This is a genomic window from Paenibacillus sp. NRS-1781 (genome assembly GCF_050467745.1).
GTDB lineage: Bacteria > Bacillota > Bacilli > Paenibacillales > Paenibacillaceae > Paenibacillus > Paenibacillus terrae_A.
The window spans coordinates 1-40,818 of record NZ_JBITPI010000008.1 but is presented as its reverse complement, the minus strand read 5'-3'; the positions used below and the strand labels follow the sequence as shown (position 1 = coordinate 40,818).

At 49.3% G+C, this 40,818-nt stretch carries 36 protein-coding genes and 1 pseudogene; 11 read left to right on the top strand and 26 right to left on the bottom strand.

From position 1 onward, the window contains the following. Positions 1–38: 38 nt before the first annotated feature. From ACIFO6_RS02600 to citZ, 7 genes are all read right to left on the bottom strand, one after another. On the bottom strand, positions 39–770 hold the full coding sequence (locus ACIFO6_RS02600) for a response regulator transcription factor (protein ID WP_430037816.1): 732 nt from the start codon (positions 768–770) through the stop codon (positions 39–41). Between the two features lie 128 nt (positions 771–898). Further along, positions 899–2,701 (bottom strand): two-component system histidine kinase PnpS, encoded by a 1,803-nt coding sequence (pnpS, locus tag ACIFO6_RS02595; protein ID WP_430037813.1) that lies wholly within the window; start codon positions 2,699–2,701, stop codon positions 899–901. 140 nt (positions 2,702–2,841) lie between these two features. Next, positions 2,842–3,711, bottom strand: a complete 870-nt coding sequence (locus tag ACIFO6_RS02590) for an SDR family oxidoreductase (protein ID WP_430037810.1) — start codon at positions 3,709–3,711, stop codon at positions 2,842–2,844. A 216-nt stretch (positions 3,712–3,927) separates the two neighbouring features. Further along, positions 3,928–4,344, bottom strand: coding sequence for a hypothetical protein (locus tag ACIFO6_RS02585; RefSeq protein WP_430037807.1), 417 nt, complete (start codon positions 4,342–4,344; stop codon positions 3,928–3,930). Positions 4,345–4,553: 209 nt separating this feature from the next. Next, complete coding sequence (mdh, locus tag ACIFO6_RS02580) at positions 4,554–5,495, bottom strand: malate dehydrogenase (protein WP_430037804.1); 942 nt, start codon at positions 5,493–5,495, stop codon at positions 4,554–4,556. 15 nt (positions 5,496–5,510) lie between these two features. After that, the gene (gene icd / locus ACIFO6_RS02575) at positions 5,511–6,806 is read right to left on the bottom strand and encodes an NADP-dependent isocitrate dehydrogenase (RefSeq protein ID WP_430037801.1); all 1,296 of its coding nucleotides are present in this window, start codon (positions 6,804–6,806) and stop codon (positions 5,511–5,513) included. 151 nt (positions 6,807–6,957) lie between these two features. Beyond that, positions 6,958–8,070 (bottom strand): citrate synthase, encoded by a 1,113-nt coding sequence (gene citZ, locus ACIFO6_RS02570; protein WP_430037798.1) that lies wholly within the window; start codon positions 8,068–8,070, stop codon positions 6,958–6,960. Between the two features lie 344 nt (positions 8,071–8,414). Between citZ and ytvI the strand changes: the two genes are divergently transcribed. Further along, positions 8,415–9,533, top strand: coding sequence for a sporulation integral membrane protein YtvI (ytvI, locus tag ACIFO6_RS02565; RefSeq protein WP_430037795.1), 1,119 nt, complete (start codon positions 8,415–8,417; stop codon positions 9,531–9,533). 32 nt (positions 9,534–9,565) lie between these two features. Here ytvI and ACIFO6_RS02560 read toward each other — a convergent pair whose 3' ends face one another. The 7 genes from ACIFO6_RS02560 to ACIFO6_RS02530 form a co-directional block, all read right to left on the bottom strand. Continuing rightward, on the bottom strand, positions 9,566–9,964 hold the full coding sequence (locus ACIFO6_RS02560; protein ID WP_013309596.1) for an FxsA family protein: 399 nt from the start codon (positions 9,962–9,964) through the stop codon (positions 9,566–9,568). Next, positions 9,961–10,479: an acyl-CoA thioesterase gene (locus ACIFO6_RS02555; protein ID WP_430037792.1), complete on the bottom strand. Its 519-nt coding sequence runs from the start codon at positions 10,477–10,479 to the stop codon at positions 9,961–9,963. The genes ACIFO6_RS02560 and ACIFO6_RS02555 overlap by 4 nt, the downstream gene beginning before the upstream one ends. Before the next feature lie 137 nt (positions 10,480–10,616). Continuing rightward, positions 10,617–11,906, bottom strand: coding sequence for a pectate lyase (gene pelA, locus ACIFO6_RS02550; RefSeq protein WP_430037789.1), 1,290 nt, complete (start codon positions 11,904–11,906; stop codon positions 10,617–10,619). Between the two features lie 264 nt (positions 11,907–12,170). Further along, a complete protein-coding gene (gene pstB, locus ACIFO6_RS02545; protein ID WP_430037786.1) occupies positions 12,171–13,004 on the bottom strand; it encodes a phosphate ABC transporter ATP-binding protein PstB in 834 nt (277 codons plus the stop codon). Between the two features lie 16 nt (positions 13,005–13,020). Continuing rightward, the gene (gene pstA / locus ACIFO6_RS02540; RefSeq protein ID WP_014280701.1) at positions 13,021–13,917 is read right to left on the bottom strand and encodes a phosphate ABC transporter permease PstA; all 897 of its coding nucleotides are present in this window, start codon (positions 13,915–13,917) and stop codon (positions 13,021–13,023) included. After that, positions 13,917–14,849 (bottom strand): phosphate ABC transporter permease subunit PstC, encoded by a 933-nt coding sequence (pstC, locus tag ACIFO6_RS02535; protein WP_430037783.1) that lies wholly within the window; start codon positions 14,847–14,849, stop codon positions 13,917–13,919. The genes pstA and pstC overlap by 1 nt, the downstream gene beginning before the upstream one ends. Positions 14,850–14,960: 111 nt before the next feature. Next, on the bottom strand, positions 14,961–15,884 hold the full coding sequence (locus ACIFO6_RS02530; RefSeq protein ID WP_430037780.1) for a phosphate ABC transporter substrate-binding protein PstS family protein: 924 nt from the start codon (positions 15,882–15,884) through the stop codon (positions 14,961–14,963). A gap of 207 nt (positions 15,885–16,091) precedes the next feature. Between ACIFO6_RS02530 and ACIFO6_RS02525 the strand changes: the two genes are divergently transcribed. Next, positions 16,092–16,982, top strand: a complete 891-nt coding sequence (locus tag ACIFO6_RS02525; protein WP_430037777.1) for a LysR family transcriptional regulator — start codon at positions 16,092–16,094, stop codon at positions 16,980–16,982. Between the two features lie 106 nt (positions 16,983–17,088). Here ACIFO6_RS02525 and pyk read toward each other — a convergent pair whose 3' ends face one another. From pyk to ACIFO6_RS02495, 6 genes are all read right to left on the bottom strand, one after another. Beyond that, positions 17,089–18,519: a pyruvate kinase gene (gene pyk, locus ACIFO6_RS02520; RefSeq protein WP_044648779.1), complete on the bottom strand. Its 1,431-nt coding sequence runs from the start codon at positions 18,517–18,519 to the stop codon at positions 17,089–17,091. Positions 18,520–18,642: 123 nt separating this feature from the next. After that, entirely contained in the window at positions 18,643–19,626 is a 984-nt protein-coding gene (locus tag ACIFO6_RS02515) for an acetyl-CoA carboxylase carboxyltransferase subunit alpha (RefSeq protein ID WP_430037774.1), read from the bottom strand. Then, positions 19,627–20,520 (bottom strand): acetyl-CoA carboxylase, carboxyltransferase subunit beta, encoded by an 894-nt coding sequence (gene accD, locus ACIFO6_RS02510; RefSeq protein WP_430037771.1) that lies wholly within the window; start codon positions 20,518–20,520, stop codon positions 19,627–19,629. Between the two features lie 181 nt (positions 20,521–20,701). Continuing rightward, positions 20,702–20,890, bottom strand: coding sequence for a hypothetical protein (locus tag ACIFO6_RS02505; protein ID WP_013309585.1), 189 nt, complete (start codon positions 20,888–20,890; stop codon positions 20,702–20,704). Between the two features lie 153 nt (positions 20,891–21,043). Then, complete coding sequence (locus ACIFO6_RS02500; protein WP_430037768.1) at positions 21,044–21,541, bottom strand: phosphatidylglycerophosphatase A family protein; 498 nt, start codon at positions 21,539–21,541, stop codon at positions 21,044–21,046. Positions 21,542–21,669: 128 nt separating this feature from the next. Then, on the bottom strand, positions 21,670–25,368 hold the full coding sequence (locus tag ACIFO6_RS02495) for a DNA polymerase III subunit alpha (RefSeq protein WP_430037765.1): 3,699 nt from the start codon (positions 25,366–25,368) through the stop codon (positions 21,670–21,672). A gap of 139 nt (positions 25,369–25,507) precedes the next feature. Here ACIFO6_RS02495 and ACIFO6_RS02490 point away from each other — a divergent pair, with 139 nt between their 5' ends. Both ACIFO6_RS02490 and ACIFO6_RS02485 read left to right on the top strand, forming a co-directional pair. After that, complete coding sequence (locus tag ACIFO6_RS02490) at positions 25,508–25,837, top strand: YtrH family sporulation protein (RefSeq protein WP_013309582.1); 330 nt, start codon at positions 25,508–25,510, stop codon at positions 25,835–25,837. Between the two features lie 12 nt (positions 25,838–25,849). Next, positions 25,850–26,347, top strand: a complete 498-nt coding sequence (locus ACIFO6_RS02485; protein ID WP_283655353.1) for a hypothetical protein — start codon at positions 25,850–25,852, stop codon at positions 26,345–26,347. Between the two features lie 41 nt (positions 26,348–26,388). Here ACIFO6_RS02485 and ACIFO6_RS02480 read toward each other — a convergent pair whose 3' ends face one another. The 3 genes from ACIFO6_RS02480 to ACIFO6_RS02470 all read right to left on the bottom strand — a co-directional run bounded on the left by ACIFO6_RS02480 (position 26,389) and on the right by ACIFO6_RS02470 (position 28,626). Next, the gene (locus tag ACIFO6_RS02480; RefSeq protein ID WP_430037762.1) at positions 26,389–27,723 is read right to left on the bottom strand and encodes a DRTGG domain-containing protein; all 1,335 of its coding nucleotides are present in this window, start codon (positions 27,721–27,723) and stop codon (positions 26,389–26,391) included. 201 nt (positions 27,724–27,924) lie between these two features. Further along, the gene (locus ACIFO6_RS02475) at positions 27,925–28,209 is read right to left on the bottom strand and encodes a hypothetical protein (RefSeq protein WP_430037759.1); all 285 of its coding nucleotides are present in this window, start codon (positions 28,207–28,209) and stop codon (positions 27,925–27,927) included. A gap of 72 nt (positions 28,210–28,281) precedes the next feature. Then, entirely contained in the window at positions 28,282–28,626 is a 345-nt protein-coding gene (locus ACIFO6_RS02470; protein WP_025685398.1) for a YlbF family regulator, read from the bottom strand. A 163-nt stretch (positions 28,627–28,789) separates the two neighbouring features. Here ACIFO6_RS02470 and ACIFO6_RS02465 point away from each other — a divergent pair, with 163 nt between their 5' ends. Genes ACIFO6_RS02465 through ACIFO6_RS02440 form a run of 6 tightly spaced genes read left to right on the top strand, consistent with a single transcriptional unit; the run spans position 28,790 to position 35,529 of the window. After that, positions 28,790–30,160: a YheC/YheD family protein gene (locus tag ACIFO6_RS02465; RefSeq protein WP_430037756.1), complete on the top strand. Its 1,371-nt coding sequence runs from the start codon at positions 28,790–28,792 to the stop codon at positions 30,158–30,160. 44 nt (positions 30,161–30,204) lie between these two features. Next, on the top strand, positions 30,205–31,359 hold the full coding sequence (locus ACIFO6_RS02460; RefSeq protein ID WP_430037753.1) for a YheC/YheD family protein: 1,155 nt from the start codon (positions 30,205–30,207) through the stop codon (positions 31,357–31,359). A gap of 12 nt (positions 31,360–31,371) precedes the next feature. After that, positions 31,372–32,742: a YheC/YheD family protein gene (locus ACIFO6_RS02455; RefSeq protein WP_430037750.1), complete on the top strand. Its 1,371-nt coding sequence runs from the start codon at positions 31,372–31,374 to the stop codon at positions 32,740–32,742. Continuing rightward, the gene (locus ACIFO6_RS02450) at positions 32,739–33,848 is read left to right on the top strand and encodes a YheC/YheD family protein (protein ID WP_430037747.1); all 1,110 of its coding nucleotides are present in this window, start codon (positions 32,739–32,741) and stop codon (positions 33,846–33,848) included. The genes ACIFO6_RS02455 and ACIFO6_RS02450 overlap by 4 nt, the downstream gene beginning before the upstream one ends. A gap of 17 nt (positions 33,849–33,865) precedes the next feature. Further along, positions 33,866–34,381: a GNAT family N-acetyltransferase gene (locus ACIFO6_RS02445; RefSeq protein WP_430037744.1), complete on the top strand. Its 516-nt coding sequence runs from the start codon at positions 33,866–33,868 to the stop codon at positions 34,379–34,381. Then, positions 34,363–35,529, top strand: a complete 1,167-nt coding sequence (locus ACIFO6_RS02440) for a YheC/YheD family protein (protein WP_430037742.1) — start codon at positions 34,363–34,365, stop codon at positions 35,527–35,529. Before ACIFO6_RS02445 ends, ACIFO6_RS02440 begins: the two co-directional genes overlap by 19 nt. Positions 35,530–35,578: 49 nt before the next feature. Here the strand turns inward: ACIFO6_RS02440 and ACIFO6_RS02435 are convergent, their stop codons facing one another. The 3 genes from ACIFO6_RS02435 to ACIFO6_RS02425 form a co-directional block, all read right to left on the bottom strand. After that, on the bottom strand, positions 35,579–36,280 hold the full coding sequence (locus tag ACIFO6_RS02435; protein ID WP_430037739.1) for an HAD family hydrolase: 702 nt from the start codon (positions 36,278–36,280) through the stop codon (positions 35,579–35,581). Positions 36,281–36,364: 84 nt separating this feature from the next. Then, on the bottom strand, positions 36,365–37,027 hold the full coding sequence (locus ACIFO6_RS02430) for a class I SAM-dependent methyltransferase (protein WP_430037736.1): 663 nt from the start codon (positions 37,025–37,027) through the stop codon (positions 36,365–36,367). 69 nt (positions 37,028–37,096) lie between these two features. Then, positions 37,097–39,982: a methyltransferase domain-containing protein gene (locus ACIFO6_RS02425; protein WP_430037733.1), complete on the bottom strand. Its 2,886-nt coding sequence runs from the start codon at positions 39,980–39,982 to the stop codon at positions 37,097–37,099. 101 nt (positions 39,983–40,083) lie between these two features. On the opposite strand from ACIFO6_RS02425, the pseudogene ACIFO6_RS02420 reads away from it, so the two are divergent. Next, positions 40,084–40,818: pseudogene (locus ACIFO6_RS02420) on the top strand (collagen-like protein); the annotation flags it as partial.

Below are 40,818 nucleotides of genomic sequence, written 5' to 3'. Positions count from 1 at the left end.
ATCGCCCATGCCGGGCGCACAAGAAAAACGCTCCTCATTTATAGCAAATGAGAAGCGCTTCTTTTTTTATTAACAACCAGTTTGTATCCGACTCCGCGAATCGAATCAATATGAACCGAATCGGGGTCCAGCTCGAGCTTCTTGCGCAATGAGCTAACATGCACGTCCACCGTCCGTTGACCGCCAATGTAGTCGAAGCCCCAAACCGCGTTCATCAGATCGTCGCGAGTCAATACCACACCCGGCTTACGGGACAAATAGAGGAGCACCTCAAATTCCTTGGGCCTTAAGCTGATGGATTGTCCTCCGAGAATGACTTCATATTTCTCAGGATAAATCTCCAGCTCGCCTAATTGAATTTTGGAGCCGTCTTTCTGATCGGATAGCACGCCTTCATCCCCACCGGAGGTTCTTCGCAGCACAGCCGTTACGCGGGCCAGCAGCTCGGAAACACCGAAAGGCTTCGTGATGTAATCGTCCGCTCCTGATTTCAATCCTTGGACAACCTCAGCTTCGCCGTTTTTGGCTGTTAAAATAATGATTGGAGTCGTTAGTCCCTGATGGCGGAGTCTGCTCAGAATATCCAGTCCGTTCATACCGGGCAGCATCAAATCCAGCAGAATCAAATCATAGGACTCTCTGGAGGCTTTTTCATACCCTGCACTGCCGTGATCCTCCGTATCTACTTCAAAACCCTCTTGTATCAAATTGTAGGATAGCAATCTGGCAAGCGTTGGTTCATCCTCAATAACCAGCAAGCGTTGTCCCATAAATAAATTCATCTCCTGTTTACCTTTTAAAGGCGCATTGGTCAAAATTCCAAAATCTTTTCCATACTCATGCGACACCCGTATATTTTATCACGGCATTGTTAACAGAATGTAAAAACCAAACTAGTTCATTCTTCCTGTTGCAATAACGGCAATTCAATCGTAAATGTCGTGCCCAAACCAAGCTCACTTTCCACGGAAAGCCCCCCATGATGTAGGTCCACCAAATGCTTGACGATGGACAATCCCAGACCTGTTCCCCCCGAGTTGCGCGAACGCCCTTTATCCACCCGGTAAAAGCGCTCAAAGATGCGTGGCAGGTCCTTCTTTGGAATCCCGATGCCCGTATCGCTAACTGTAAATACGACCTTCTCCGTGTCATTCTCCCGCTGTACTGTTACAACCTTGATTTTCACCTTGCCGCCGTCAAGTGTGTAGTTAATGCCATTAGACAGAAGGTTTACAAAAATTTGCTGGAGCTTATCTTCATCCGCCTCCATAAACAGTTCATCCGGGACATCCATATGCAGTGTAATTCTTTTTTTGGCAGCTACATTATTCAATTTTTCCAGCAATGATTCTATAAACGAGGATACATGAACCGGAGAGCAATCCAGCGGGGAACGCTTGGATTCAATTTTGGACAGCTCCAGAATGTCGCCGATCAGCCGATTGAGCCGTTCGCTTTCATCATAAATAATTTGCAAAAAGGAACGGGCTGTTTCCTCATCCTTAACCCCGCCACCGAGCAACGTCTCGGCAAAGCCCTTGACTGCGGCAATCGGCGTTTTTAGCTCATGGGAAACATTAGCCACAAATTCGCTCCGCATATTTTCCAGCCGCCGAATAGCTGTAATATCCTGCAAAAGGAACAGCATGCCGCGATATCTGCCTTCATCCTCATACATCGGCACACCATCGAGCAAAATCAGCCGTTCCTCGGGATTATACAGATGGACCTCACCATGCAGTCTGTCGCGGCTCTGTATACTGCCCTCGATCAGCTTCGTCAGCTCGTAGTGCTTTTTCAGCTCATGATACGGCTTGTCCGTCACCCGTGTGCTAGTGACACCGAGCATCCGCTCAGACTCACGGTTCACAAGCGCAATCCGCTCCCCGGCATCAATCATGAGAATCCCTCCGGTCATATTGCTCATGACGCTCTGAAGCAAATCCTCATTATCACGTATCGTTTTCATTTGGTTTTGCAGACTGTCCGCCATGCGGTTAATCGCTTCACCCAGTTGCCCTACCTCATCCCTGCGCTGTATGCCAACTCTTGCGTCATAATCCAGCCCGGAAATACGATTGGCTACGCCTGTAATATGCTCAATAGGCGAGGTTAGGCCACGCGCGATACGGTAACTGACCAATCCAGCGGCAAGAAACAACAAGACCAGACCAATGCCAATCGCCGTCCAGCCACGCTGCACACCTTCCTCTACCGCCTTCAAATTCATGGACAAACGGATATATCCGTCAAACCCCTTGTCGGATACAACAGGCTCTGCCACGTACAGCATATTTCGCTGCAAAGTTTCACTATAGCGTATCGTCCGTCCGATTCCTTCAGACGCGGCTTCCCGAATTTCTTCACGTGATACATGGTTCTCCATCTTGCGCGGATCGCTTAGTGAATCGCCAACAACCGTTCCATCCTTGCGAATGAAGGTCACCCGTGAGTCCGTCAGACGTGCAATTTCCTTGGCCTTTTCTGAATAGTAGGAGACGTAATCAGTACTGGAAAGAGCGTCTGCGCTGACAAAAGGAAATGTAGCCCGAAGCAGGTCGATCTCACGCCCCATATTTTCCTCAAGTACCTTCATGTTCGAGTTTTTAAAAATTTGTCCCATGGTGATTCCAGCAGCAAGGACAGATACGCCGATCAAAATCAGCATCATCAAGGTAAGCCTGAAACGAAATGACTTCATACATATGCCCATCCTTTAGTTGAGTAGAAATTTTTTGATCATAACAGCTGTAAGTTAAGTCCCATTCTACAGGCCACCTGCTTTTTGTTCCACTGTTAAAAAGGAAAAAAGGTCAGGGCACACATGCCCCAACCTCTCTCTTATCCGTTTACGACTTCACCGCCGTTGATATGGATAACCTGCCCGCTTACATAAGATGAATCATCTGAGGCGAGATACACATAGGCTGGTGCCAATTCTTCCGGCTGACCGGGACGTTTCATCGGCTGCGCCCCTCCGAACTCGCTGACGGTCTTGGCATCAAAGGTCGAAGGGATCAGCGGTGTCCAGATCGGTCCCGGCGCGACAGCGTTTACCCGAATGCCTTGATCGACCAAATTGAGCGAAAGAGAACGGGTGAATGAAGTAATCGCCCCTTTGGTGGATGAATAATCAATGAGTGTCTTGTTACCAGCATAGGCCGTAATCGACGTGGTGTTAACAATTGCGCTGCCCTTCTTCAAATGCGGCAATGCTGCTTGCGTCAGGAAAAACATGCCGAAAATGTTCGTGCGGAATGTACGCTCCAGCTGCTCTTTCGTGATATCCACCAGCTTTTGCTGTGGATGCTGCTCTGCGGCATTGTTCACGACAATGTCCAGCTTGCCCAGCTCGTTAACCGTCTGCTGAACTGCTTTTTTGGCAAATTGGTCATCTCCGATATCGCCGGGGATCAGCACGCATTTGCGGTCCTCCTGCTCTACTTGACGCTTCGTCTCCTCAGCATCCTTATGCTCGTTCAGATAGACGATAGCTACGTCAGCACCTTCCTTGGCGTACGTAACAGCTACTGCGCGTCCAATTCCACTATCTCCACCGCTAATGAGTGCGACTTTGCCTGTTAGCTTGCCAGCCGCCTTATAGGTAGACTTCTCAAATTGAGGTGCAGGCGACATTTTGGACTCGACCCCCGGTTGCTGTTCTTGATGCTGCGGGGGCAAGGTTTGTTGGGTCTGATTGCTTTTGGCCATCGTGCATTCTCCTTTCAAGATTAGATATCTTATAGGATGCAACATTTGTATCCACCCTACTCCTGATTTACCACACGGGCTTGTACGTTAAACGAAAAAGGAGTATGAGGTTCGTTGGACGCACAAAAAAACGGATTGTGCTTATTCAGCACAAACCGCTTTTTTCAATTTAGCATTTTGTATCATTCGATTTGCAGCCACTCGCAAAATGCTTCATTAAATAATATGGCTATATACCATTAAAAACGTGATGAGGATCAGAAATACCGCAAGCAATGTACTGAACATGCGCATTTTTCCAGCGTATTGCGTAATGGGCTGTTGGTTACGAATCGCTTCCAGCGATAAACGTAACGGCTTGCCCATAGCACCTGCGATGCCGGAGATAGCCAGAAACAGCAGCAAAACGACGACGATCCATGCTACGGAATATGGACCCCAAGCAAAAATCATATAGATGCCGCTAACGAGCAAAATGATCATTGCAAATTGAGCCAAACGGTTCAATAGTTGAACAGCCGATATCGTTCCTTCCTGCACGGAGGGGGCCAGCTTGTCGATTTTGCCAACTACGAAGGGGAGCAATATATAAAAACCCAGCGCCAGCGATCCGATCATGTGAATAAAAAACATAGTTTTCAGCCTCCATTTCTTTGTTTACCTGAATGTCATCATTTCAGTGTTTTGGGACATGCTTTTCTATGTACACTATCAACGCATACGAAATCTATTATACCGGGGAAATTAATTAAATTCTATATAAAGAGGTGTCCGTCGGCCATAACTATGGCTTTGGGACACCTCTTCAAGTAAAAGTATACCGTTTTAGTAGAAAATCGAACCTATACGGTTACTATTTTAATTACATTGCGGACTGATTCGGCGGATTGATCAAGCGCTACTTTTTCCTCGTCGGTCAATTCCAGCTCGAACACCTTTTCGATACCATTACCACCAAGAAGTGTCGGTACGCCGAGGAACAAGTCCTGATAACCGTACTCTCCCTCCAGATAGGCAATGACCGGGATAATACGTTTTTTGTCTTTCACAATCGCTTCTGTCATCTGCGTAAGCGAGGCTGCCGGGGCATAGTATGCGCTACCATTACCCAGCAGGTTAACTATCTCCCCGCCACCGACACGCGTCCGTTCTACAATCGCTTCGATACGTTCCTGCGAAATCAGGGTTTCGATAGGGATACCACCAACGCTGGAATAGCGTACCAGCGGCACCATATCATCACCGTGACCACCCAATACGAAGCCACGCACGTCTTCGACGGATACGTTCAGTTCCTGTGCAATAAAGGTACAATATCGCGCCGTATCCAGCACACCAGATTGGCCGATGACCCGATTTTTCGGGAAACCGAGCGTCTGATAGGCGGTATAGGTCATCGCATCGACCGGATTACTCAGAATAATGACGATAGAATCCGGCGCATACTTCTTCACGTTTTCACATACGGATTTTACAATGCCTGCATTCGTATTTACCAAATCGTCACGGCTCATGCCTGGCTTGCGCGCAATCCCCGCTGTAATAATGACGATATCCGAGTTGGCTGCATCCTCATAATTGGAAGTGCCTGTGACCTGGCTGTCAAATCCCTGAATAGGACTGGCCTCTAAAATATCAAGCGCTTTGCCTTTGGTCGGATTCTCAAGTTGCGGAATATCGATCAGAACGATATCACCCAGCTCTTTTTGGGCCAGCAGCAATGCGGTAGTGGCACCGGTAAAACCGGCGCCAACAATGGATATTTTTTTGCGTTGAATGGTCACGTGGCATTCCCCTCTCTACAGGTTACTAATAATGGTATCTGCGAACTCGGAGCATTTCACTTGTGTAGCGCCTTCCATCAGACGGGCAAAGTCATACGTTACGATTTTCTGATTAATGGACGTTTCCAGTCCTTTGTAAATCAGGTTTGCCGCTTCGTGCCAGCCCAAATGCTCAAGCATCATCACGCCGGACAAAATAACGGAACCAGGGTTTACGACATCTTTGTCAGCATATTTTGGCGCTGTGCCGTGTGTAGCCTCAAAGATAGCATGCCCAGTTACATAGTTAATGTTCGCACCTGGTGCGATACCAATTCCACCGACTTGAGCAGCCAGCGCATCGGACAGATAGTCTCCGTTCAGGTTCAGTGTAGCAATAACATCAAATTCGGAAGGACGAGTCAGCACTTGTTGCAGTGCAATGTCAGCGATCGCATCCTTAATGATGATTTTTCCTGCATCTTCAGCTGCTTTTTGAGCAGCATTTGCCGCATCTTCACCATCTTTTTCCTTGATAGCATCATATTGAGCCCAAGTGAATACTTTATCTGCAAATTCTTCCTCAGCCACTTCATAACCCCAGTTTTTGAAGGCACCTTCGGTAAATTTCATAATGTTGCCTTTGTGTACGAGCGTTACGCTCTTGCGTCCGTGGTCAACAGCATACTGAATGGCTGCACGCACCAGACGTTTTGAGCCCTCGGAGGAAACCGGTTTGATCCCGATACCTGACGTTTCTGGGAAACGGATTTTGTTCACACCCAGCTCCTGTTGGAGGAACTGAATGACTTTTTTCACGTCCTCGGAGCCCTCGGCATATTCAATACCCGCATAAATATCCTCGGTATTCTCACGGAAAATAACCATGTCTACCAATTCAGGACGCTTCACCGGAGACGGAACACCGTTAAAGTAACGAACAGGACGCAGACATACGTACAGATCCAGCTCTTGACGCAATGCCACGTTCAAAGAGCGAATGCCGCCGCCAATCGGTGTCGTAAGCGGCCCTTTGATGGCTACAATATACTCACGGATGGCTTCCAAGGTATCGTTAGGCAACCACTCGCCGTATGTATTGAAAGCTTTCTCACCAGCGAATACTTCATACCAGGCAATCTTCTTGGTGCCGTTATATGCTTTATCTACAGCTGCGTCCAGTACGCGCTTGGATGCTTTCCAGATGTCGCGGCCTGTGCCATCGCCTTCGATAAATGGAATAACCGGATGATTCGGAACCTGTAGTTGACCGTTATCAATCGTAATTTTTTCGCCTTCAGTTGGGAGCTCAAACTTTTCAAATTTCGCCATAAGTTCCTTTTCCTCCTCAGATATGAATGGGTACAGGGCGAAAGACGTGATCTTCATCATAGACAAAAACGCGCATCTCTCGCCGTCCCTTCTATTGTACCTTATTTTTTTAATTCAGGGTATACAGCCTCAATATTCGTACAACAAGTGATTAGCGTAATTCCGGAGACACATACTTTTGGTCAATCGGACCTGTATATTCAGCACGCGGACGGATCAGACGATTATTTTCGTACTGCTCCAAAATGTGCGCAGTCCACCCGGATACACGACTCACGGCAAAGATCGGTGTGAACAGGTCTCTTTTGATACCCAGTTGGGTATAAACAGAGGCAGAGTAAAAATCAACATTTGGCTTCAAGCCCTTTTGTCCTGTCACAATTTCCTCGATTCGAACCGAAATATCGAACAACGTCGTATCGCCGTTCATTTCGCCCAGTTCGCGGGACATTTTGTGCAAATGCTTGGCACGCGGATCACCGTTTTTATACACACGATGTCCAAAGCCCATAATTTTTTCGCGGTTATCCAGTTTGGTCTGAATATACGAATCCACCTGATCCAAACCGCCGATTTCCTCCAGGGTTTTGGCAACAGCTTCGTTGGCTCCGCCATGCAGTGGTCCCTTCAAAGCTCCAATTGCCGACGTAATGCCGGAATAAATATCGGATAGTGTTGCTACCGTCACGCGTGCAGCAAAGGTCGATGCATTCAATTCATGATCGGCATGCAGCACAAGAGCCTGATCGAACGCTTTGATAGCCGTCTCTTCCGGGTCTTTGCCAGTAAGCTGATACAGAAAGTTTTCGGCGATAGAAACACCTTTCTTGGGCGCAATCGGCTCCAGCCCTTCGCGCACACGCGCTATGGCCGCCACAATTGTGGGCAATTGCGCCTGAAGCTTGACGGTTTTGATCACATTGGCCTCTCTCGACATATCATCCGCCTGTGGGTCATACAAGGCAAGAGACGATACAGCTGATCTCAGGGCAGCCATCGTGCTCAAATCTTTTGGGTACAGCTTTAATTGAGTAATAATTTCATCCGGAATGGCAGCATATTCGCTTAGTTGGTCGCGAAGCTCCTGCAATTGGGCTTGATCAGGCAATTTTCCGAACCACAACAAATAAGCTACCTCTTCAAAAGCGGCGTTAACAGCCAAATCATCAATGTTATAACCCCGGTACGTGAGAACGCCATCTACGATAGAGCTTATGGAGGAAGTGGTCGCTACGATCCCTTCCAGACCTTTAGTCGCTGTCATCGTTACATCTCTCCTTTGTAAAAACATTGTGAACGGACTTGCAATGTAAACATTTTCAAAAGTAAGTTTTGCCTTTTAAATAAATAAGTAATGTTAACGCCATATGTCAATATTTAAACCTTCTTTCACTATACTGGATTTTGTCGTTTATGTGAACATTCAGGGCTATTCCGACACATTCAAATGTTTTATCGGTTCTATAAATATTTTTTTGAAACCCCTTACATAATTTTTTAATCCATTTGCACTTTTGTACACAGGTCTTGTCTCACCTCCTTCTCGCATATGTATAGTAAAGCACTTATTTCATGGAATCAACTGTAAAAGAAAGGAGCCGTGAGAGCTTGAGCCGGTTGATCCTGAATCGCATATTTCGCGCTCTTTGGGTCGTAGTCGTGATTATAGCTCTGTTGTTGGGCATATACGTGCTGTTCCCTCTCATCTATCCCTTCCTGTTCGCCTGGCTTGTGGCCTATGCCATGAATCCGCTCGTTCACTTTCTGCGCAGCCAGGCCCGCTTGCCACGTTGGATGGCTGTCACGGTCTCGTTATTTGTATATTTAGGCGGAATCGCCATTGTCCTCTCTGCGGCCATCACTCGGATGGTTCGAGAGATCATCAGGCTCACCATGACCTTTGACGGGCATATTGAACATTTTAAAAGCCTGTTTATCGACTGGACTCAGAGCGATCTGATCCAAAATGTGATTAATGAAATTAACCAATTTATCCGCAATAACCCCGATTACTACCATACAATTAACAGCAATATTGATAAAACAACCCAGACGGTAAGCTCGGCTGTCACCACACTGGTTGCCCAATTTTTTAATGGTATTCTGAATTTGCTGACCTCTCTGCCTAACATGGGCGCGGTGCTGATGGTTATTGTATTAGCGGCATTTTTTATCAGTAAAGACTGGGAACAACATAGCCAAATGCTCTCGAATACGGTTCCTGATACGATTCGCAAGCCCATGTCGGGGATATGGCACGATCTGCGCAAGGCGTTGTTTGGTTATTTGCGCGCACAGTTTATTATAATCTCCATTACTGCGGTGACCGTCATTATTGGACTGTTCATTTTGCGTGTAGAATCCGCCTTCACCATCGGTTTGATGATCGGACTGGTTGATTTGCTTCCTTATTTAGGGGTTGGCATTGTGATGATTCCGTGGATTTTATATGCCTATATGTCGGGTAATTTGGCATTAGGGGTGGGATTGTCGATCCTCTATATCATCCTGTTGGTGGGACGGCAAATTGTAGAACCTAAGGTGCTCGCAAGCAGCGTGGGTCTGAACCCGCTTCCCACCCTCATTGGGATGTTCATCGGGCTCAAGCTGTTTGGTGTGTTGGGGCTGATTATCGGACCTGTGTCCCTCATTGTAGTGGACGCGCTCCATCGCGCCAATGTCATTCAGGACTTGCGCAACTATATTCTTGCCGGAAGAGTCCGTTAAGATCATGTGAGTAGGAAAAACGGCAGCTTACGTCAAAACCGCCGAAACGTAATGCTGCCATTTTTCATTTTTTTCTCGAGCCATTTCAATAAAAAGCGTCGGTACAACGCACGGGTCAAAGGAAAAACCAGCGTAAAACCGATAATATCCGTTAAAAATCCAGGGATAAGCAGCAAGCTCCCGCCGAAAAAGACACATAATCCATCCAGCATTTTGCGGCCGGGCATTTGTCCCCGATTCATTTCATTTTTCGCATCAGCAATGACCTTGCGTCCTTCAAATTGCATCATAGCGGCTCCGATCAGGGTCGTCAGAATGATAAGCAGAATGGTTTTACCCGCTCCAATCCAGTGACTTACCCATATAAACCCGTACAGCTCTGCCAGAGGAATAAGCAGCAGCAACAGCCACAGACGTTTGCGCATCATCATGCTTTCTCTCCCTCCCCGCCTGACATCGCAGATCGTAGCGCGGTGTACAGCTTAGGCAACGCCTGATCCAGTCGGACGGGCTTCCATTCAGTGCTCACCCATACGTGGCGTGTCACCCCGGTTACGAGCAGCTCTCCCGGAAGTGTGTCTGCCTGTGTCCACACCTTTCCCACCTGGCTTTGATGCTCCTCAGCTGTTACACGCCGGACCTCATAAGTGTAGTTCAGACGTAGTCTGGAGAAGTCCGTAATCGCGGTATAAATGGTAATCAAATCATCATATCGGGCAGGACTCACATATTTCGCATTGATTTCGATAACGGGCAGCAGAACGCCTTGTTCCTCCATGCTTCGATAGTTAAAGCCTGCCTGCCGGATCATTTCCGTACGCCCGATCTCAAACCAGTTCAGATAATTGGCATGATACACGACCCCCATTTGGTCGCTTTCCTGATAACGCACACGCAGCGGTGCTCCATACCAGCGCAATTCCGTTTGTTTCTCCTCTTGTGTCATACAAGCTCTCCTATCTGTGTGCATCTTTATCTCTATTTTGCCCTCTCTCCATTAAACCATATTTACCGCCCCGGAACAAAAAGAGGGCCGAACCGTGATGGTTCCGCCCTCCCAAGCATTTTATAATGATGGCTTTATCATTTTGGCAACGGCTTGGACAGTTTGTAATATCCGCTTTCCGAGGCCAGCTTCAGCAGGCTCTTAGCCTGGCTTCCTGCCCAAGCATAACCGAGTCGTCTTTCCTTACTAATTTTCATAATGTCCGTATATTTTTTGCCATCCCGGTCTGAAAAGAAATACTTGTTGTCTTCCACATTGTAGAAGCGATACCACATTACGCTTGATGCGTCCTTTTGGAAAAACGTCGGACCCTGACGGTTGTATTTGATCCCGTCGATCCGGTTACTATCAAACCATTTCAAAGCGCTCTGAGCTGCTTTTTTCACCTCAGACGTTTGCGGTTGCGACATCAAGAAGGCCGTGATGCCTACAGACTCTGTAGTTGTTTTGGAAGGAAGCTCAAATGCACGGGCCGCAACAGATGCATAAGTAGACGGATCATGCTGTGCACCCCAGATCGTCGGTGTACCATTATTTACAATTTGAGACTTAATGGTGTACTGGATGCCTTTTTTTAGTGCTTGCTGAAGTTTGGAGCGATATGCATTGTCCAGAATATCGCTATCAAACGGCTGCTTCTTGTTCACAATATCGTCAGCCAAAACCATAACTCTAACCATTGCATCATCGTTGTAAGTTACGGCATCCGAATAATTTCCACGTTTAGGGTATACTTGCGGCCAGCCACCGGAGGAATATTGAGAGGTCAGAACGAAGTCAACTGCTTTTTGTACACTGTTCTTGATGTCTTTATTTTTTGTTTTTTTGTATACATCCGCCAAAAAGCGAATTTCAGTTGTCGTAGCCTCGTTATCAAATGTTCCCAGCTCTACGCCATCCTTGCTCTTCCAGGTAGAGCGTGCAGCTTTGCCATCCCACTTGGATTTATAATTCTTTTCCATAGCTTTGAAGAATCCGCCATGCGGCAATTGCCAGGATACAATATTTAAGGCAAGCGCAGTATCCTTGGATGTATTCCCCGTAGAAAACTGGCTGAAATCACGCATATTGTCCAGGATGCTATCAGCATTGACAACAGCAGCAGGTTTCGCCACTGCCGATAGTCTAATTATTTGATTACCATCCAGATTACTAGAATTCACATCGTCACCATAAACGGCCTGTACCACATTTGAATCCGTTGTTAGCTCATAAGGGACTGTAGATGATTCACGAACTGAATCTCCTGTACCTGACGTAATTTCCTGTGCCGCGACCCAAGAGGGATTTAGGAGTCCCGATGCAACTGTAACCACCGCACCTGAAATCGCTATCATTCTTGCTTTTGAACTCAATTTCAACTTCATTTGAATCTCTCCCTTTGTTTTAGTTCAGCTTCTTGCATAATTCGATTCCCAACGCTTAAAAGTACAATATATAGACAAATTAGGCTACTATTTATACAGGACAAATAGATAATTATATTATATGAAAATATACCCAAATAATCAATATATTTTATTATATACAAATGAAAGAGTTTACTAAACTAAAAAAACCTCTTACTAATACTGGATTAGTAAGAGGTTTTTTTCCTATCTCATGTATAGTAAGTCGACAAACAGCGTCGCTTACCCAAACCGGCCCATAATGTACTCCTGGGTCAGCTCATTTTCAGGATTAGTGAAAATATCATTCGTTTTGCCATGCTCAACCAGACTCCCGATATAAAAATAAGCAGTGTAATCGGAAATCCGTGCGGCCTGCTGCATATTGTGCGTTACGATGACGATGCGCAGATCTTTTTTCAACTCGGTAATCAGCTCTTCGACCTTACCTGTAGAAACAGGGTCCAGCGCAGAGGCCGGCTCGTCAAGCAACAAAATTTTCGGTTGGACGGATAGCGCACGCGCAATACAAAGACGCTGCTGCTGTCCACCAGACAATGCCAGGGCGGAATCATGAAGGCGGTCCTTGACCTCATCCCATAACGCCGCTTTACGCAGACTGCTTTCGACGATTTCATCAAGCTGTTTCTTTTTACGAACACCCCGGTATTTGGGTCCGAAGGCGATGTTATTGTAAATGGATTTGTAAAACGGATTAGGACGCTGCCACACCATGCCAATCTGCTGACGCAGCTTGATCACGTCTGTGCCCGGCGCGGTCAAATCCTGCCCATCCATCCAGATGTGCCCAGTCGTAGAAGAAGACGCAATCTCGTCATTCATCCGGTTGAGGGAGCGTAAAAAGGTCGATTTACCACAGCCGGAAGGCCCGATCAGGGCGGTCACTGTCTGCTTGGGAAAGGCCAGATTTACTTTTTTCACAGCCTCAAAGCTGCCGTAATAGATGCTCAAATCCTCGGTACTGAATGGTTGTGGAGCTTGCACCGCAAGTTGTTCCGAGCGCGTAGATTGTATGGATGTTGCAGGTGTTGCCGTTCGCGTAATGACTTGTTCCATGTTTCCCATCCCCTTTCTAATCCATCCGTTTGGCAGCTGTCAGCCGGCGGTAGACGACTCTTCCGAACCATCTTGCGATCAGGTTGAAGGCAAGTACGAGCAGCACCAATACCGCGGAAGCACCTGCGGCAATATCCTTGGAATCAGGAGCGATGCCTTCACTGTTAACCTTCCAGATATGCACAGCCAGTGTCTCGGCAGGACGCATCGGATTAATGGGAGATCTGGCATGCAATGGATTCCAATCCGTGAAATCAAGCGGCGGCGTACTCATCCCAGCTGTAAACAGCAACGCTGCTGCTTCCCCGAAAATGCGGCCCGCGGCCAAAATCGTCCCTGTAATCAAACTTGGCAACGCAGCGGGTAACAAAATGGAGGTAATGATTTTCCACTTGGACAGCCCGAGCGCAAGCCCGGCTTCCTTTTGCTCCTTGGGCACAGCCCGGAAAGCCTGTTCTGTCGTCCGAACCATCAGCGGCAGGTTGAATACAGCCAAGGCCAGGGCTCCAGATAACAGGGAAAAACCAAAATTAAATGTATTTACGATCAGTAAAAGTCCAAACAAACCGATGACAATGGACGGAAACGAAGACAATACCTCGACGACAAGTCGTATGAAGTCCGTAATTTTCCCCGGCTTCGCATATTGCGCCATGTATATACCCGCACCCCAGCCAATGGGAATGGTGATAATCAAGGTTAGAATAAGTAAAAATACAGAGTTGAACAATTGCGGGCCGATGCCTCCACCTGCGCGTAACGTCTGAGGAGCACTGGTCAAAAAGTCAAAGGAAATATGACTGACTCCGCGTGCCAAAATGAATCCCAGCAGTCCCACCAGAAGTGCGACAATGAACAATGCGAAGAAACAGATTACAAATGTAGCGATTTTGTCGGTCGTTTTAGCTTTCATCAAATCCGGTTTCTCCTTTCAAGCAGCCTTACCAGCAGCACGAAGATGAATGTCATGAGCAGGAGAACAAGCGCCATGCTCCAGAGAGCATTGTTATGAACCGAGCCCATAGCTGTATTGCCCATGCTAAGTGTAATAACACTGGTCAAGGTCGAAGCGGATTCCAGCAAGGATTGCGGTATATGCGGAGCATTCCCGATCACCATCTGTACAGCCAGCGCTTCCCCGAAGGCGCGAGCCATACCAAGAATAATTCCTGTTAACAGAGCAGGCAGCAGTGTCGGAATAATAACACGTGCAATGGTCTGCCAGCGGGTAGCGCCCAGGGCGTAAGAGGACTCGCGCAGGCCACCTGGCAAGGATGACAATGCATCCGCCATAATACTCGTAATGGTCGGCAAAATCATCACTGACAACACGAGACAGCCAGCGAGAATCCCGATGCCTTGTCCCCCGAACACGTCCCGCAGCAACGGCACAATTACGGTCAAGCCGACAAAGCCGTATACTACAGATGGAATACCGGATAACAATTCAATCGCAGGCTGAAGGATACGTTTACCGGATTTCGGTACGATTTCGGTCATAAACAAAGCCGCACACAAGCTGAGCGGGCTGGCAATCAAGGCCGCCAGAACGGTTACAGCAAAAGAGCCTGTAATAAACGGAAGTGCGCCGAAGGACTTGGGCTCACCATCCGGGCTCCATTTGGTACCGAAGAAAAAATCTCGCAGACTGACTCCATTCACCGCAAATGTAGCTACACCCTTGGAGGCGACAAAAAATACGATGGAGACAATAACTGCAACCAAAAAAACGACACAAACCGACGTATAAATGCGGCCGGTCCATTCTTCCCAGTAATGCCTTTCTTTCATACCTCGGGATCGTTTATTCTGTTCCATGTATGCCTTCCCTTCAATTGGTTCCATACTGTGACTCCTTTAACGGAAGAATAGAGGCTGGACGCTAGTCCGCCTCTTCTCCGTGAATATAACCTTGCATTTAGCTGCATTTCATCCGAACAGGAGGTGTATATCTCCTTATTTCGTAATGTTACCGTCAGCATCGCGTTTAACTTGCATGCCTGACACCGGGATGTATCCCAGGTCTACGACATCGGATTTTTGGATTTCATCAGACAGAATGTAATCCAGGAATGCTTTTACATGCTCTTTTGGCTCACCTTTGGTGTACATATGCTCGTATGCCCATACTGGATATTTACCTTGCTCTACATTTTCCACGTTAGCTTCAACACCATCGTATTTCAATGCTGTTACTGTGTTGTCGATGTAAGACAGGGCGAGGTAACCAATCGCACCCGGTGTTTCAGCAATCAGCTTTTTCACAGTACCGGAGGAATCTTCCTGAATGGAGCCTGGCAGATCTTCCGTTTTTTGTCCCAAAGCATATTTTTCAAATGTTGCACGAGTACCGGAGCTGCTTGGACGGTTTACGATAACGATTTTTTGATCTGCGCCACCAACTTGTTTCCAGTTGGTGATTTTACCTGTGAAAATTTGTACCAATTGATCTTTCTTCAAATCTGTTACGCCTGCTTTAGGATTGGCTACTGCTGACATAGCCACAACAGCTACTTGGTGGTCAACCAACTCATCTGCACCGCTCTCCAGCTTTTCTTTTGCAAACACATCGGAGTTACCGATATCCGCTTGTCCGCCGGAAACTTGAGTTAAGCCCGTACCGCTACCGCCGCCCTGCACTTGAACCGCAATTCCTTTATATTTATCTACAGCCATAAATTTTTGTCCCGCTTGCTCTACCAATGGTTGAAGTGCAGTGGAGCCAACAGCCAGAATGTTACCTGTCAGTTCAGTAGCTGCTTTATTGTCTGTTCCTGTAGCAGCGTCTCCTTGTGGTGCAGCATTGTTAGCTGATCCACAAGCTGCAAGTGCAAATACCATAGTAAGAGTCATCAGAATGAACGGCCATTTTTTCAACATTTTTTATTGTCCTCCCCTTATTTAAGTGACGGTTTTTTATTTATGACCATCAACACTTTTACATTGTAGGCTTGGAATGTTAGACGAACGACTTGGTTTTGTAAAAGAAATATAAAATATTGATAGATAAATTGTTTTTGTGTATATAATTAATCTATAGTCAATTTTTTATACATGATGTCCATATAAGGAGAGCTGTTCAAGTCCATGAATATTTTAAAATTGCGTATTTTAATGATGATCGACAAATTCCACAAGGCGACGGATGTGGCCGAGGCATTGCACATTAAACAGCCTACCGTCAGCTTTCATATGAAAAGTCTGGAAAAGGAACTGGGTGTCTCCCTGTTCATCTCCCAACAAGGAAGGATTATGCTGACGGAAGCTGGCAAAAAACTGCTGCCTTATGCCAAGCAGATGGTTGCTCTGGAGCAAGAAGCAAGACAAACCGTGAATGAACTGGCAGAGCAGTCGCAGGCACAATTACACCTCGGCGCCGAGTCCATCTCGGGCACATATGTACTCCCCTCTATGATTGCTACATTTGCTCAACAATATCCAGAATGCCAAATTCGATTAGACATTCAATCCCCGGATAAAGTCAGACTGCTTCTACAACAGGGAGAGATTGATTTTGCTTTTCTGGATGACAGAGGACATCCTCCCGAGCATACGGTGGCAGAGCCTGTCGCTTCGGATCAGATTGGAGTGATCAGGTCTGTGTCTGTACAGCATTCTTCCAAGCCAACGGACATTTGGGGGACTGAAATGCTGGACAAGCACACATGGGTGAGATATAGCGGGACATCTGTTGTAGATCCGTATTCCTCGCTAATCAAGCCCCATCTGGAAATGAACTCATGGGAGGCGGTAAAGCAAGTGGTAAGCGTCGGGGAAGCACTTGCCTTCTTCCCTGCCTGTGGCGTTCTTCACAACGAAGGTAATGACGCTCCGTTGGTAGAGTGGCTTCCTTGGCCCGATGCCGAGGAGAAGCATGAGCGTTATCACATAAATATACTGTATCAACGCGATACTAATCTCAGCGTGCTCCAGCAGGCATTTCTGGATTTTATACGGAAAGAAGGTCTGGAGGATTAGAAACTGGAGAGCATAAAAAAAGAGCATCCAAGTCCTAAGTGACTTGAATGCTCTCCCTGCCATACCTAAAAGATACAGCCTGTCTGTTATTCCGCATAAGCTAAAGTTACGCTTGTGCAGGAACACAGCTAATTTTAATCAGGTTGGTAGAACCAGAAGCACCGAGTGGTATACCTGCGGTAATAACAACCAAATCGCCCTCTTTAACGAGGCCGGATTTGCGACCGCCTTCCAATGCGTTTTCGATCAGTTTGTCCGTCGTGTCCACGACAGGCTTGCCTTGTACTGCATGTACTCCCCAGATCAGAGCCAGGCGGCGAACTGTTCTTTCCTGCGTTGTCACAGCAATAATCGGAGCTTGTGGACGGTATTTGGAAATCATACGCGCCGTTGTTCCGCTTTGTGTGGACGTCAGGATGGCTTTAGCATGCAGGTCAAGCGCAGAAATAGAAACGGATTGGCTGATCGCTTCCGTAATACTAACTTCCTGAGCCGTTCTTTGTTTTTTGAACAAATCACGGTAGTTCAGAGCAGATTCTGCTTTCTCTGCAATACGGGACATCGTCAATACAGATTCTACTGGATATTTACCCGCAGCTGTTTCACCGGACAGCATAATGGCATCTGTTCCGTCAAAAATGGCATTCGCTACGTCACTCGCTTCCGCACGAGTCGGACGCGGGTTACGTTGCATGGAATCCAGCATTTGTGTTGCGGTAATAACAGGCTTGCCCGCTACATTACACTTGGTAATCATCAATTTTTGCGCCAATGGCACTTCTTCAGCAGGAATTTCAACACCGAGGTCACCACGGGCAACCATCAGGCCATCCGAAGCTTCCAAAATTTCGTCCAAATTGTCGACACCTTGCTGATTTTCGATTTTGGAAATAATCTGAATGTGACTTGCATTATGCTTCGCCAGCAATTCACGAATTTCCAGTACATCACTCGCTTTACGAACAAAAGAAGCTGCGATGAAATCAACGTCCTGCTCAATACCGAAAGTGATGTCGTTAGCATCCTTTTCTGTAATGCCTGGCAAGGAAATATTCACGCCGGGAACATTAACGCCTTTCTTGCTCTTGATCGTTCCGCCATTGACAATGCGGCATTTGATTTCACTGCCTGATACTTCAATAACGGTGAGTCCGATCAGACCATCGTCGATCAGAATGGTGGAGCCGGGCTCCACGTCCGAGGGAAGATCCTGGTACGTAACGGAAATACGATCTTTCGTACCGAGAATTTCTTCCGTTGTCAGCGTAATATACTCGTCCTGAACAAGCTCAATAGGTTCAACTTCGAGCTTTCCTGTCCGGATTTCCGGCCCCTTCGTATCGAGCAAAATAGCAACATTTTTGTTAAGCTCTTTACAAGCTTGGCGGATATTTTTGATCCGGTTGCCATGCTCCTCGAAATCACCGTGAGAGAAATTCAGGCGGGCTACGTTCATACCAGCCAAAATCAGTTTCTTCACATTTTCCAATGACTCACTGGAAGGACCGATGGTACATACAATCTTAGTTTTGCGCATTTGGGTTTTTCCTCCGTTTTCAAAGGTGCTACTTTATATCTTTTTCCAACAATTAAATCTACTACACTTTTTCCTATTTGTATAGGAAGTTCGTCATATTTATTGTTACCCGTTCCCAGCGTATTACAACATAGGATCTGGTTCCGAAGTTTTTAAAAAGGTATATTGGCCTATTTTTCGGAACTTTTGATACCGATCTTCCCTCAATTCGTCGCAGTTCATATTCAAAAGGTCGGCTAAATGGCGTTCCAGCGACTCCTTGATAGCAGCAGCGGTTACTTCATAGTTACGATGAGCGCCCCCCTTCGGCTCCGGCACGATATCCTCGATAACCTCCATGCGCAGGAGGTCATTCGCCGTAATCTTCATGGCCTCGGCAGCCTGATCCGCCTTGGAAGCATCCTTCCACAAAATCGAGGCCGCTCCGTTTGGAGAAATAGCCGAATAGATGGCATGCTCCAGCATCAGTACACGGTTGCCGACGGCAAACGCAAGTGCGCCGCCGCTTCCACCCTCGCCGATGATCACACAAATAACAGGCACCGAAAGCTTTGCCATCTCCCGCAAATTGCGGGCTATCGCTTCCGATTGACCTCTCTCCTCTGCTGTATTACCCGGATAAGCGCCCTTCGTATCAATAAATGTAATGATTGGGCGTTTGAATTTGTCAGCCTGCTGCATTAGACGCAAGCCTTTACGGAATCCCTCCGGGTGCGCGCTCCCGAAAAACCGTGCAATATTATCCTTCGTATCCTTGCCGCGTTGCTGCCCAATAACGGTTACCGGAATACCATTCAGCTTGCCAATTCCACCCACGACCGCCAGATCGTCGCCATACAGGCGGTCGCCATGCAGTTCAATGAAATCCGTAAACACCTGCCCGATCAAATCAAGTGATGTCGGTCGCTGATGATGACGAGCCACGTGCATTTTTTGCGGTGCTGTAATGTTCGTATATATTTCTTCCTCCATCTGGAGATAACGTTCCTCCAGACGGTTAATTTCATCGGTAAAATCAATTTGCTTATCCTGTCCGAATTGCTTGAGTTCTTCAATCTTCTGTCGCATCTCGACCAGGGGCTTTTCAAAAGGCAATTCGCCAGCCATTTATTCCACCTCTTTCGCGCTGTGCAAATCGAGCAGTTGGCCAAGTGTATCGCGCAGTTCCTTGCGATGTACAACCATATCCAATTGTCCGTGCTGCAAATTAAATTCGGAGGTTTGAAAATCGTCCGGTAGCTTCTGTCTGATCGTCTGTTCGATCACGATACGTCCGGCAAAACCGAATACTGCCCCCGGCTCCGCGATGTTAATATCTCCAAGTGTAGCAAAGCTGGCGGATACTCCACCTGTAGTCGGATCGGTGATAACGGAAATATAGAGCAAGCCCTGCTCGTCCATACGAGCGAGAGCCGCACTTGTTTTGGCCATCTGCATCAGGCTCAAAATACTTTCCTGCATACGCGCCCCACCAGATGTGGAGAAAATAATAAGCGGAAGACGCTTGTCTATCGCCTGCTCAATAGCGCGGGTAATTTTCTCCCCGACGACCGATCCCATGCTTCCAGTGAAAAAGTCAAAACTCATCACTGCAACAACAACCGGAAGCCCATAAATGAGCCCATCGCCCGTAATGACAGCCTCTCGCAAACCGGATTTCAGCGTCTGCTGTTCCAGCTTGCTTGCATAACCCGGAAAACCCAGCGGATCAACCGAAATCATATCGGCATCATATTCTGTAAATGTATCTTCATCGAGCACCATGCGAATACGATCCATAGCATTAAGACGCATATGGTGTCCGCATACTGGACACACTTTCAGATTTTTTTCTAACTCTTTACTGTATTGAATGCTTCCGCATTTGCCACATTTGGTCATAAGACCTTCGGGAATTTCCCGTTTGGGACGATCCGGCATGTCCGCTTGATCGCCGCTCAGCGCCCGTTCCGAAGGGATGGTCGCGTATTTACGCTTCTTTTGGAATAAATCTTTAAACACAACTACACCTCTCCAGCCGTTTATTTGTCAGCCGTAACCGATACAAGGTCCTCTGCCGTCTGTGCGGCATCTCTTAGCATTATGTTTATACACACGTCAACGCCTGTTTTGCAAAACATTACCGCCGATCGTGCATCCTTTGTTCCATTCATGCTGCTGTATCACTTCCGCCGTTCCGGACTCAAGGGCGCAAAATCGAATTAAGCACTTCCTGTATTTCTTCGACTTCACCCGAAGGCACAAGTATCTCAAACTGCTGCTTGGATGCGCTGATGGCCCGGGCCTGCACCATAAAACCTTCTTCCGACAGTTTGAGCTTAATCATGTCAGCCAGTCTGGCCGTCGGTGCAATATAGATCACCGTCCACATGCCTTGTTTCTACCCCCTAAGCCTCAAGTTTTGAGCCCATATAATAGACTCATGATAACATACCTTACTTTTTTCCCGCAACAAAAGCCCTTCTGCTCGGTCAAGATCGGTCAGAGGGCCCAGAAAATCATTGACTCTGTTCGTGCAGGTGAATCAAGTGTCCAATGACACGGGGTATTGCTTGGCATGAGGACTGCGATGAGCAATGCGCGAAGAAGCGGCAGCTGCCAGTCCGGCGACCAGATCGTCCAGAAATACATGAATACCGCTGCCTTTACGGTTTAGCTGTTCAATGATTCCCGTCTTTTCTTTATCCAGATAACCAAAACTGGTCAAGCCAATCATACCATACACGCTCGTAATCCCGAGGGCCAGCGTCTCGTCCACTCCGTACAGGGGTTCATCTGCCTCCATAATGGCTTGTAGCGGCTGGGGAAGAAGTTTTTTTTCGGCCAGCTCATCAAGCGCAATACCCGTGAACAGCGTATACTGCACTTCCCGCTTCTGCAAAACTGCCTTTACGCTGTCCACACATTCTTCAATGGTCAAATGAGGGTAATATTTTAGCTGAAGCTGAAAAACAATGTCCGCTATGGACTCGATACTAATACCTCTGCGAATTAACAGGGTTTCTGCATATTCATAGGTCATGATTTCCCTCCCGCCTTCACCATACATTTCTGTCTTCCAGCTTGCGGAACCTTATGATGTTGGATAAGTGCTGATGTTCCTGTTCCTCCAGTGTTCCAAGTGTATGCGGGAGGGGAGGAAAATGTTCATTATTTAACTTTCACCGTGCCTGCCCCCAGCATGGACTCCATCCGGTCGAAAAGCTGAGGCGAAGGCTTGATGCTGTAAGCATCACTCAACGCCAGCAAACGCTGGCTGCTCTCATAAAAGAGTACGGTAGGCAACGCACCGGGATGCTCCTGTAGCAGCGCCTTGAGGCTGACCAGCAAGCTGGCATCCTCCTCAGCCTGGCGGGTGATTTTGACAAACACCCGCTGACGGGCTGACGGCTCCGAACCACGCGGAGCCGAGGTTTGTTCGCTGGGAGCCGCTTCCGTGACGTGCGGCGTAGTGCCTGTGGCCGGGCGGGCCACCGAAACGGGCGGGACCGCTGGCGCCGTAGTCGGCTGCGCAGACGACTCGGCTGCCGACGGACTCGACGGCACGCGCGGCGCTCGCCCGCCGGGGCCGCCAGCGGCAGAGCCAGCCGCTGACGCGGGCTTTCCGGCCGCGGCGGACGAACGCGCCCCAGCACGTCGGCGCTGGAGAAGCCGCGCCAATGAATCCTCCGCCAGCGGGGCGGCCTCGTCCGCAAGGAGCTTGAAATGCTCGTCCTGGTGCTGCATTTTGGCACGAAACGCAAGCAGCGCTCCCTTTTCAATCCACTGGTGGCTTCGCTTCCACACTTCGGGAAACAACACGACCTCGCAGCGCTCAATCTGATCCTCCAGCTCGATAAAGGCCATAGCCTTCCCCTGTTTGGTCGTAATCGTCTTGAGCGACACAACCATACCTGCGGTCACGACAACCGCTTCATCCGGCACATCGCCCAATTCCATCAGACGCTCTGCATCGCTGCTTTCCAGCAACGACTCAAAATCATCCAGTGGATGCCCGGACAGATACAGTCCCAACAGCTCACGTTCCAGCTCTAGCTGCTGACCCGCACTGAATTTCGGTACATCGGGATATTCGATATCCCAATTGGGCATTTCCACAAAACCGAACATATCTATTTGCAAATCGTCACGTTCCTTGCGCCATTTGACCGCTGCATCCACTGTTTCATCCAGCATGGCAATCAACTGCGCACGATGACCTGGCAACGAGTCAAACGCCCCTGCCTGGATGAGCGATTCAATCACCCGCTTATTGCATACACGCAAATCCACGCGACGACAAAAATCGAGCAGGCTGTCAAAAGGACGCTCCTTGCGAACGGCGAGAATACTTTCCATCGCCTGCGTGCCAACATTTTTAATCGCGGCCAGTCCGAAGCGGATATTCCCCTGCTGCAACGGGGTAAACAGCACCCCGCTTTCATTTACATCAGGCGGCAGAACCGCCATATCCATTCGACGGCATTCGACGACATATTCCGCCACTTTCCGGTGGCTACCCATCACCGCTGTCAGCATGGAAGCCATAAACTGCACCGGATAATGGGCTTTAAGATACGCCGTCTGGAACGCTAGCACACCATAGGCAGCCGCATGTGCACGCGGAAATCCATAGTCCGCAAAACGGACAATCATATCGTAGACTCTTCCAGCTTCCTCTTCTGTATAACCCTGCTTGACACTGCCCTCCACAAAATGGCCACGCTCAAGGTCCAGCACTTCGCGTTTTTTCTTGGATACGGCGCGACGCAGCAGATCGGCTTCTCCCAGGGAAAAGCCAGCCATGCGCGAAGCAATCTGCATGATTTGTTCCTGATACACGATAATGCCGTACGTATCCTTCAGGATCGGCTCCAGATCAGGATGCGGATAATGAACCTCAATCTCCCCGTGTTTGGCCTGAATAAAGTTAGGAATGAAGCCCATTGGACCCGGACGATACAAGGCCAGTACAGAAATAATATCCTCGAACACACTTGGCTTTAGATCCTTGAGCACCCGGCGTACCCCCGCCGACTCCAGCTGAAACACACCGCCTGTGTCGCCTTTGCCTAGCATGTCATAGGTATGTGGGTCATTGTCAGGAATGAGACTAAAATCAGGCGTTTCCCCATGTTCTTCGGTAATCCAACGCATACAGCGTTCAATAATAGAGAGAGTGCGCAGCCCAAGAAAATCCATTTTCAGCAAACCGATCCGCTCCAGATTTTCCATCGAGTATTGCGTCAAGGGAACCCCTTCACTCCCCTCTTGAAGCGGTACTGCATCAGTCAGCGGAGTCCGCGAAATGACGACACCCGCCGCATGGGTTGAAGCATGACGTGGCATGCCCTCTACTTTAATCGCCATATCCAGCAGTTCACGCGTCTTGGGCTTGGTTTCATACAGTGTTTTCAGCTCAGGGGTGATCTCAAGCGCATGACGGATATTAATCCCGAGCTGCGCCGGAATCAGCTTGGCCGCCTTGTCCACCTCGCCATACGGTACATTCAACGCACGCCCAACGTCACGCACTGCGGCTCTTGCCGCCAGCGTTCCGAAGGTAATAATTTGCGCTACATGCTCGTTACCGTACTTCTGCACCACATAGTCGATAACCTCATCCCGTCGTTCATCGCTGAAATCAATATCTATATCCGGCATGCTAATCCGTTCAGGATTCAGAAACCGTTCAAACAGCAGGTTATATTTCAGGGGATCCACATTCGTGATATGAAGTACATAAGCGACCAGACTGCCCGCGGAGGAACCCCGTCCTGGGCCGGTAGCAATATGATGCTTATGAGCGAAAGCGATAAAATCCCACACGATCAGAAAATAATCACTGAATCCCATGCTGTCAATCGTGTTCAGCTCATAACTGAGCCGCTGCTCCAGCCTTTCTCGTTGCTCCGGTTGTTCCCACGCCAGATCACTCCCATAACGACGCTCCAGCCCTTGCACACACAAACTGCACAGATAGGACGAAGGAGTCATGCCTTCCGGCAGCGGACGATATTCAGGCAAAATGGATTGCCCAAATTCCAGTTCCAATTCGCATTTTTCAGCAATACGCACTGTATTGTCGATGGCTTCCGCCACATGGGGGAACAAACGAGCCATCTCCTCCTGGCTTTTCAAGTACAACTGACGGGTCGGTATACGCAAGCGCTCCTCGTCGTCGACTGTCTTGCCAGTTCCAATGCAAATCAGAACGTCTTGTACATCTGCATCCGGCTCAGTCAGGTAGTGCACGTCATTCGTCGCTACCAGCGGAATATCCAGTTCCTTCGCTAACGCGATCAACAGAGGATTTACGCGCTTTTGCTCCGACAGACCGTGATCCTGAAGCTCCAGATAAAAATCATCGCCAAAAATGTTGCGGTAGCGTTCCGCTGCCCGTCGTGCTTCGGCTTCCCGGCCATGCAGCAAATGCTGCGGCACTTCACCGCCCAAACATGCGCTTAAGCATATGATGCCTTCATGGTGGGTAGCCAGCGCTTCCATGTCGATACGTGGCTTGTAGTGAAAGCCCTCCAAATGGCCAATAGAGCACAGCTTCATCAGATTTTGATAGCCTGTTTTATTTTTGGCGAGCAAAATTAAATGATATATGGGCTGATCCTTTCGGCTGCCACGCTCCTTGCGCGAGCCAGCCGTCATATAGGCCTCACACCCGATAATCGGCTTCATGCCGTTCTCTACACACGCTCTGTAAAAAGGAATGGCACCATACATCACCCCGTGATCCGTAAGGGCCAGTGCCTTCATTCCGTAAGCTGATGCCTGTTTGACCAACTCCGCGGTACGAGCCGCGCCGTCCAGCAGGCTATACTCGCTGTGAACATGCAAATGCACAAATGAACTCATGCGCTTCTCTTCCTTTCACCGCTTGTTTTTCTTCAAACTATTTTATCATATCCGCGCTGGTAGCGCCCATACAATAAAAGTACAGACCCGGGCGGACAAGCGCGGTCCTGATTCGTATACCTTATAGGAGGAAAAGAGCATGAGCACTTTTATATCCAAAGCGATTCTCGACTTCTTCATTGCCTTCGGCATCGTGCTCGGGGGAGCCATGCTCGGAGGAATGGGAGCTGTGGTATCGCTTCAGCCGCCTACTCAGACGATGCTGGAGGTTGCCGGAAGAATTAAAATATGGGCTCTTGCCGCCGCTGTGGGGGGAACAATGGACCCGATCCGCGTCATTGAAAGCAATATGCTGGACGGTAATTTGTCGCCTGCCATTAAGCAGATATTGTATTTGATTTTCGCCTTTTTAGGCGCTCATATGGGTGCAGAGCTGGTCAAGTGGGTGTGCGGCAACGGACGGCCGTGAGGTGAAACGACTATGAGAGTGCCTCCCTTTGAGCGCCTGCGCCCTTTTATGCATTTATCCTCCGTCTTCGTGCTGGGCATGATTACCGGAGCAATAGTCTACAATGCCATCTGGCACGCCAGCTTCAATGAGCTATGGACGAACAATCAGGACCTCCAATTCCAGCTTCAGCAAGCGCAGGAGGACAATAGAACCCTGCGCAAATACAGTAAGCGCCAGACTGTTGTCAAAGAAATCAAATTGATTGCTGAAGAAACCTCGGCCGAAAAAATTGACTCTATCAACCTGAAGGAGCTTCTTCGCCGCGTCAGCCGTGATTTAGAGGTACTGCGAGGCCGGGACATGTTCGAGATTGATTCCGACAGCAAGCTGGTACGCATGCTGCTTCACCAAAAAAAATACACCGTTCGTGACAAGGAGTATACGATCCAGGTCAAAACGATGCTTGTAATGGAAGGTGTGCTGCAAATTTGGCTGGAGGCAAAAGAAAGACTTCCGGAAAGTCATTGAGCTGCTCTACTCCGACTCCGCTTACTACACACGAATGGACACTAACCGTGTTCAATGGAGTGGAGCGTCATCACCGCTTTGCATACCAATTGATTTTCCCGTGAAATTGCAATTTCCAGCTTGCAGGTGCGGCGGCTTGTTTCCAGCAACATTGGACGAAGAACTATGGCATCCTCAATCTGTACGGGTCTGATAAAATAGGTCGTTAAATTGTCCAGCACATAATCCTTCCCGCTCATATCTCTGGCAATCCGGTAGCCCGCTTGTGTCATCACATTGACCAGCACGCCTTCCGAGATGGTACCCAGATTGGTCGCCATCTGAGGAATGACGAAGCCCCGAAAAAATAATGATCCGTCCTCATCACGCTCCTCTGCAAATCCGTTCCAAATGAGCTGGTCGAACGTCTCGCCGAGCTGTGGCTGCTTTTGGGCGTTGCGCAAGGCATCCAGTACCTCTCGCCGTGTGACGGACCCCAGCAGCTTGCGGTTGCGGTCCACGACCGGTAAATAATCCACACCTTCCCAAGCCATCATCTGCGCGGCCGAAGCGAGCGAGGTCTGGTAGGTCACTGTTACCGGATTGCGAATCAGGCATTTGTCCATCGTATGCTCGGGTTGCAGTCCCTCCACATCCTTGCGGCTGACGATACCGATCAGGCGGTTCCATTCATCCACCACCGCAAAATGGTGATTTCCAGTCATCACCGAAAGTTCTTCAAATTCGGTAAGGGTACTGTTGATTTTCAAGGTCTGCGTCTTCGGTTTACTTGCCGCGATGTCTTCAATCAGCATAATCTTCTTTTTGATCAAGCGGTCGAAAATCGCTCTATTAATCATAGAGGCCACTGTAAAGGTATCGTGACGCGAAGAAATGATCGGCAAACTGATCTGGTCCGCCAGTTGCTTAACCTCCCGGCTCGTACCAAAGCCTCCTGTAATCAGTACGCCTGCTCCCTGCTCTAGCGCAAGGGAATGCGCATCCTCGCGGTTACCAACAATCAGCAAGCTACCTGCATCAATGTATCGGGCCATAGCCTCTTCGCGCATCGCTCCAATGACATACTTGTGCAAGGGCTTTTCCAGCCCCTCGCTTCCCCCGAGCACATGTCCCTCCACGATATTCACGACATCGGCAAAGGTAAGCTGCTCGGACAACCCGCGTGGGCGCTTTTCCACCCGCACCGTCCCGATGCGTTCCTTGGTAATGACAATTCCCAGGTTCTCGGCTTCCTTCACGGCCCGGTAGGCCGTTCCTTCGCTGACGCTCATTTCTTTAGCCAACCTGCGCACAGAAATTTTGGAGCCTATTTTCAACTGCTCGATATGACGCAATAGCTGCTCATGCTTCGTAACTGCTTCATCTAGCCCGTCCAAATCTGTTACACCCCCAACGTTCAATCTGTATCATTCTGTATCTATTATAGCACACCCCCCCCTCTTTTAGACCCTCGTTAATCACGATAGTTCAGAGCTGAAAATAGCAAAAAGCGATCTCCTTTTTACAGGGACCGCTTTTTCAAATATTACGGATCGGCAGCATCAGAGCATGCTCATGACAAGCCGGGAGGAAACTTTTTATAGCGTGCTGCCTTTATCAGCTTCTTTATCCCATTTCATCTGCCACTGCTTCATTTTGGCCCGCCGTACACGCTCCAGCGTTTTCCGTTTTTCCTCATCCACGCCAAGCAAAAAGTGCAGATTTGCTCCGATGACAAGCAGCGCAAACAGTACCCATACGATACCGAAGCCGTTGACCCAGTTCAATCCGCCCGTAAGCGAGATGCGCGGCAGCGCGGTAAGCACCATAGCCAGCGCAATCAGTGTGTACAAGCCGTGTTTCCATTTTTTAAAAGGTCCCAATGTTATCCCTTCCTCTCCCTGTGACTCTATGTATCTAGTCTATGAGAGGGCAGAAAGGAATATGAGACAAACTTACAGAGACGAACCGTACAAATGCTGAAGGCTGTCTGCGATAATTTTGTTGACATCCTCAATGATCACACTCAGGCGGCGTTCGGCATCGAACAGACGGCGGATGTTCAGGTTCAGGCTTAGCACCTCGAACAGCTTTTCCATTTTTTCCATCTCTTCCTGTGCCGGCATATCACCGCTCATCATCCGCTGCTGTACTTCCATTTGGCGCTCACGGAAATCGTCGAGCATTTTTTTGGCTTCCGGGTCGGTTTCAATCAACTTCATCGCTGACGTGATTTCCTCCACCTCTTTACTTTCCTTCAACGCTTTTGCCAAATCATGGGCTTTGTCATAGATATTCATATTCGTTATTTCCTCCAATTCAAATCATCGTGCAAACATTTCACATTGTCCGTCAATCACCAAGGGATATATGTCCTCATATGATGAATCAGTGCTATTACAGCCCCTTCACGTTTCCCGTTACTTTTAAGACATCAAGTTGCTGCCCGGAAGGAGATCCACGATGTCCATCAAAAAAACAAGGATTCAAATCATCGGATCGGGCATCTTGCAGGATGACGTACTCATGGTCGGCGAGTCCTTGCTTCGCAAATGGAAAATATCCACAGGCCACCCCGTACAGCTCGCCTTCGGTTCGTTCCGCCAGCAGGTTACCGTCATTTCGGTACCCCGTTACAGCGGCTTACGTGTGGGAAGCGTACTGGCCCGAAAAATGGGAATTAACTCCAATTGCGAGCTACGAGTAACCTACAGCCGAGGACGCCGGACACTTCGAGTGGGCCCACTTATTAGCGTGCTGGTCAGCCGGGACTATCCCGAACAGCCCGACAAGCCTTTCGGGTCGATCACCCTGTTCTGCCGTGAACTGATCGGGGAATGCCGCAGACAAGGAGCATATGTGTATTTTTTCACCCCGGAGCATATTGGAAGTCAGCCCGAACGCGTTCAGGGATGGGTCTATGACGGAGGCTGGAAAAAGACGGTCATGCCCGCCGGGGATGTCGTCAATAACCGGCTTACCTCTCGTAAACTCGAGAACAGAACTAGCGTACAGCATTTTATGAAAGAAGTAAAATCGCAGTACGGCACGGCCATTTTCAATGAAAAGTTTCTGGATAAAAATGAAGTGTTCGATGCGCTTAAATCCAATTCGTCCCTGCGCAAGTATTTACCCGAGTCCCATTTGCTGCAAACCTTTGCGGTCTTCAAAAAAATGTGCAACCAGTACCCCACTGTTTTTCTCAAGCCTGTGCGGGGTAGTCTGGGCAAAGGTATTATGCGCATTACAAAGCAAGCCGATGGCACATTTTACGTGCTGTCCACTACCGCCGGCGCACCACGAAAGCAAACGTATGCCACGATCGAGAAGCTGTACAAAGGTATGGCAGGAAAAATGAAAACGACGCGCTTCCAGCTCCAGCAGGGCCTTACCCTGATTGATCACGGCAAGCGTCCGGTTGACTTTCGTGCGCTTGTGCAGAAAAACGCCTCTGGCGCATGGACCGTGACCTCCATCGTCGCCCGGATTGCCGGGGGCAGCCATTTTGTGTCCAATCTGGCGAGAGGTGGCACGCTGAGCACAGTCAAGGAGGCCTTGGCCAAAACCACGCTGCCTGCCTTAACCAAGTCGAACGGCCAAACCCATCTGAAGACAGCCGCGCTCGAAATTGCAACCGGAGTTGAGAAAGCGATCCCTGCCCATTTTGCGGAATTTGGCATTGATCTGGCAATTGACAGCATGGGGCATATTTGGCTGCTGGAGGTCAACTCCAAGCCGTCGAAAAATGACAATACGCCGTTAAATGATCAAAAACCTCGGCCGTCCGTGAAAAAAATGATTGAGTATTGCTGTTTTTCAGCCGGATTCAAATGAATCCGTCTCTTACGGAATTCGGCTGCCAAAGGAGGCTGTTATCGGTGTCTCTTGTCGTACCAGACACACTGGGTGTGCTCGTCAGCCGGAATCAGGCGGCGATTCCCCCGATTACCGAAGCGGAGTTTTGCCGCAGGCTAAGTCTGTTGGGCAGGCGCTCCGGCTTTAGCGTAATAGCGTTTACTGCGGAAGGAATTTCGCCCGAAGATCACTCCATACGAGGTTATGCCTATCGTGACGGAGTATGGACATCCAGCCGCTTTCCCCTGCCGGATATTGTGTATAACCGCTGTTTCCATGCCCACGGGAGCCGGAACGCCGGGCACGCGCTGCAGCACATGGCAGAGCAGGGATCACGCAAGCTCATCTACTGGTCGCGTAACTTGCCCGGCAAATGGCAAGTGTACCGTGCGCTGCACACGATAGATGAAGTGCGTCCCTATGTGCCGCCTACAACGCCTTACCGGGACACGGCTCAGATTGTGGAATGGCTGCACCGCTATTCGGCGCTATTTATGAAGCCCCAGGCCGGAACTCACGGTAAGGGCACGCTGTATCTCCGGCTATCGGATGGAGACGCTGGACTGCTCGTGCAGGGCAGAGACTCCCGAAACCGTCCGTTCCGGCGCTTGTTTTCCGAGCTGGATGCCGGATTGTCATGGGTCAACGGGATTGCAGGCAGACGCTCCTATATCGTGCAGCCTTATTTGAAATTAACGAGCCAAAGCGGTCATCCCTTTGATGTCCGCGCGCTCATGCAAAAGGATGGAAAGGGTTGCTGGCGTCTGACGGGCTTTGCCGTGAGAGAAGGCAGGAAAGGAACCCTGACTTCCAATCTGCATGGAGGGGGCGCAGCCCATCCGGCAGAACCTTACCTTCGTGAACAATATGGCGCGGACAGCACGCGTCTCATCATTGGACAGATGATGGCGCTGTCCCTGACCATTACCAGGGCGCTGGAGGAACGATATGGCCGCCTTGGCGAGCTGGGGATTGATTATGGTATTGACCGGAGTGGGAACATCTGGCTATTGGAGGTTAATTCCCGGCCGGGTCGGGCCTCCTTTTTCCAGACCCGTCAGCCAAAGTGTGCTTTCCGGTCAGTCAACCGCCCACTCGAATATGCTCGATATTTAATGACCCATTCCAAAGTGACAGGGTCAAAGGGCGCAGACACCTCCCTTGAACATATGGTATAGGAGGATAAACAGATGAGTTTAACGCATTGCAATGTGCATTTCTCACAGCAGCCCGACAAGGTGGCGTATATATCCACCGCCTTGTTGAAAAGCCTTAAATTATCCGGAGCCAAGTCCATTCGTCTGCGGCTCGGTAAGGATCAGATTCCCACCATGATAAAACCGATTCAGAAGGCGGGACGCCATCTGTACCTGACCTCAGGCTTGCGTAATGCCATCCGGGTTCCTAAAAGCGGGTCCATCTATTTGCGGAATCTGGACGGAGATATACAGCTCGGACCGTTAATTGGCGTGCTGTCTGACGGCACCACCTCTGCCACCCGCCCTTTTGGCTCACGCACGGGCTTCATTAAGCAACTGCTGAAGGAAGGCAGCAAGAATTCTTATATTTTTGCCTTCACTCCTCGGGATATCAACTGGCAAAATGATACGATTAACGGCTATTTTCTGTCATCAAACGGGGTGTTTTCACGCAAAATTGTACCTTTACCGGACGTGATTTACAATCGGCTGCCGAGCCGCCGCTCTGATTTTTCCCCAGCGATCAATCAGCTGCGCGAACGCTTTTCACGCAAACGGATTCCCTTTTTCAACTGGAGCTTCTTCAATAAATCGGATATCTATCATCTGCTGGAAAATAATTCAGAGGTTAACCGTTATGTCCCCGAATCGTATATGAATCCCAGCTCAGAACGTATCCGAGGCATGCTGGAGCGTCATCAATTTGCTTATTACAAGCCAAGCGGAGGTAGTCTCGGTAAAGGAATTTACCGTCTCTCCCATGTTCCCAAGCAAGGTTATTATGTAAGGTACCGCAAGAAAAACAGCAATGTCTTGCTGCGCTTCAACTCTTTTAACTCTATGCTACGTATGCTCCAATCCAATCAGGGCCAGTCGTTGAAGGGCTATGTCATTCAGCAGGGTATCCAACTGATTGAGATTGACAATTGTCCGATTGATTTCCGATTTCATATGCACAAGAATGGCAACAACCAGTGGGTCGTCGTCGGAATTGGAGCCAAAAAATCCGGACGCGGCAGTGTCACGACCCATATTAAAAACGGCGGCTCCCTCATGACACCCGAGCAGGCGCTGAACCGGGTATTCGGAGACCGGGCGGGCGAGGTGCTTCAGCGTGCCAAGAATGTAGCGGTTACACTCGCAGAAGCCATCGAGTACCATCACCAGCATCTGCTGGGTGAAATTGGCTTCGATCTGGGCATTGACCAACAGGAAAAGGTATGGATGTTTGAAGCCAATTCCAAGCCCGGGCGATCCATTTTTCAGCATCCATCGTTGCGTGCGGAGGGTAAAGCATCCGTGGAGCATATTTTGGACCACTGTCTTTACCTCAGTAAATTCCGCAGAAAAGAGGAACTATGAATACCCGGGCGGAGTACAAACCAGTCGTTGCCATATTGACCGTGCACGACGAAGGACAATTTTTCAAGGGAAATCGGCGCAATTTCAGGGATATTCTTGAAATGGGGACGCGGATGGGCTATCAGGTGTACATTGTTACTGTCAGGGACCTGAAGCTGACATCGGAGACAGTCAGGGGCTATATTTTCAACAAAACCTTACAGACCTGGGAGGAACAAAGTTTTCCACTACCGCAAATCATTTATAATCGCATCCCGAACCGCAACTATGAGCTTAAAACTTCTGTTCGCACAAAGTTGAATGAAATTTCTCATGCCTCTGGCATTGAACTGTACAATCCGGGCTTTTTCAACAAATGGGAGCTGTTCAAATGGCTCCGTGCTTCGGAATCCACTCGTCAGTTCGTACCAGCGACCAAACGCTTAAGCAACCTGTCTTCCTTGGGCAAAATGCTGTCTGTGTATCCATACCTGTATCTCAAGCCAGAGAACGGCAAGGCCGGAAAAGGGATTATGATTCTCAAATACCGACCGGACCTTCTCATGGCTTACAGGCTGACGATTCAGCATGACAAAAAAAGTGTAACCTACCGATCTGTATCGCTGTCCCGACTGTGGGGACGTATTCGCCGGGAAGCTGGCGCTTCGCCTTATATCATTCAGCAGGGCATCGAGCTGGCAACCTATCAGAAAAAGCCCTTCGACCTGCGTATCCTGGTGCAAAAAAACACCCACGGCTCTTGGAGCACTACGGGAGTCGGTGCCAGACTGGCGGGTAAGGGGAGCATTACAACGCATGTTCCGCGCGGCGGAAGTGTGGAAGACCCGTTCAAGCTGCTATCTGCGCTGTTTGGACCTGAGAACAGTAAGGATCTGTTGAACAAGATTAAAAGTACCGCCATACAGATTGCACGCCAAATTGAACGAGGCTCCGGTCTTTCCCACGGCGAAATGTCCATGGATTTGGGCGTAGATATGTTCGGAATCCTTTGGTTTTTTGAAGCCAACTCCAAACCGATGAAATTTGACGAGCCAGAAATTCGTCAAAAATCGCTGAGACGCATATTCCAGTACAGCTCCTATTTGGCCGAACGAATGAAATTATGAGTCAAGGAAGTGGAATCATGCCACAAATTAGCGATGTTCAACATTTGCCTGCCCGTAGCTGGCTGCTGAGACGACGGCAGCTGCTATTTCTGGCCCGTAGCTCGGGCGGCATGCGCATTACCCGCAATGCCTTGCGGCAGCTGGCCATTTTAACGCCGGAGCAATTAAAAGCACCCGGCTCCTCCCTCCTGTGCGCTTATCTGCGCACGGAGCAAGGACTGCGGATTGCAGGATTTTGCCTCACTCTGAATTACGGTGAGGATGCGTGCATCGTGATCGTTCGTCCACTTTACCGGGGTCGCAGACTGGGCGCTAGACTGCTGTCCGCCCAGCTCAAACAGCTGCGCCGCCTGACGTGCAGCGTGGCCGCCGACAATATGGCCAGTCTCAAAACCTGCTTTCGCGCTGGACTTGTTGCGGATGACATAACGAATGGACCGACCGGAAAGCCCACCCTAATATTTCGCGGGGAGTTATCCGAAGATGAGCAGACGGCAGAGGAAGGTGGAATGCTGTGCCAAAACCTGTCCTAGGCATCATGACCTTGTATTTGAACAACAAGAAGCAATTGGAGGAACGCGCCATATATGAGCGCATGATTGCAGAAGGGAACAGACTGGGACTGGATATGTATGTATTCACTCCCGCAGATGTCCACAAGGATCGCAGGCTGCTTCTTGCCCAAATGTATGATCCACACAGCGGTAAATGGACCCGAAAATGGCGGGAATTCCCGGATATGATTTTCGACCGTTGTCGGGTACAGCGCAGTGAGCGGTATCGTCAGTTAAAGCAATTTCGGGTGCAATATACAGATCTCGTATATTTAAACCGACCGCTAAGTAACAAATGGGCCATTCATCAGCAGCTTGCAAGAAGGGTCGCCTTTCGATCCCATCTGCCCGAAACAGAGCCGTTCACAGGATTTCATAGCGTAAGGCGGATGCTCAAAAAAAATTCACTGGTCTACCTCAAACCGATTAACGGTACAGGAGGACGCGGTATTTTACGCATTGAGCCTGTTAACAAGCAAGGCGGTCTGTATCTAATCGAGGGCCGCGATCGCAAGCGCCGTATTATTCCCCAGCAGCGAGTGCGTCTGGATCGACTGGAGCCGCGTCTAAGTAGCTGGAGCATGGACAATTACATTGTTCAGGAGGGCATTCCTGTGCAGCTGCCCAATGGCAGGGTTCACGATTACCGCATGCTGGTGCAAAAAAATGGCCAGGGGACATGGGAGTTAACTGGATGCGCAGGACGGATCGGGGCACATCGCAGCGTTACTTCCAACCTGCATGGCGGAGGCAAGGCGGTACCGATGAATCAACTGCTGACACAATGGATTCGTAATGAAGATCAGAGAGAGAAGATCACCAAGCAAGGGGAACAGCTGGGGCTGGATATCGCAGCTTATCTGGAGGAAAGCTACGGGGCATTATGCGAGCTTGCGCTCGATTTGGCGATCAACAAGGACGGTCACATTTACGTACTGGAGGTCAATCCGAAGCCAGCACGCGAGGTATTTGCACGTATTGGTGAAAAAGAAACCTACCACCGCTCTATCGCCAAGCCCATGGAATACGCCTTATGGGTCTATCACACACAAATTAATCCAAAACCTCTGACAGATCACAACATAGAGAGCAAAGCAGAGAATAAGGCAAAGGAAGGCTCCGCGTAAAAGCGGCAGCCTTCCTTTGTTTTGTGATATGTCAGATATACCTTAATGGTTACTTTGCGTTTTTATACAATGTGAGCAGCTGCGTGAAGTCCGTAATAATTGCATCGGAACCCTTCAACTCGTCGTTTACGCCAAATCCAGCATAGGCGCAGCCAATGACCGTTTGTCCATTCTTTTTGCCTGCCTCCACATCGGAAGATCGGTCGCCTACCATCCATACGTTGGAAATTCCGTGCTTACTCAACAAAATCTCCAGCAAATTCACTTTGGATAGTGTGCTGTATTCACCAGCGCTATACAGTCCTTCAAAAATCGGGACCAATTCATATGCAGCCGCTATCCCTTTCACATAATCCTCCAGCCCATTACTGGCTACGAACAATCTTACACCCTGTTCATGGAGGGTTTGGAGCGTTTCTTTTACATGCGGATACAGGGCATGACTTCCGTTCTTCAATCCCTCCAGTTCCAGCTGGAGCAGCAGCTCGTCCGCTCTTCTGTGGGCCGCTTCGCTGGCTTCCGGCATCACTCTTCTCCAGATTTCGTCCAGCAGCATACCCAAACTATTCAAAATAAGCTCCTCTGGAGGCGTCTCTCCTTCAAAAAGACCTTCGGCGCGCAGCGCATCAAACAGCTTGTGATACGCAGGAAGCAGCAGCGTCTCCGTCTGAAAAAGTGTACCATCCATATCAAATACCATAGCCTCAGGTTTCTTCAACACAGGTGCATTGTTCATGTAGTTGTCAGTCATTCCTTTCCTATGTAGGTTTACATTTCCGACCCCTCTCATGATAAGCAATAAGAGAGGTCCGTGTAAACCTCATTGCGCATACCGTTAGCTCTTGTATTTTTTCAAAACAGCCCTAAAACAATGCAAACCGCCCCACAAATCTGTGCGCAATGCATCCGGCGGAAGATTAAGATCAACCTCGCTCCAGTACGAAAACCCCGCCTCACCTATCCATTGCTCCATCGCAGACAGATTAACCGTAGGGTAATCAAACGTCAGCAGAAGCAGTCCGTCATCTCGCAAAGTCCGGTGAAATTCACGCAGGGTGGCTAGCGAGTCATCAGGGGTTAGATGCTCCAGCACTGATATACATACAATTTTGTCAAAGCTGGCCGTCTCATAAGGCAAGGCGGTTAGATTAGCATGCGCGGAGTGAAGACGAACCGGTAAAATTTCCTGGACACGCTCGGCAGCCTCCTCTCCGATATCACGGCGCACCTCGGCCAATATGGCATCCACGGAAACGATTCTCATATCCAGATCACAGGCATAGGCCTGAGCGCAGCGGCGAGCCAGCTCAAACTTGAACGGATGCGGGATACCACATGCCGCGTCAAGCACCGTATCCTGCCCGGACACAAAGTGCAGACACCACTCATACTCATAGGGACGACTCCACCAGCTGTGGGGAAGCCTGTAGATCAGGTTGGAGGTATTGGGATCGGAATGTACGAAAAAACGGGAGAGGTACGGATCAGCGGTATTCATGGGATATAGCCTCCTTTTAAATGAAAGGTGATACAATGTGGGTTCAGATCGTATATTCCCCCAGCCAGCTCAGATCGCCCTTGCCACGCAGCATAGCTCATGACCACGTTTCTCTCCTTGAAGTTTGGCCAACAGTCCCATCTGCTCCGTGAACGTAAGCTCGCCATATAAAGGATGTGCCTGTATCAAGGCGTCCAGACCGGAAGGAAGCTGACGGGTGAACAGGGACATCGGACGCAGACCAGACTTCTCCAGCAAACGTGTCAGCGTGTGCTCTGAATAATGATACAAATGATCTTCCTCGGTAAATAAAGGCGAGTGAGCACCATAAGCCTCATTTGTAAACGAGTTTTTGTTGGGTACTGTAATGTATAACGTTCCATCCGGTTGAAGCTGCTCGCGTAAATCTGTTAAAAATGTCACCGGGTCTGCAATATGCTCCAGCACATGCCAGCATGCAACGGCCTCATATTCATGATGCAGTGATAAGGCAGTATCTCCCTCTGTTTCTGTCTCTGTATCGCCATTCCAGAAGCCAGGTAGTAGATCCACGTCATATTTGTATTTAGCATATGCGCGCGAGTCTATGGAAGGCTCAATGCCCACAGCACTCCATCCACTCTGAAGGGCAGCATGAATAAATTCTCCGGTACCAGATCCAATTTCCAGTAATTTTCCTTTTCCGGGACTGAACATATCCAGCAGCATGAGTCCGAAAAGAGCATGATCCCCGTAGGTTGAGGCGGCTGCACTATCGCGCATGGCGACCCATTTGACATTATAGATTTCTGCAATCATATTTTCAGGCTGGATATGATCCACATCATTGCGAAAAATAAGCCCGCAGGACCCACAACCTAACAATGTAAAATGTTCATACCGATGAAACAACGTCGTATTGGACGAGCCGCACAGTTTGCAAGCCATGCCCTGTGCTTCCCCCTTCCCTTTTCCATAAAGTGCGTCCTCTATTTCGCTTTTGGTAAGAGCATGGGAGCCAATAATAGCATGAACACCAGCAATCTTAGCGACAGCATTCTTGTCGACAGGATTGGCAGAGTTAGCCGCTTCATAAACAGGAGCAGATTCAACGAGATGGACACCGTTCGCCACTTGAACATCTTCAGCGGTATGAATTGCTTCAATTCTATTCTCTGCTCTAGCAGGATGGGTACCCTCGGCAATCGTATCTTGGATATTCGTGCCTGTATTCACAACGGAATTTACACCGCTAGTGTCTTCAGATTCAGCCTCATGTTGATTTTTTACACCCTCTCGGTCTGGGTCTATCCAGAGACTGAGCCGGGGAGTCGGATCGAATATGGACTCATATTGCTCCTTCCACCCATAACGGGCATCCGGGTCCAACTGTTGATAACGCTCGTATTTGGCGGTGCGAATAGCTGGTGTGTACCAGCCCCAGTGCTGGATACGATAGTCGCTAATCTCACTCGGAAGCTCAAGCACATTATCGGGAAATCTCCCACAGTGCAAATATTGCTCCTTCCATTTATAAGGGAAGCTATCCCGATATCGAGTCAAAAAAGGGCGGTAGTAACGATGAGCCTGCCAGTAATCATCATCGCGATAATGCGTGGGAGACCACATATCAAACAGCCTGAAACAAATGGTATCGGCTTTCGTTCCGGCTAATAGAGCATGCACACCTTGGACAAATCGGGATTCGAACATTTCGTCAGCATCCATGTTTAAAATCCATTCCGGGTAAGATGCCAGCGTCTCACTCCACTGCTGCTTCCGCAGCTCCACTTCATTCGTAAAGGAGGCCCTTTCATTACGAATCAAACGCAGTGGAATCCCCTTTAGCAGGTCTCGGCACAAATCACCACTATCATCACGGCTGCCATCATCAATAATGACCGCTTCATCAATATATTCCCGATGACTTCGGAGCACTTCTGCGAGCTTGCGATCTGCCTCATTGCATATCGTCATGCTCAGCGTCAGTTTGGGCCTGGAGACAGGCGGAGCATGAAGCTCACTATGTCGTGGACCAGAGAAAGCTGGTGGCACGACAAAAGAATCCGTAGCATACTTTGCGAAGACAGCAGACTCGCGGAGATCCCGTGGAATGGTAATTTCAGGCGGCGTAGAGGAAGTGCTGGATGGATCATTTTCTGACTGCGTAATTCCATTCAGGGTCAGTAGCAATTGTTCCGCCTTGATGCGGTCCCCTTCCCGGTACATATGCATGGCAGGATAGTGAGTATCTACAAAAAGCGGAAACCCGTACGCCGCTGCGCGGATGCAAAAATGTCGATCCTCTCCCCAAAAAGAAACGTTAGGGATTTTACCAAAATGAATTCCGACTTCCAGCGCCCTTCTGCGGATTAAGGTACAAGCACCCAGACCGCCTACCTCATACAAACCGGGAATATGCAACTGATGTATAAATTGCAGCTCGCGATGTGCCCGTTCTTCTGCCGACAGCACTTCTCCTTCTTCACGATGGAACAGATTGTATTCATCACTGACCCATACCTGAGGCAATAACGCCCCATCGGGCTGCCAGCGTGTCCAGAAAATCTCGGATACGATATCCTTCTCTGTCTCGACCAGTCTGCATAAGGTGCGGGAATGGAGGATCAGGTCTGAATCGACCAAAAATAGCGCGTCGTAATGATGCTGAAGCGCGTAGTCAATGAGACGATTTTTGAACCCGGCCACTTTCCAAACGAGGGAAGGCGGCCAATAATGGGTATGCTCATCACTTCGGTTCTCATATTGCTGCAAGCCTGACAGCGGTGGCAAAACACGCCCCGGGAGCCGGTCCGCAAAATCGGCCAGCCATTGGCTTGAAGTTGGATTGTCATTATCATCGACGAACAAATAATCCGGCAGCACATCGGGTGCTTCCAGCCGCTCCAAAGCTTGGAGAAATAAAGCTAATATTTCGGGCTTCTGATGCACCGGGCTACCGATTAAAATACGCATGAGTCGACGCCTCCCATCAGGCGGAAGCCTCATAACCGTTCCTCCTGCTTGCTCTGACGCATACGATAATTGCGATGAAGCGATAAGGGAGCGAGCGTGATATGAATGGACTTACACCTGGAAATATCGATGAAAACAACATCAATGCACTGCTTGCCTGCATCGCCTTTCAAGAGCTTTCATTAAGTCACCTGATTAATGCTGAAGGTGAGAAAATACAATATGCCGTCGGGACCCTTCCCGGCCTTACACCACCCGCAGGGAGCATTGCCGAGCTTCTGGAGGTAAATAACAGCGTACAATCGGTTTTGAATTGTACGTTTTTAAACGAGCTTGCCCTGCTGGCTCAGCTCCAGTGCCTGCTCAATCCGTCAGGCATCACCGGGGCAACCTGTTGTTTTCCATTTGGAAGCACTGGAGCTACTGGAGCTACTGGGGCTACGGGTGACACCGGAGCCACGGGAGTTACGGGAGTTACGGGAGCGACAGGCGACCCAGGGGCCACGGGTACCGCTGGCGCCACGGGCGCTACAGGGGCCACAGGCATCTCAGGCGCGACGGGGACCACAGGGGCCACAGGCACCGCTGGCGCCACCGGGCCTACCGGACCCACGGGTACCGCGGGGGCTACCGGGACCACAGGGGCCACAGGCACCGCTGGCGCGACGGGGACCACAGGGGCCACAGGCACCGCTGGCGCCACCGGGACTACCGGAGCCACGGGTACCGCGGGGACCACTGGGACTACCGGAGCCACGGGCGCTACAGGGACCACAGGGGCCACGGGTACCGCGGGAGCTACCGGGCCTACCGGGGCCACGGGTACCGCGGGGGCC

Coding starts and splice junctions, on each gene's coding strand:
- ACIFO6_RS02600 (WP_430037816.1), bottom strand. CDS start 770: ATGGGACAACGCTTGCTGGTTATTGAGGATGAACCAACGCTTGCCAGA.
- pnpS (WP_430037813.1), bottom strand. CDS start 2,701: ATGAAGTCATTTCGTTTCAGGCTTACCTTGATGATGCTGATTTTGATC.
- ACIFO6_RS02590 (WP_430037810.1), bottom strand. CDS start 3,711: ATGGCCAAAAGCAATCAGACCCAACAAACCTTGCCCCCGCAGCATCAA.
- ACIFO6_RS02585 (WP_430037807.1), bottom strand. CDS start 4,344: ATGTTTTTTATTCACATGATCGGATCGCTGGCGCTGGGTTTTTATATA.
- icd (WP_430037801.1), bottom strand. CDS start 6,806: ATGGCGAAATTTGAAAAGTTTGAGCTCCCAACTGAAGGCGAAAAAATT.
- citZ (WP_430037798.1), bottom strand. CDS start 8,070: ATGACAGCGACTAAAGGTCTGGAAGGGATCGTAGCGACCACTTCCTCC.
- ACIFO6_RS02560 (WP_013309596.1), bottom strand. CDS start 9,964: ATGATGATGCGCAAACGTCTGTGGCTGTTGCTGCTGCTTATTCCTCTG.
- ACIFO6_RS02555 (WP_430037792.1), bottom strand. CDS start 10,479: ATGACACAAGAGGAGAAACAAACGGAATTGCGCTGGTATGGAGCACCG.
- pelA (WP_430037789.1), bottom strand. CDS start 11,906: ATGAAGTTGAAATTGAGTTCAAAAGCAAGAATGATAGCGATTTCAGGT.
- pstB (WP_430037786.1), bottom strand. CDS start 13,004: ATGGAACAAGTCATTACGCGAACGGCAACACCTGCAACATCCATACAA.
- pstA (WP_014280701.1), bottom strand. CDS start 13,917: ATGAAAGCTAAAACGACCGACAAAATCGCTACATTTGTAATCTGTTTC.
- pstC (WP_430037783.1), bottom strand. CDS start 14,849: ATGGAACCAATTGAAGGGAAGGCATACATGGAACAGAATAAACGATCC.
- ACIFO6_RS02530 (WP_430037780.1), bottom strand. CDS start 15,884: ATGTTGAAAAAATGGCCGTTCATTCTGATGACTCTTACTATGGTATTT.
- ACIFO6_RS02525 (WP_430037777.1), top strand. CDS start 16,092: ATGAATATTTTAAAATTGCGTATTTTAATGATGATCGACAAATTCCAC.
- pyk (WP_044648779.1), bottom strand. CDS start 18,519: ATGCGCAAAACTAAGATTGTATGTACCATCGGTCCTTCCAGTGAGTCA.
- ACIFO6_RS02515 (WP_430037774.1), bottom strand. CDS start 19,626: ATGGCTGGCGAATTGCCTTTTGAAAAGCCCCTGGTCGAGATGCGACAG.
- ACIFO6_RS02505 (WP_013309585.1), bottom strand. CDS start 20,890: ATGTGGACGGTGATCTATATTGCACCGACGGCCAGACTGGCTGACATG.
- ACIFO6_RS02500 (WP_430037768.1), bottom strand. CDS start 21,541: ATGACCTATGAATATGCAGAAACCCTGTTAATTCGCAGAGGTATTAGT.
- ACIFO6_RS02495 (WP_430037765.1), bottom strand. CDS start 25,368: ATGAGTTCATTTGTGCATTTGCATGTTCACAGCGAGTATAGCCTGCTG.
- ACIFO6_RS02490 (WP_013309582.1), top strand. CDS start 25,508: ATGAGCACTTTTATATCCAAAGCGATTCTCGACTTCTTCATTGCCTTC.
- ACIFO6_RS02485 (WP_283655353.1), top strand. CDS start 25,850: ATGAGAGTGCCTCCCTTTGAGCGCCTGCGCCCTTTTATGCATTTATCC.
- ACIFO6_RS02470 (WP_025685398.1), bottom strand. CDS start 28,626: ATGAATATCTATGACAAAGCCCATGATTTGGCAAAAGCGTTGAAGGAA.
- ACIFO6_RS02465 (WP_430037756.1), top strand. CDS start 28,790: ATGTCCATCAAAAAAACAAGGATTCAAATCATCGGATCGGGCATCTTG.
- ACIFO6_RS02455 (WP_430037750.1), top strand. CDS start 31,372: ATGAGTTTAACGCATTGCAATGTGCATTTCTCACAGCAGCCCGACAAG.
- ACIFO6_RS02450 (WP_430037747.1), top strand. CDS start 32,739: ATGAATACCCGGGCGGAGTACAAACCAGTCGTTGCCATATTGACCGTG.
- ACIFO6_RS02445 (WP_430037744.1), top strand. CDS start 33,866: ATGCCACAAATTAGCGATGTTCAACATTTGCCTGCCCGTAGCTGGCTG.
- ACIFO6_RS02435 (WP_430037739.1), bottom strand. CDS start 36,280: ATGACTGACAACTACATGAACAATGCACCTGTGTTGAAGAAACCTGAG.
- ACIFO6_RS02430 (WP_430037736.1), bottom strand. CDS start 37,027: ATGAATACCGCTGATCCGTACCTCTCCCGTTTTTTCGTACATTCCGAT.
- ACIFO6_RS02425 (WP_430037733.1), bottom strand. CDS start 39,982: ATGCGTATTTTAATCGGTAGCCCGGTGCATCAGAAGCCCGAAATATTA.